A 52450-nucleotide genomic window follows, 5' to 3' on the forward strand; every position below is an offset into this window, starting at 1 on the left:
CACCGGCCGGTGGCCGCCAGCCCGGGCGCCACCACCCACGCGCCGCTCGCGCGCCCGGTCACCCGCTGGTCGGCAGCCGCTGAGCCGGGGTCACACTCCCACCCGGCCCCTGTGCGCTCGGATCACCCCACGGCCCGCAGCCGCCGAGCCGGGGCACACAACCCACTCAGCCTTCGGGCGCACCGGTCACCCCACCAGCCGCAGTCGCTGAGCCGGTGTCGGACCACCCCACCCCCCTCGTGCGCACCCCAGACCCCCACCGCCGGCAGTCGCTGAGCCGGTGTCGGGCCACCCACCTCCCGCGTGCGCCCCAACAACCAATCCGCACCCGGCAGCGAGACGCGCGCCACTTCCTCGCCTTCGCCGCCGCCTCCCCTGGGCCGTCCTCCCACGGTCTGCAGAGCGGGGACGGGTCGGGTGTCAAGGGTGGAGCGACAGCGGAATCGGCGCAGCCGACGCGACCAAAGGGAGCGCCCTTGACGGCCGGCCCGGCCCCGCGACCATTGCGACTAGAGGGCGGCCATCCCCGCACCCTCGCGGACACTGGGTCACCCCGACGACGCCCCGCCCCGCCCCGCCCCGGTCATGTGCTGCGCTTGGCGCAGCGCATGATCGGGCTGAGGTCGTATGACGCCACGAATGTCGGCCTCTCAGCCGCCGCCAGCTCGCACACCGAGGCGGGCGGGCGTCTGGCTTCAGTTGCTCTGGCCGCCGCTTTCTGCCAGGGCGATCGCGGTCATCGTCACCGCTTGATCCTGGATGAAGAGGTGGATGCTTGACGCGTCGCTGAGCTTCGTCATCATGACGATCAGCCTGGCGATGGCGATGGCGAGGTCGAGGTCCTTGTCGGACCTTGGGTATCGGCGGAGGCCTGGGCCGCGCCGCCCAACAGCAAGGTCGCGCATACCGCGCTTACGCTGGGCGCCCCATGGCATTCGGCGGACTCACCCGGAACGTCGGATCTTCACCCGCGCGCCGCCGCGCGGGTCACTCCTTGGGCGGCTGGCGGCTGGCGGGTGCGGATGGTGAAACCGCAGGCACGGCGAAGGCGGCCGCCCCGCTGTGCGGGGGGCCGCCTTCGCCGTGCCTGCGGTCGATTGGCTCGCTGGCTGGATCAGTACCAGCCGTTGGCCTGCCAGAAGCTCCAGGCCTGGATGGGGCTGCCGTAGCGGTCGTTCATGTAGTCCAGGCCCCACTTGATCTGGGTCTTGGGGTTGGTCTTCCAGTCCGAGCCCGCCGAGGACATCTTCGAGGCGGGCAGGGCCTGGACCAGGCCGTAGGCGCCGGAGGAGGGGTTGGTCGCGGTGTGGTCCCAGCCGCTCTCGTGCTCGATGATCTTGCTGAACGCCGCGAACTGGGCGTCGCTCTTGATCAGCTTGCGCGCGATCGACTTCGCCGAACCGCTCGCCGCAGCCTTCGTGGCCTTCGCGGCCGTGGGAGCGGCAGCGGTGGCAGTCGCCGGGGTGGCGGCCTGGGCGACCGGGCCGGTGGCGAAGAGCAGGCCGGCGGTGGCCAGGCCCACGGTCGCGGCGGTGGCGGCCTTCTTCGGCGAGAGGGTGGCGATACGGCGGAGGCGGGAGATGGACGGCGCGGCGGACACGAGCACGGAAATCCTTCCGTAGGGAACAGGGGGTCGCAGGCATGCCGGTGCCGCTCGGGGGAGTGGTGGGGGCAATGCGGAGGCGCCGTCGGCGTGTGGCCAGGCGGCGCCCTGCGATGACTCCAGTGGAGCAGGGCTGTTACGTCGCCGCAATGACCCCTCCTACTAGGCAGCCTCGCACCCGGGGCGAGAGGTCCCGGCCCCCAGGGGCTTGCTGGTGCGTCCGGTGCCCTCCTATTCCCGTTAGTGGAGGACCAAGGTCCTGTGGGCCGCTTCACCCATGGCGGGCCCGGATGTAACGGACAGCCAGTGACTCCTCACTGCCGCGTCACCGCCGCGTCACTGTCGCGCGGGTGTTTTTGTGGCCGCCGTCACGGACGTAAAGGCCACCGGCGCCTCGAATGCCGCCCGTCGGGTCGCCCGGCGCAGCGCCTTCAGTACGGCGGGGCCGACCGCCACCGTCAGCAGGACCGTGACGACCGCCCGGCCCAGGTCCCAGCCCAGCGACGTGGCCAGGCAGTACGCGAGGAACCGGACCAGGTTCTCGTGGAGCGGGTCACCCGCCTGGAAGGAGATCCCGGAGCCGAGTCCGGGGATCAGGGTCCAGCCGTACAGGTTCATCACGGTGCCGTACGCCAGGGAGGCCGCCGCGCCATACAGCGCCAGCAGCGCCAGCTCCGCGCGGCCGCGTAGGCGCTCAGGGCCCGGCAGCAGGCCCGCGCCCATCGCGACCCACCCCATCGACAGCATCTGGAACGGCATCCACGGCCCCACCCCACCGGTGAGCAGCGCGGACGCGAACATCGTCACCGAGCCGAGTACGAAGCCGAAGCCCGGCCCGAGTACCCGCCCCGCCAGCACCATCAGGAAGAACATCGGCTCCAGGCCCGCCGTACCCGCGCCCAGCGGGCGCAGCCCGGCGCCCACCGCCGCCAGGACGCCCAGCATCGCCACCGCCTTCGCGCCGAGGCCGCTCTCGGCGATGGTGGCGGCGACCACACCGACCAGCAGCGGCAGCAGCGCCGCGAACAGCCAGGGGGCGTCCTGCGCGTGCGCCGTGAGCTGGGAGCCCTGGTCGGCGAGCAGCGGCCAGCCGAAGGCGACGACGCCGACGGCGCTCACCAGGACCAGCGCCGCGACGGAGCGGGCGCCCAGGCGCACAGCCTTGGCCTGGGGGATTGGGGTCACTCGGTGCCTGCCAGCGCCAGTGCCGTACGGACCTGGGTCACCGTGAGCCAGTGGTACGGGGCCAGGATCTTGGTCACCTGCGGCGCGAAGGCGGGCGAGGACACGACCACGTCCGCGGTCGCGCCGTCCGCGACGACCTCACCCTCGGCGAGAATCACCACCCGGTGGGCGAGTTCGGCGGCGAGCTCCACATCATGCGTGGCCAGCACGATCGCGTGCCCCTCGGCGGCGAGGCCGCGCAGCACCGCCACCAGACGGGCCTTGGCCGCGTAGTCCAGGCCGCGGGTCGGCTCGTCCAGGAGCAGCAGCGGGGGGCGGGCGGTGAGGACGACGGCCAGGGCGAGGGTCAGGCGCTGGCCCTCGGAGAGGTCGCGCGGGTGCGTGTCGTCCGGGATGCCGGGCAACAGCTCGGACACCAGGGCGCGGCAACTGCCGGGCGCGGCGTCCGCGTCACGGTCGGCGGCCGCGCACTCACCGGCCACGGTGTCCGCGTACAGCAGGTCGCGTGGCTCCTGCGGTACGAGGCCCACGCGCCGGATCAGTTCCCGTGGCCCGGTACGGTGCGGGACCGCGCCGCCGACGTGGACCGAGCCCGCCGTCGGTTCGAGCAGGCCGACGAGGGTGGCGAGCAGGGTCGACTTTCCGGCGCCGTTGCGCCCCATGAGGGCGATGGTCTCGCCCGGGGCGACGGTCAGGTCCACCCGGCGCAGCGCCGGTACCCGCCCTCGGCGTACGGCGAGCGCCGCGACGGCGGCGACGGCCGCGAGCGGCTGGTCCGGGCCCGGACCGGGACTCGACTCGGCGCGCCCGGCTGCCCCGGCCCCGGGCACCTGGACCGCCCGGCGCCTGCGGCCCAGCAGCGAGAACCGGCGTCGTACGCCGGGGGAGCCCTGGACCTCGGAGGCCTTGGCGACCTCAGCAACCTCAGCTGCCTCGCCGACCTCAGCCCCGCTTGCCGTAGCAGCCGGAGCAGCCGGAGCAGGCGCAGGTCCCGGAGCAGGCGGGCGTACCTCCGCCAGGCGGTCCCGTAGCGGTGCCGCTCGGCGGCGGGCGTCCCGTACGGACAAGGGGAGCGGGGACCAGTCGGCGAGGCGGCCCAGGCCGACGACCGGGGGGTACACCGGCGAGACGGCCATGATGTCGGCGGGGGCGCCGATGACCGGGGGCTGGCCGGGGGCGGGCAGCAGCACCACCTGGTCCGCGTACTGCACCACCCGCTCCAAGCGGTGCTCGGCCATCAGGACCGTCGTGCCGAGGTCGTGCACCAGCCGCTGGAGTACAGCGAGTACCTCCTCGGCCGCCGCCGGGTCCAGGGCCGACGTCGGCTCGTCCAGTACCAGGACGCTCGGGTGCGGGGTGAGAACCGACCCGATCGCGACCCGCTGCTGCTGGCCGCCGGAGAGCGTGGCGATCGGGCGGTCACGCAGGTCGGCGAGGCCCAGCAGGTCCAGGGTCTCCTCGACCCGCCGTCGCATCACGTCCGGGGCGAGCCCCAGGGACTCCATGCCGTAGGCGAGTTCGTCCTCGACCGTGTCCGTCACGAAGTGCGACAGCGGGTCCTGGCCGACCGTGCCGACGACGTCGGCCAGTTCGCGTGGCTTGTGGGTACGGGTGTCCCGACCGGCGACGGTGACCCTGCCGCTCAGGGTGCCGCCCGTGAAGTGCGGGACGAGGCCGCTCACCGTGGAGAGCAGAGTCGATTTGCCGACTCCTGACGGGCCGACGAGCAGCACCAACTCGCCCTCGGGGATCGTCAGGTTCACATCGCGGACGGCCGGGACGTCGACATCGACGCCGTCGTAGGTGACCGTGACACTCTCGAAGCGGATCACGGCGTCTCCTTCGGTGGGTCGTTCATCAGGTCGTCCGTCGGGTCGTTCGTCGAGCTGCTCATCGCGTCCTTCGCCGGGGCGGGCAGCGCCGGTCGTGGCGCGACGAACGCGGGCGCCAGGCCCAGCAGTACGGACAGCGCTGGCCACAGGGGCAGCTCGGGCGTCGTCAGCGGGATCACCCCGGGACGCAGGCCCACGGGGTCGTACGACGCGGCCCAGATCATCAGCCCCGCCACGGCCACCCCGGACCCCGACACCAGCCAGGCGCGCGCCGCCCAACGGTCAGGCCGGTACCGGGTACGGACGCACCGCCGCCCCCCGAGCCACAGCCCACCGAGCGCCGCGCCGAGCCCGCCCAGCAGTACCGGCAGCCCGAACCCCGCGCCCTCAGCGGCGAGCAGCCCGTACGTTCCCGCGCAGACGCCGAGCAGCCCGCCGAGCGTGAGGGCCGCCGTGGTGCGCCGTACCGCCACGGGCACATGCGCGGTACGCCCGTACCCCCGCGCGTCCATCGCCGCGGCAAGGGCGACCGACCGCTCCAGGGCGCCTTCCAGGACCGGCAGCCCGACCTGGAGCAGCCCCCGCACACCACGGTCGGGACGGCCGCGCAGCCGCCGCGCCTTCCGCAGCCGCTGTACGTCCGCGATCAGCTGCGGCGCGAAGGTCATCGCCACCACGACCGCGACCCCCGCCTCGTACAGCGCGCCCGGCAGGGACTTCAGCAGCCGCACCGGGTTGGCGAGTGCATTCGCCGCGCCCACGCAGATCAGCAGGGTGGCCAGCTTCAGCCCTTCGTACAGCGCGAACAGCAGGCTCTCCGCGCTGACCCGGCCGCCGATCCGAACTCCCTTCGCCCACTCCGGCAGCGGCACCTCGGGCAGCGTGAACAGGACGTGTGTGCCGGGGATCGGCGAGCCGAGGAAGACCGCGAACCCGAGCCTGATCGCGATCACGGCGAGCCCCAGCTTGACGAAGGCCCCATAGCTGCGCGCCCACGGCGCGTCCGTACGGCGCACCGCGACCACATATCCCGCGACCGCGATCAGCAGCCCGAGCAGCAACGGGTTGGTCGTCCGCGACGCCGCGGTGGCCAGGCCCAGCGCCCACACCCACCAGGCACCGGAGTGCAGCGCGTCACTCCGCCGCCCGGCCTCAGGAGCGACCAGGCCCGCCCGCGCGGCGGCGACGGCTCCCCTCGCCCCCTTCGCCCCGCGCACGGCCCCGCCCCTATGCCTCATGTTCAGCGTCAGCCGCGGCGACGGCGGGCCTGCCAGACGGCGGCCGCACCGAGGGCGAAGACCGCGGCGAGGCCCGCGATCAGACCTGCGGAGGGGCCGTCGCCGGACGTGTCGCCGGTGGCGTCGTCGGAGGTGTCGGGTGCCGGGGGCGCGGCCTCGTCGCTGTCGCCATCGCTGTCGCCATCGCTGGAGACCTGCTCGCCGCAGCCCGTCTTCGGGTACCCCGCGATCGCGCAGAGCATCGCGCTGCTGTCGTACCGCAGCGGCTTGGCGACCTCCGCGAGTGCCTCCGCCGTGGTCGCGTCGGGGGCGACCCGCGCGCAGACCGTACGCGGCTTCGGCGGCGTCTCGCCCTGCGGCGCGTCCTGTGCCGTACCGAAGTCGATGACCAGCGCCACCCGCTTACGGCCGTCCCGCTCAGGGGTGTCCGCGCAGATCGACGCGAATTCAGCCACGCCCGCGCCTGAGCCCGCCGTGGTGCGCGGCTTCGCCGAGTCCTGCGAGTCCTCGCTCACCGAGAACCGGAAGCCCTGCACGTCCCCGTCCGATGGGCGGGTGGACGACGGACCCTGCTGGGCGTACGTCCACTTCTCACCGTCCAGGTCCCAGAAGGACCAGTACCGGTATCCGGCCGCCTGCGCCGGAACGGCGGCCGCGCAGAGCGCGGCGAGCAGGGCGCCGAGCAGGCTGACCAGTACGGCGCCGAGCGCGAGACGGCGAGGCCCAACGTGGGCGTGGCGCACGACTACTGCTGCTTCTTCTTGTTACGGGCGCTGATCAGGAAGCCGATGCCGACACCCGCGACCAGCCCGACGCCGATGATCCACCAGACGGCGACGGAGTCAGAGTCGGAGTCGCTGGAGTCCGAGGCGGTCTTGGACTCGTCGGACTTGTCAGACGTGCCGTCCGCCTGGGGCGCGGGGCCCGTCTTGTTCAGGGCGCTGACCAGGTCCGTACCGCCGAAGTCGCGCGCGTCGCCGCCCGTCGCCCGCGCGGCGAAGATCAGCTTGGCGTAGGCGGCCGGACCCTTCTCCTCGGCCCAGGAGGCGGCGTTCTTCTCCAGCCAGGCCACCGAGTCCTTCGCCTGGTCGCCGAGCCCCGCCGCGCCGAGCGCCGCGACGGCGTCCGCCGTGGTGCCGTAGTCGGGCTGCGCGTCGGCGCCCGGCGTGGCGGCCGTCAGGTAGCCGTCCTTGGCGAGCGCGTCGGTCAGGTACCCGGCGCCGTTCACAGCCGCCTGTTCCGCGGTGTCCGCCTTCGCGCACTTCGGCGCGGCGGCGCGCTGCTCGCCCGGCTTCGCACCGAGGCCCTCGCCGAGCGCGCCGAGCACACCGGCGGCGGTGGCGAGCGGATTGGCGTCCAGCTCACCGGTCTTGAAGTCCGCGAGGCCGAACGCGCCGTCGCCCTTGTCGCAGTCGAGGGAGAGCGCGAGCAGCGCGTCGTACGGCGACTTGTCCTTCGGCGAGGTCACCGACTCCGGCTTCGTGTCCGAGGCGGCCAGCGCGCCGATCACCATGCCGGTGGTGTTGACGTCACTGTCGGCGCCCGTGGTGTAGCCCCAGCCGCCGTCGTCGTTCTGTACGGACTTGAGCCAGTCTGTCGCCTTCTTCTGGGCCTTGGCGGCGTCCTGCCCGCCGACCGCGTTCAGCGCCTGGATGGCGGCGGCCGTCGAGTCGAGCGCGAACTCCGTCTTGGAGTCGCACGGCTCGGTCGGGTCGGCCCGGAACGCCGCGAAGCCGCCGCTGGCGCACTGCTGCCGGGTCAGCCACTCGACGGCCTTGGCGGCGGGCTTGACCCCGGCGGTGTCCTGCGCGAGCAGCGCGTACGACTGCCGGAAGACGCCGTCGTACTGCGGGTCCGCGTCGCCGTACAGGCCCGAGGGGAGGCTTACGGGCGCCGAGGGTGCCGAGGGTGACGGGGAATCGTCGGCGACGGCGGCCGGGGCGGCGGCCGCGCAGAGTACGGCGGTGGCGGCCAGGGCTGCGGCGCTGCGGCGAACGTTCATGCGGGCGGATGCCTCTCCTGCGGGGAACCGGGCACGGGCCCGCGAAGGCACCGGGCTCCGGCTCCGTATACCTCGACGGTGCCGGTCGCCGGGGTCCGGCGACGGGAGCCACGCACGCCTGGCGGGGCGTTCCGGCTCACCGCCGGGTATGGCGGCATACGAATGGGGTCTCCCCTGTTCGAGCGAAGTCGAGAACTTGGGGAAGGGTCAGCGCCGGAATCGCACCGGCTTCCCCCCGTACGGGCGTGGTGATGACCTGCCCACTCTACCGGCCGGTCGAAGCTCGTTACCGGCCGGTCGAACAGCGACTCGCCCGGAGCCGCGCGTACGCCTCCACCGCGTCCGGCACGAAAGGCAGCCGCGTCATCGCCCCGCGCAGCTCGTCCTCGCTCCACCACCCGTGCCACGCGAACTCCGCCGGATCGGGCCTGATCTCCGACGGCCTTACGACGGCCTCGTGCACCCCCAGCCAGTACGGGCTGATCGCGCCCCGGCAGAGGAAGGTGACCCCATGCCGCACCGGAACCCGTACCCCCAGCTCCTCCTCGATCTCGCGGACCGCCCCCTGTGCGTACGACTCACCCACGTCCACCGCCCCGCCGACCATGAAGTTGTACTGACCCGGGAACCGGGACACCCCGTCCGGGCGCCGGTGCACCAGAATCCGGCCTCCGGCGTCATCCCGGCCTCCGGCGTCGCGGCAGACGGCGGTCGCGACCCGGTGGAGCCAGCCGCGCCGGATGGCCTCGCCCCGGTCCACGATCCCGATCACCCGGTCCCGCTCGTCCACCCGCTCTACCAGTTCACCGTGTTCGCTCATGGGGCGGACGATGCCAGAGTCACCCGTAAGGCTCTCTGGCGGCTGATCACCTACGCGGGCAGACTGGGAGACGCCTACGGTGTGGCCGAGCAGCGGAGAGGCTCAGGGGTGGGAGCGGGAGTGGGAGGGGCAAGGGCCAATGCCGGGGAAGACAGCGCAACCACACAACGGGCAGCCGGGCAACCTGCCCCCGGAGACCACCAGCTTCGTCGGCCGCGGGCGTGAGCTCGACATGCTCAAGGTGGTGCTCACCGGTGGCCCCCGCGACACCCCCGGCTTCGGCGGCCGCCTCGTCACCCTCACCGGCGCGGGCGGCGTCGGCAAGACCCGGCTCGCGCTGCGCGCCGCCGCGCGCGCCCGCACCGCCTACCCGGACGGGGTGTGGCTCACGGAGCTGTCCCCGCTGCGGAACGCGGACCAGGTGGCCCTTACCCTCACCCGGACCCTGCGGCTGATCACCGACCAGTCCGCCCGCCCGGTCGGCGAGACACTCGTCGACTGGCTTGAGGACAAACGGCTGCTGCTGGTCCTGGACTCCTGCGAGCACCTGGTGTCCGGCTGCGCGCGCACCCTGCTGCCCCTGCTCGCCGGGGCGCCGGGCGTCTGCGTCCTGGCCACCAGCCGACAGCCCATAGGGATCGACGGCGAGCGGCGCATCGACGTCGACCCGCTGCCCGTCACCGACACCGAACACACCGCCGCGGCCACCCTCTTCGCCCAGCGGGCCGGGGCCGCCGCCCCCGGCTTCCGGCTCGACGACACCAACCGCGAGACCGTCCTGGGCATCTGCCGCCGCCTCGACGGCGTTCCGCTCGCCATCGAACTGGCGGCGGCCCAGCTGCCCGAGCTGTCGGTCGGGAGCCTGTACGAGCGCCTCGGCGAGCGGCTGCCGTCCCGCCTGGACTTGCTCACCACTCGAAGCGTCCGCGACCACCGCGACTACGGCGGCGACCACTGCGACCACCATGCCGACCACGGCGACTGCCGCCTGCGCGACGACCGTGACGACCGTGACGAGCGCGGGCTGCCCCGCCACCAGGCCCTGCGTACCACCATCGGCTGGAGCCACGAGCTGTGCGAGCCGCTGGAGCGACTGCTGTGGGCCCGGCTCTCGGTGTTCGCCGGGACCTTCGGGGTGGAGGCCGCCGAGCGGGTCTGCGCGGGCGGCCCACTGCCCGCGCACCGGGTGGTGGGCCTGCTCGCCCGGCTGCTCGACAAGTCGATCGTCCGCCACGACCAACGGGACCGGGGCCGCCTGCGGATGCTCGACACCGTGCGCGAGTACGGCACCGACTGGCTGCGTCGGCTCGGCGACGTGCACCGTATGCGGCTGCGGCACCTGGACTTCTACCGTGACCTGGCCCGTCGCGGCTGCGCCGAGTGGAACACCGCCCGGCAGGTCATGTGGTGCGACCGGATAGTCGCCGAGCACAGCAACCTGCGCGCGGCGGTGGACTTCGCCCTGGCGGAGCCGGACACGTCGGTCGCCCTGGACATCACGGCGCACGCCGGTTTCCTCTGGCGGCACTGCGGCTACGGCCGGGACGCCGCCGCCTGTCTGGACCAGGTGCTCACGGTCGACGCGGAGCCGGGGCCGGTGCGCACCCTGGCCCTCTGGAGCCGGGGCTCCGTGGCGATTCTCCAGGGCGACCTGGACGTGGCGGAGGTGTGGGCGGATCTGACCGCCCAGGCCGCGGCGGAGCAGGGGGACGCGCGGGTGGTCGCCGCCGCCCGCTATCTCGCGGGCAGCGCGCCGCTGTTGCGCGGCCGGTTGGAGGAAGCGATCGAGGCGTACGGTTCGTGCGGCTTGTACGGCCCGTCCGGTCTGTCCGGCTTATCCGACTCGTCCGGCCCGTTCGGCTCGTACGGCTTTTTCGAGTCCAGCGACTGGTGTGGTTCGGCGATGCTCCAGGCACGCTGCGGGATCACCCTCGCCCACCTGTTGGCGGGCCGGTTCGACCAGGCCGGGGAGGTGGGTGAGGCGTTGTGGCGGGACTGCGTCCGGATCGGGGAACGCTGGGTGCGGGCCTGGACCGAACCCATGCTGGCCCAGGTCGCGTTGGCCGCGGGCGACACGGCCGAGGCGGAACGCCGGGCCCGCGAGGGGGTGGTGGGCCATGAGCTGCTGCACAACACCGCGGGCGTCGGCCATGCCCTGGACGCGCTGGCCGAAGCCGTCCTGGCGCGCGGCGACGCGGCCCGCGCCGCCGTGCTGCTCGGCGTCAGCGACCGGTTCTGGAGCCTGGCGGGCAGGCCGCAGCTGGACTCGGCCGAGATGCGCGCGGCCCGACGCGCCAGTGAGGACCGCGCCCGACGGGCCATCGGCGGCGAGGAGTACGAGAAGGAGTACCGCGCAGGCCAGGAGATGACCTACGAGGACGGCGTGGCCTACGCCACCGCACGCTGGTGAGTGACCGTGACCGTGACCGCCTACGCCACCGCGCGGTAGGCGACCGGGTCGCTCCCCGGTACGGCCTCCGCGTGCCCCAGCTTCACCAGTCGACGCAGATGGGCCTCGGCCTCCGATACGGCGATGTTCCGTGATCCGTATGGGATGTCCGCCCAGGGGCGGTTCCATTCCATCCGCACGGCGAGCTGCCAGGGGGTGAGCGGCGAGGCGAGCAGGGCACGTAGGCCGCGCAGCCGCTCGTCGTGGTGGTCGAGCAACTCCCGTACCCGGCCAGGGGCGTCGGTGAAGGCGTACTGGTGGGCCGGGAGCACCTCGGACACGCCCAGGCGGCCGACCCGTTCCAGGGAGGCGAGGTAGTCGCCGAGCGGATCGGTCACGGCGCTTTCCTCCGGGTCCTCGTACAAGCCGATATGCGGGGTGATCCCGGGCAGCAGGTGATCGCCGGAGAAGAGCCGCCCCAGGCCCGGCTTTCCGGCCGGGTGCTCCTCTTCCAGGTGCAGGCAGACATGGCCGGGGGTGTGACCGGGGGTCCAGATGGCGCGCAGCCTGCGGCCCGGCAGGTCGAGGAGTTCGCCGGGGGTGATGTCCCGGTCGGGGAGCGCGGCGTGCAGTCCCGGCAGCGTGCGCATCCGGCCGGACTCGCGGGCGGCCAGCAGGGGAGCGAGGTGGTCGGCTGGGGCACCGGCGGCGGCGAGCTTGTCGGTGAGGTAGTCGATCCAGCGTTCGGGCCGCTGCTCACGGGTGCGGCGTACGACATGGGCGTCGGCCGGGTGCATCGCGATCCAGGCACCCGAGGCCTCCCGGACCTTGCCGGACAGGCCGTGATGGTCGGGGTGGTGGTGAGTGATGACCACCCCGTGCAGCTCACCGATGGCGACCCCGCAGGCGGCGAGGCCCGCCACCAGGGTGTCGTACGACTCGGGGTCGTCCCAGCCGGTGTCGATCAGGACCGGGCCGCGGTCGGTGTCCAGGAGGTGTACGAGGGTGTGGCCCAGAGGGTTGTCCGGGATCGGGACCTTGATGCTCCATACGCCCCCGCCGTGCTCGGTCACCCGGGTCGTCGTCCCTGTCGTCGTGGGGCTCATGGCGACACTATAACTAGAACTAGTTTCAATAGTCGCCCAAGTCTACTGATTCCTGGGATGAGTTGGAGGGCTTTGGAGGGCTGGTGGCAGACTCACGCCATGCGTGATCATCTGGAAGCCCCTTCGGGGCTGGTGCTACGTCAGTGGGCGGCCGTGGACGCCCGCGCGGTACTGGCCGCCTTCGCCGACCCTCTGATGCGCGAGCAGAGTGCCGAGCCGCTGGATTCGCTGTCCGCCGCCGAGCGCTGGATCGCCGAACGCCAGGACGAGTGGTCCGCGGGGACCGCCTACGCCTTCGCCGTGACGGACGGGAGTGGGGGCGGGAACGGCGGTGCCGTGCTGGGGCAGATGTCCATCGGCGGGGTGCATCGGCGGCACCGCATCGGATGGGTGTCGTACTGGACCACGGCGGCGGCCCGTGGCCGGGGCGTCGCTTCCCGTGCCTGCCGGGTGGCCGCCGAATGGGCCTTCACCGACGCCGGGCTGTTCCGCCTGGAGCTGGGTCATCGGGTCAACAATCCCGCCTCGTGCGCGGTGGCCCGAGCCGCGGGTTTCGCGGTGGAGGGGCGCCAGCGCCAGAAGCTGGAGTACGACGGCGTTCGCTATGACGTCGAACTCCACGCCCGCCTGGCCACGGATCCGGGCCCAGTTAATGGTGCCCACACCGTGGACTCCTCCAACTAGAACTGGTATCAGTTCTGCAAGTCTCAGCCGAAAGCTGAAACAGTGTCAGGAACCGCCCTTCGGGAGGCAGTCAGCCATGACGACCGAGCTTGTGGAACACCGAAAATTGTTCATCGGTGGGGAGTTGGTTGATCCCCTGGGCCAGGGCGTCATCGAGGTGATCTCCCCGCACACCGAGCAGGTCATCGGACGCGTACCGCACGCCGCACCCGCCGACGTGGACCGCGCCGTCGCCCTCGCGCGCCGGGCGTTCGACGAAGGACCCTGGCCGCGGATGACCCTCGACGAGCGGATCGCCGTCGTCACCCGGATCAAGGACGCGTTCGCCGTACGGCACGAGGAGATCGCCCGCGTCATCAGCTCCGAGAACGGCACCCCGTACACCTCCAGCGTGATGGTCCAGTCGCTCGCCTCGATGATGGTGTGGGAGGCGGCCCTCGCCACCGCCCGCGACTTCACGTACGAGGAACGGCGCGACGGCATCCTCGGCAAGATCCTCGTCCGGCGCGAACCGGTCGGCGTCGTGGCGGCCGTCGTCCCCTGGAACGTCCCGCAGTTCACCGCCGCCGCCAAGCTGGCACCCGCGCTGCTCGCGGGCTGCCCGGTGATTCTGAAGGTCTCGCCCGAGACGCCCCTGGACGCCTACCTGCTGGCCGAGATCGCCACCGAGGCCGGGCTCCCCGAAGGCGTCCTCTCGATCATCCCCGCCGACCGTGAGGTCAGCGAGTACCTGGTCGCACACCCGGGCGTGGACAAGGTCTCCTTCACCGGCTCGGTGGGCGCGGGCAAGCGCGTCATGGAGGTCTGCTCCCGCAACCTCACCCGCGTCACCCTGGAGTTGGGCGGCAAATCGGCCGCGGTCATCCTGCCGGACGCCGACGCGGCCACCGCCGTCGCCGGGATCGTCCCGTTCGCCTGGATGATCAACGGCCAGGCCTGCGTGGCGCAGACCCGCATCCTCGTCCCACGCGGCCGCTACGACGAGTTCGCCGAGGCCTTCGCCACCGCCGCGGGCGCGCTGAAGGTCGGCGACCCGCTCGACCCGGCCACCGAACTGGGCCCGCTGGTAGCCAAGCGCCAGCAGCAGCGCTCCCTCGACTACATCCGGATCGGCCAGGAGGAGGGCGCCAAGATCCTCACCGGCGGCGGCCGCCCGGCCGGTCTTGACCAGGGCTGGTACGTCGAGCCAACGCTCTTCGGCGGCGTCGACAACTCCATGCGGATCGCCCGCGAGGAGATCTTCGGCCCGGTCATCTGCCTGCTCCCGTACGGCGACGAGGCCGAGGCCGTGAAGATCGCCAACGACTCCGACTACGGCCTGAGCGGCAGCGTCTGGACCGCTGACGTGGAACGCGGCATCGACGTCGCGCGCCGGGTGCGGACCGGAACGTACAGCGTGAACACCTTCAGCCTCGACATGCTCGGGCCGTTCGGCGGCTACAAGAACTCCGGCCTGGGGCGGGAGTTCGGGCCCGAGGGATACGGCGAGTACTTCGAGCACAAGATGATCCACCTGCCCGGCGGATACGAAGGGTGAGGGCGGCCTGATGGGAGACCGCTGGCAGGTGGAGGTCGACCGGGGGGTGTGCATCGGCTCCGGTATGTGCGTGAACCACGCGCCGGACGGCTTCCGGCTGGACACCGCCCGGCAGTCGCACCCCGTCGACGCGGAGACGGACGCGAACGAGAAGGTGCTCGAGGCGGCCGAAGGGTGCCCGGTGGAGGCGATCACGATCACTCTGCTGGCGACCGGGGAAGCCGTGTTCCCGCCCGACGAGTAGCCCCGCCGCTCCTCCTGCGGACGTGTGTGTCCGGAGGAGGAGCGGGGCTTGATCCGGCCTGTGCGTTTCGCACGGTGTTCCGATGACAGTCGTGACTGTCCGCCCCCTCCCACGCCGTGGAAATCTCGGTGCGACGCGACCGGGAAGGGGCACGATGGACAAGCGGTACGAGGTCTACGCGCTGGCCGACAGGTTCTTCTACGAGACCCCCAACCGGGTGTCCAGCACCGGCACCAGCGCCACGACCACCGGTACCACTGGTGCCACCGCGCTGTACGAGACCGCCCGCCGCCCCGTGCCCGACGGGTGGCGAACCCAGCGCACCGGCGACTGGCTCGTCTTCGCCCCCGTTGACGACACCGGACACCCGCTGACCGCGCCGTCGCAGGGCTGGAAGATCCATGTCTCGGCGACCGGAGAGAACGCCGAGAAGACCGCCGCCGTGGTCGCGGACTACTGCCTGCCGCGCGGCATCCCCTTCAAGTTCGTGCCGGGCGCCCGGCTGCTGCACCTGCGCAACAGCAAGTACGCGCCCCGCGACGGCAGCGGCAAGTTCGCCACCCTCTACCCGGCCGACGGATACCAACTCCGCACCACGCTCACCGAGTTGGGTGGGCAGCTCGACGGCTTCGACGGCCCCTACGTGCTGACCGACCTGCGCTGGCACAACGGACCCCTGTACGTCCGATACGGCGCGTTCGCCCGGCGGTTCTGCCTGGACGGGCGGGGCACCCTGGTCCCCGCGATCGAGAACGCCGCCGGTGACCTCGTACCGGACCCGCGCGACCCGGCCTTCCAGGTCCCGGAGTGGGTGAAGCTCCCCGGCTTCCTCGAACCGCACCTGGCGGCCCGCAACGCGACGACCGTCAGCGACCTCCCGTACCGCATCGAGAAGGCCCTGCACTTCTCCAACGGCGGCGGGGTGTACGCGGGCACCGACACCCGTGACGCCAGCCGGGTCGTCCTCAAGGAAGGGCGGCCGCACGCGGGTCTGGCCGCCGACGGAGCCGACGCCGTCGCCCGCCTCGAACGCGAGAAGGCGGCGCTGGAGCGGCTGTCCGGCCTTGGCGTCGCACCCGAGGCGCGCGACTGGTTCACGCTCGGCGACCACCGCTTCCTGGTCATGGACTTCCTGCCAGGGCGCACCCTCAACTCCTTCCTCGCCGAACGCCATCCGCTGTGCACCTGCGACCCGGACCCCGCCGCCATCGCCGACTACACGGACTGGGCGCTGGGCATTCACCGCGCCGTCGAGGAGGCCGTGGCGGCGGTACACGGGCGGGGTGTCGTCTTCAACGATCTCCACCTCTTCAACATCATGGTCGCCCCCGACGAGCGGTCGGTCGCGCTGCTCGACTTCGAAGCGGCCACCACCGTCGGCGACAGCGGACGCCAGGTCGTCGCCCACCCCGGGTTCATGGCCCCGGCGGGCCGCACCGGCACCGACATCGACCGCTACGCGCTGGCCTGCCTGCGCATCGCCCTGTTCCTGCCGATCACCTCACTCTTCGCCATCGACCGCGGGAAGGCCGCACACCTGGCGGAGGTGGCGGCGGGGCTCTTCCCCGGTATCCCGGACGGCTTCCTTGACGAGGCCGTCACGGAGATCACCCGCGATGGCGATCGGGCGCCGGTCCCCCAGGGGGGCGGGTCCGGCGCCACCTCGACGATTACGGCGGGAGCGGGCCCGGGCGGGGGAGCCGGGGCAGGGGCGGAGGCGGGCGGATCGGCGCGGTGGGTGGCGCTTGCTGAGACCGGGGACTGGCCGCGTAGTCGGGATTCGATGGTCGCGGCGATCCTCGCCTCCGCCACGCCGGACCGCGACGACCGGCTGTTCCCCGGTGACATCGCGCAGTTCTCCGAAGGCGGGGGGCTCGGCCTGGCGTACGGCGCCGCAGGAGTGCTGCACGCCCTCGCCGAGACCGGTGCCGAGCGCTACGAACAGGGCGAGCGCTGGCTGCTCGCGCACACCGACCCGGTGCCCGCGGGCACGCCGCTCGGTCTGTACGACGGACTCGCGGGCGTCGCGTACGTACTGGACCGGCTCGGCCACCGGCAGCGCGCCCTCGACCTCGCCGACCAGATCCTGCGCGAGCCATGGCAGCGCCTCACCCCGGACCTGCACAGCGGCCTCGCGGGCCTGGGCCTCGTGCTCGACGCACTCGCCCACACCACCGGCGAGAGCGCACTGCGGGGACCCGCACTGCGCGCCGCGGAGCTCGTCGGCGACCGGCTCACGGCCGCCGAGCCCGGCCCACCCGCGTCACGCCGCGCCGGGCTGTTGCGCGGCAGCACCGGGGCCGCGCTGCTCTTCCTGCGGCTGCACGAGCGCACCCAGGACCCCGACCTGCTCGACCAGGCCGCGCGGGCGCTCCGCGCCGACCTGGGCGCGTGCGTCAGTCAGCCGGACGGCAGTCTCGCCGTGGACGAGGGCTGGCGCACCATGCCGTACCTCGGCGAAGGCAGCGTCGGCATCGGCATGGTCATCGACGACTACCTCGCCCGGTCTGCCCGGCCCGCCCAGTCAGCCCGGTCCTCCGACGAGGAGTTCACCCGGGCCCGTACCGACATCCTGGCCGCCGCCCGCTCCGGCTTCTACGCCCAGCCCGGCCTGTTCCGAGGGCGGGCCGGGATGGTCCTGCACCTCAGCCGTAGTACGGCGACCCCGGAGACGGCCGCCGCGCTGGCCGCTCAGATCGCCGGGCTCGGCTGGTACGCCATGCCGTACGCCGGTCAACTGGCCTTCCCAGGCGACCAGATGATGCGGCTGTCGATGGACCTGGGCACCGGCACGGCCGGTTGCCTGCTCGCGCTCGGCGCCGCACTGGGCGACACCGGCGCCCACCTTCCGTTCCTGCCGCCACCGCCACCGCCACCGCTGTGGCCCTCAAGCCGACTCCGCGACACGTCGTCGACGGAGTCGTAGCAAGACGAGCAATACGTCCCCACGTCCGAACCAGGAAAGGACCATCACCATGGCACTTCTCGACCTGCAGAACATGGAGACCGAACTCACCGGCGGCGGCGACGTCAGCTACGCCAGCCTGCTGCTCTGCGGCGACAGCGGCCTCAGCGTCCTCACCTGCTGAAGCTGAACCGTTGGACCAGGTGACCCCCGGCCGGGGGTCACCTGGTCACACCCAGCCCTCTCCCTGGGAGATCCGGATGGCGTCCACCCGGTTGCGGGCACCGGTCTTGCGGGTGATGGCCGCCATGTAGTTGCGCACGGTCCCGTTGGACAGATGGAGCCGGTCCGCGATCTCGGCGACCGACGCACCCTCGGCGGCAAGCGACAGCACACTCAACTCCCGTCGGGTCAACGGCATCTGGGACGCCTTGAGGAAGCCGAAGCCCAGCGATGCGTCGATGAAACGTTCCCCCCGAGCGACCTGCCGGATCGCGGTGAGCAGCCGCTCCGGTGGGCTGGCCTTGTCGACATAGCCAAGCGCGTCAACCTCCGCGGCCCGCCGCAGCGGCCCGGGACGGCCGGGCCCGCCCAGGACGAGCAACGAGCAGCCGCCCGGCCGCGCGGTAGCGGCGCAGGCCGCCAACTTGCCCAGCGGAGGGACGGCGTACACCGCGTCGCAGTCCAGGTCCGCGACGCACAAGTCGGGCCGCAGGGTGCGCATCCGGGTGGGCGCACCGTCCCAGGACGTATGCCAGACCTCCAAGTCGGTTTCCCTGGCGAGTCGTTCCGCCAGGGCCGATCGCAGCAGTCGCGAGTCGTGCACCAGAAGTACCCGGATCACACCTGCTCCTTCAGCTCCCCGCCCACCGGCTGCTCCGTTCAGCGCGCAGGTCCATTCATAGTGGCGCGGCGTGCCTCATGGACGCAGAGAACTGGCCAAGGGGATGCGCTGGGGCGCATGGCGTGTCACCGCGTGCGCCCCCTGAGCTTCAGTGGACGCCCGGGAGGCTGGTCGCCGCCCCGGGAGGCGGGCTGGCCTCCAGCCCTGAGCCTGGGCCACAGCGATACGGCGGCAGCGCGACGCGGCCCACCACCCGCGGCGGGATGGGCCAACGGTGCTGCGGCGGTGCGGAAGCGGGCCGTCTGAGGGCCCCCGAGGTGGCGCAGACCGAACGCCTCCGGGGCAGCCCCTCGGGGCCCGCGCGCCGATCAGGCTCCCGCGCCCAGCCCCCGACCCGCCCCGCCCCTCGGTGTTCCCGTCGTCCCTGTCGCCCCCGTCGTCCCCGGCGACGTGAGATCGATGAGGCGGCAGACCGTCTCGATGTCGATCTTCACCTGGGCGATCGACGCCCGCCCGGACAGCCAGGTGATCAACGCCGAGTGCCAGGTGTGCTCGATGACCCGGACCGCGGAGAGCTGCTGCGGCGTCGGGTGCTCAAGCCCCATCGCGTCCAGGATGATCGCCGTGGTGAGCCGGGACACGGTGTCCACCTCCGGGCTCACCGACCGGTCGGCGAAGGTCAGCGCCCGTACCATCGCGTCCGCCAGATGCGGCTCGCGCTGGAGTGCGCGGAACGCCCGCATCAGCGTCTCGGCGACCCGCTCGGCGGCGGTGTCCCCGGCCGGAGGGTGCTTACGGAGCGTTCCGTGCATGTGCTGGAGCTGGTCCTGCATGGTGGCGACCAGCAGGTGCACCTTGGACGGGAAGTACCGGTACAGCGTGCCGAGCGCGACGCTGGAGGACTCGGCGACCTCGCGCATCTGTACGGCGTCGAAGCCGCCCTTGCTGGCCAGCTGGGCGCTGGCGTGCAGGATGCGGCGCCGACGGGCCTCCTGGCGCTCCGTCAGAGGCGCGGATGCGATGCCGGATTCCTTCGCTTCCGTAGTCATATGTCCCGTTCCACGGTGTTCCACGGTATGAGCGGTGCGTTCGAGCATGGTACGGGCCAGGTGCGGGTCCGGTGGTGGCGCGAATCACCTGCTCCGGGCCTCCCCGCCGGCTTACCTGCCGGTAAATTCGAAGCTCCTTGAACGATCAAGTCTGAAACTTGTTCTAGATTAGCGTCCCGGCGTAACCTCGCGGGAGCCGCAGGGAGAAGGGGGCCGTGAGTGACCGCTGAGGCCATGGAGAGGCATCCGCTGCGCATCGCGCTCCTCACCTACAAGGGGAACCCGTTCTGCGGAGGCCAGGGCGTCTACGTACGCCACCTCTCACGGGAACTCACCCGCCTCGGCCACCACGTCGAGGTGATCGGCGCCCAGCCCTACCCCGTACTCGACGAGGGCGTCCCACTCACCGAGCTGCCCAGCCTCGACCTGTACCGCAGCCCCGACCCCTTCCGTACCCCGAAGCGGTCCGAGTTCCGCGGCTGGATCGACGCGCTGGAGTTCGCCACCATGCGCACCGGCGGCTTCCCCGAGCCGCTGACCTTCTCGCTGCGCGCCCGCCGCCACCTGGCCGCCCGCCGTGGCGAGTTCGACGTCGTGCACGACAATCAGACGCTGGGCTACGGCCTGCTGGGCGGCCCCGAGCGCCTCGGTGCCCCGCTGGTCACCACCATCCACCACCCGATCACCGTCGACCGCCAGCTGGAGCTGGACGCGGCCGCCGACTGGAAGGGCCGCGCCTCCGTACGCCGCTGGTACGGCTTCACCCGGATGCAGAAGCGGGTGGCCCGCCGACTGCCCTCGGTCCTCACCGTCTCCGGCAGCTCCCGGCAGGAGATCGTCGACCACCTCGGCGTACGGGACGACCGCGTCCACGTCGTCCACATCGGCGCCGACACCGACCTCTTCTCGCCCGACCCGGCGATACCCGAGGTGCCGGGCCGAATCGTCACGACCTCCAGCGCCGACGTCCCGCTCAAGGGCCTGATCCACCTGATCGAGGCCCTCGCCAAGGTACGCACCGAGAACCCGGCCGCCCATCTCGTCGTCGTCGGCAAGCGCGCCGAGGACGGCCCGGTCGCCGGGGCCATCGAGCGGTACGGCCTCCAGAACGCTGTCGAGTTCGTCAAGGGCATCACCGACGCCGAACTGGTCGACCTCGTACGCGGCGCCCAGATCGCCTGCGTGCCCTCCCTGTACGAGGGCTTCTCGCTGCCCGCCGCCGAGGCCATGGCCACCGGCACGCCGCTGCTCGCCACGACGGGCGGCGCCATCCCGGAGGTCGCGGGCCCGGACGGTGAGACCTGCCTCGCGGTGCCGCCAGGCGACGCGGGAGCCCTGGCCGCCGGACTGACCCGGCTGCTGGGCGACCGGGAGCTGCGGGCCCGCCTCGGCGCCGCGGGCCGCGAGCGCGTGCTCGCCCGCTTCACCTGGGCCAGGGCCGCCGAAGGCACCGCCGAGCGGTACCGCGAGGCCATCGCGCGTAGCGCGGGCACCGCCCGCGTCGCGGGCAGCACGACCGGCCGCTCCGCGGCCATACGTACGGATACTCCACTGGGGAGCGCTCACTGATGCTGACCGTCGACTTCTCCCGCTTCCCGCTGGCGGCGGGCGACCGCGTGCTGGACCTGGGCTGCGGCGCCGGGCGCCACGCGTTCGAGTGCTACCGGCGCGGAGCGCGGGTGGTGGCGCTGGACCAGAACGCGGAGGAAATCCGCGAGGTGGCCAAGTGGTTCGCCGCGATGAAGGAGGCGGGCGAGGCCCCCGAAGGCGCCACCGCCACCGCGATGGAGGGCGACGCGCTCGCGCTGCCCTTCCCCGACGCGTCGTTCGATGTCGTGATCATCTCCGAGGTGATGGAGCACATCCCCGACGACAAGGGCGTACTCGCCGAGATGGTGCGGGTCCTCAGGCCGGGCGGCCGGATCGCGGTCACCGTTCCCCGACACGGCCCGGAGAAGGTCTGCTGGGCGCTCAGCGACGCGTACCACGAGGTCGAGGGAGGGCACATCCGCATCTACAAGGCCGACGAACTGCTGGGCAAGATGCGCGAGGCGGGCCTCAAGCCGTACGGCACCCACCACGCGCACGCGCTGCACTCGCCGTACTGGTGGCTCAAGTGCGCGTTCGGCGTCGACAACGACAAGGCGCTGCCGGTCCGCGCGTACCACAAGCTGCTGGTCTGGGACATCATGAAGAAGCCGCTCGCCACCAAGATCGCCGAGCAGGCGCTGAACCCACTGATCGGCAAGAGCTTCGTGGCGTACGCGACGAAGCCCCACCTGCCCACGGACGTCGTCGCTGACCTCGCCACCGACACCGCGGCGGCCGCCAAGTGACCACACCCACACCCCAGACGGAACACCTGGTCCTGCCCGGCGTCCTGACCGCCGAACAGGCCGCCCACACCGTACGGGGCATCCTCGCCGGTCAGCGCGAGGACGGCGCCATCCCGTGGTTCCGGGGCCACCATCTCGACCCGTGGGACCACACCGAGGCCGCCATGGCCCTGGACGCGGCGGGCGAACACGCGGCGGCGGCCCGCGCGTACGACTGGCTGGCCCGCCACCAGAACCCGGACGGCTCCTGGTACGCGGCCTACGACGACGGCGACGCCACGCGCCCCACCGACCGCAGTGTGGAGTCCAACTTCTCCGCGTACATCGCCGTCGGCGCCTGGCACCACTACCTGTCCACCGGCGACGACGCCTTCCTCGACGCCATCTGGCCACACGTCTACGCGGCCATCGAATGCGTCCTCACCCTCCAGCAGCCCGGCGGCCAGATCGGCTGGAAGCGCGAGGCCGCGGAGGAGGGCGGGGCCGCGGAGGAGGGGGTGGCCGGGGACGAGAGAGTGGCCGGGGCGCCCGTCACCGACGCGCTGCTCACCGGCAGCTCCTCCATCCACCAGGCCCTGCGCTGCGCCCTCGCCATCGCGGAACAGCGCGAAGAGCCCCAGCCCGACTGGGAGTTGGCCCTTGGCGCGCTCGGTCATGCGATCCGCAGGCACCCCGAGCGCTTCCTCGACAAGAACCGCTACTCGATGGACTGGTACTACCCGGTACTCGGCGGCGCCATCACCGGGCCCGAGGCCAAGGCCCGCATCGAGGAGAGCTGGGACCGCTTCGTCGTCCCGGAGTTCGGGGTGCGCTGTGTGGTGCCGAACCCCTGGGTGACGGGCGGCGAGAGCGCCGAACTCGCCCTGACGCTCTGGGCGATGGGGGAGTCCGACCGAGCCCTGAGCATCCTCCAGTCGATCGGCCACCTCCGCGACGAGGAGACCGGCCTGTACTGGACGGGCTACGTCTACGACGACCAGGCGGTATGGCCGGTCGAGCAGACCACCTGGACGGCGGGCGCGCTGCTCCTCGCGGTAGCCGCACTCGGTGGCGACGAGGCGACCTGCGCGATCTTCGACGGCGGGCGACTGCCGCGGGGCCTGACGCCGGACTGCTGCGACTGACCTGTGGAGCTAGGAGCTAACTGACATGCGGAGCTAGGTGTTGAGCTCCGCCAGTACGCGCAGCGTGTGAGCGTCCGGTGACATCACCAGCAGGTCCGTGACCGGGCCCTTGCGCCACAACTCCAGGCGCTCCGCGATGCGTTCACGCGGGCCGACCAGGGAGATCTCGTCGGCGAAGGCGTCCGGCACGGCGCGTACGGCCTCTTCCCTGCGGCCTTCGGCGAAGAGCTGCTGGATGCGGCGTGCCGCGTCCTCGAAGCCCATCCGGGCCATCAGGTCGGCGTGGAAGTTGCGGGACGTGTGCCCCATGCCGCCGATGTAGAAGCCGAGCATCGCCTTGACCGGGAGCAGCCCTTCGGCGACGTCGTCGCAGACGTGCGCGCGGACCATGGGCGCGACCATGAAGCCGTCGCGCAGGCCTGTCAGCGAGGCCTCGTACACGTCCGTCCGGGTCGGTGACCAGTACAGCGGCAGCCAGCCGTCCGCGATGCGGGTCGTCTGCGCGATGTTCCGCGGCCCCTCGGCGCCGAGCAGGATGGGCAGTTCAGCTCGCAGGGGGTGCGTGATCGGCTTGAGCGGCTTGCCGAGCCCGGTGCCGTCGGCGCCGTCGTACGGCAGCCCATGGAACTGTCCGTCCAGCGTGACGGGCCCCTCGCGTCGGAGCACCTGCCGGATGACGTCGACGTACTCGCGGGTCGCGGTCAGCGGGCTACGCGGAAACGGCCGCCCGTACCAGCCCTCCACCACCTGTGGCCCGGAGAGCCCGAGGCCGAGCAGCATGCGCCCGCCGGACAGGTGGTCCAGGGTGAGCGCGTGCATCGCGGTGGCGGTCGGGGTGCGGGCGGCCATCTGGGCAATCGCCGTGCCCAGCCTGATCCGTGAGGTCTGCGCCGCGATCCAGGTCAGCGGTGTGAACACGTCGGAGCCCCAGGCCTCGGCGGTCCACACCGAGTCGTAGCCGAGCCGCTCGGCCTCCTGGGCGAGCTGGACGTGCTCTGTGCCGGGGCCACGGCCCCAGTATCCGAGTGCGAGCCCAAGCCGCATGACTGCTGTCCTCTCTGAGAGGATCTGACGATCCGTCAGTTTGACTGGCGGTTCGCGAACTGTACGGCGAGGACGCGGAGCGGACAAGACAGCGGCCCCCGTCCGAGTGGACGGGGGCCGCTGCTTGAGGAATCAGGCCGCTTCGGCGTCAGCCGCGCTGGATGCCCGTGGTGTCCTGCAGGACACCACGACGGCCGTCCTGCGTCTGGGCCACCAGACCCGGGCCGCGCTGCTCGACGGCCAGGTACCAGGTGCCCGGCGCCAGTTCGGCGATCGGCGTCGGCGAACCGTCCTCCGCGTACAGCGGGCGGGCCACCGGCACGGCGAACCAGAACGGCGCGAAGTCAGCGGCGGGCGCCTGCTGGGCCTGCGGCTGCTGCGCCTGCTCCGAAGCCTGCTGGGCCTGCGGCTGACCCGGCTGGCCGCCGTACGAGGGCTGCGGCTGACCCGGCTGCGGCTGACCGCCGTAGGGCTGCTGCTGGGCGCCCGGGTAGCCGTAGCCACCCTGCTGCGGCATGCCCGGCTGGCCACCGTACGGCTGCTGACCCATCATCGGGGCGGGCGTGGCGCCCATCAGCGGGGCGCTCAGGGCGGGGACGAGCGGCGAGGAGATGGCGGCACCAGCGAGCAGAAGTGCGGAGATCAGGCCGAGGATGAGGCCGGCGCCCGCGTCGACGTTGTCGCTGACGTCGATGATCGTCCAGAAGAAGTTCCAGGCCACGAGGATCGTGAAGGCGATGCCGACCTGACCCAGGTCAAGGCCGATGACCTTGCGCGGCTGGGGCAGGCAGCGGTTGACGACGATCAGGACCGCGCCGATGACCCCGGCCATGTACACCCCGATGCCGTTCCCGAGGCTGTCCCACGAGTTCGGGAGGTCGAGGTCGCCCGTGGCGCCGCTTACCGAGTAGAGATCGAGGAACGAGGCGATGAACAGCAACACCGCTGCTCCGATCACCACTGCGTCGCCTCGAGTGAGAGAGCGGAAGTTCACTTCAGGTCCTTCGTAAGTCGTCGAGTCGGTAGGCGTCGCTGTCGCCGGTACTGCAAACGTATGGTGCGAAGCGCGGGGGTGGCCCCCCATCGTACGGGCGACAGTATCGCCCGTACGGTCGGGGTGTCTGCTCCGTATAAAGGTCGGCCGGCGTGCTTCCCCTGCCTACCCCTTGAGGAAGCCAGCGATGCCTTCCGAGATCCCCCGAGCGGCCTTCTGCCGCCATGTCCCATTGGTGAGCTGGGCCGCGTCATCGGCGTCGCGCATGTTGCCACACTCGATGAACACCTTGGGAACCTTTGACAGATTGAGCCCGCCGAGGTCCTTGCGCACGTCCAAGCCGGTGCCGCCGCCGATGTAGTTGGACGGCGCGTTCCCGGTGCGGCGCACGAAGCCACCCGCGATGCGCTCACCGAGCTCGCGGGACGGTGCGACGATGGCGGAGGTGTCGGCGGCCCCGGCCTTCACCTTGCCGGGGAGGATCACATGGAACCCGCGGTTACCGGCGCTGGAGCCGTCGGCGTGGAGGGAGACGACGGCGTCGGCCTTGGCCTCGTTGCCGATCCGGGCCCGCTCGTCGATGCAGGGGCCGTACGGCCGGTCGTTGTCCTGCGTGAGCTTCACGGTCGCGCCCTGCTCTTCGAGCAGCTTGCGGAGCCGGTGCGCGAGGTCGAGGTTGAACGCGGCCTCGGAGTACCCGGCGTTGGTGGCGGTGCCGGTGGTGTCGCACTCCTTGCGGTGCGTACCGACGTCGACCTGGCGGGCGATTTGGGTGGGGTGGTCGCGGTTGCGGGGATTGTGCCCGGGGTCGATGACGACGACTTTGCCCTTGAGGGGGCCGGTGCGGGGGGTGGTGCCGGAGGGCGAGGGCGAGGGGGAGGTGCTGGGCTTGGGTGAGGGTGAGGGTGTGGAGCTGGACGTCGACGCGTCGCCTGATGGCTTCCCGCTGGACGGCCCGTCCGTGCCGGAAGGCTCAGCGGACGGACTGTCCGCCGCTGAACCTGAACCTGAAGGGGTAGCTGTCGCCGTCGCGGTCTCCCCCTTCCCCGCATCACTGCCACCGCTGTCCTGTGCCCCGCTCACGCCCTGCCACAGCAACCACCCGCCGAGCCCTACGGGCACCAGCGCGGCGGCCACGACGAGCGCGCGGCCACGACTGAGGGGGCGGCGGGGTGCGGGGGACGGGCTGTCAGGATCGTCGTACGACACGCAGCGATGCTATCGGGCGGTGGCCGTATGGGGGTGTACGGCGGCGTACCGGCGATGTACGGCGGCGTACCGGCGGTGTAGCTGTGTACCGGCGGTGTACGGCGGCTGTCCGCGCGCTCAGATCCCGGCGCCGGTGCGCCGCAGCACGCGCAGCGAGTCGGTCACCGAGACCTCCGCGAACGCGCCGGACTCCAGGGCCCTGCGGTAGACGCGGTACGGAGCCTGGCCCCCGTCGGCCGGGTTCGGGAAGACATCGTGGATGACGAGCAGCCCGCCCTCCGCGAGATGCGGCGCCCACCCCTCGTAGTCACCGGTGGCGTGCTCGTCGGTGTGCCCACCGTCGATGAACACGAGCCCGAGCGGCCCGCCCCACACCTTGGCGACCTGCGGTGACCGCCCGACGACGGCGATCACATGCTCCTCAAGCCCGGCCCGGTGCAGGGTCCGCCGGAAGGTCGGCAGTGTGTCCATCAGCCCGACCTCCGCGTCCACGACCGTCGGGTCGTGGTACTCCCACCCCGGCTGCTGCTCCTCGCTGCCCCGGTGATGATCGACGGTGACGGCCGTCGTCCCCGCCTCCCGCGCGGCGTCTGCGAGCAGCACCGTGGAACGCCCGCAGTACGTCCCGACCTCCAGCAACGGCAGCCCAAGCCGCCCCGCCTCGACGGCAGCGGCGTAGAGCGCGAGCCCCTCACCCAGCGGCATGAACCCCTTGGCCGCCTCAAAGGCGGCGAGCACCTCGGCCTTCGGCGCGGGCGCGGGCGACGGCGCGAGTGAGGGCTCGGGTGAGGGCTCGGGCTCGGTCGGGGGCGTCGCGGCCATGGCCATGGGGGTCCTCCGGGTGGGCAGATGTGATCGGCCCATCGTGCCACCCAACTCTCGGGAGACGGCCTGTCGGGGTCGGGGTGCTACTGGATGTGCGGGGACAGAGCACGGAGGAACTCGGCTGCGTCGAAGATCGCGCCGGCGGAGGCGACGCCAACCGTCTCCGCTCCTGCCCTCGTCCGTCCCGTGAGGATGCGGTCGACCGCTTCCACGACGAGCGGCGCGGTGATGGCGTAGATGTCCTGGCCCCTCGCCACGGCACGCCGTTCGCTGCCGCCCTTGCGCACCACGACATCGACGAGGAAGGTCTGCGCGGACCGCCCGCTCTCGTCGGCTGGCGTCGGTGCCGGGGTGTCCGGGGCCGACAGATCCCTGGCCGCCTCGAGTGACATGTAGGTGCGTACTTCGGGGATGGACAGGTGGCTGGGAATGGTGACGACGTCAGCCATCGTGAACTCCCCGATGACCGCCCGGGTGCCCATGGGGGCGGGGAACGGCCACTCTTGGGTCGGCGAGGTGTCGTGGCGGAGCTCCAGTCGCCCGTTCGTGTACACGACGCGTCCGCCGCCCCGCCGCTCCCGGGAGACCACGCCCGCGGTACGCGTCCCGGGGGTGGGGTGCCACCCGCTCAGCCCGTACGCGACGTGCGCCTCGTCGGCCGTCGTCCAGTCGCCCATCGCGGCGGTGGTCAGCAGGTCGCCGAGGCCGCCGTAGAAGGCCATCGCGGGGACGATCAACACGCCCGCGGTACGGGCGCGGTCCGCGAAGTGCGTGAACGTATCGACGTTGGCCTCGATCTCGGCCGCCACATCGACGTAGGGGATACCGGCGCGCAGTGCCGCCTCGATCAAGGGAGCGGCCGTGGTGGCGAACGGCCCGGCGCAGTTGATCACGGCGGCTGTACCGGCCAGCGCGCGATCGAGCGAGGCCGGGTCATCGACGGACGCCGGCCGGTAGTCGTCCAGTCCGGGCCATCCGGATGATCCGGATGGCCCGGATAGTTCGGACGCGAATGCCAGGGCCTTCAGCTTCTCGGCATCCCGCCCGGAGGGAACGGGCACGAACCCGCGCTCTACCAGCTGCGCCACGACAAAGCGCCCGGTGTGCCCGTACGCACCGAACACCACGATCTTCAGCCCCGACCCCATGGCTTCTCCTATCCTCTGCTGATCAACTGCGCGACCTGTCATGGGAATCCTGCCGGGGTCGGGCGCCGCACACGAGTGTCTGGAACGACGTGACCCGTACAATTCCGGACGTGAACACTGTCGCGCTGGCCGTCACGGACGGCATGCTGCACTTCGAACTGGCCATGGCGTACGAGGTCTTCGGCTCCGCGCCAGCCGGTGTGGCGGGCCCCTGGTACGACCTCGCCGTCTGCGGGCCAGGCGCCGTGCGGGCCGGCCGGTTCGGGCTGGAGCCCGATCGTGGCCTTGACCAGCTCCCGCGCGCCGACACCGTGATCGTCCCGGGTTGGGCCGACACCGACGTGGACCCGCCCGCTGACCTGGTCGACGCGGTGCGCGCGGCCCACGAAGCGGGCGCGCGCGTGGCGTCCCTCTGTACGGGCGCGTTCGTGCTGGCCGCCGCCGGTCTGCTGAACGGGCGGCGGGCGACCACGCACTGGGCGCACACCCAAGCCCTGGCCACCCGCTACCCCCAGGTGCGGGTGGACCCAGATGTCCTGTACGTGGACAACGGCAACGACAGCGACAATGGCAGCGTGCTCACCTCCGCGGGCAAAGCCGCCGCGATGGACCTGTGCCTGCACCTCGTACGCCTCGACCGTGGCGCGTCGGTCGCCAACGCGGTCGCCCGCCGCCTGGTCGTGCCGCCACACCGGGACGGCGGCCAGGCCCAGTTCGTCAGTACGCCGGTCCCCGCCCGCCCGGAGAACCACCCGCTCGCCGACCTGTTCCCCTGGGTGCTCGAGCGCCTCGACCACCCGCTGACCGTGGAGGATCTGGCCCGCCAGGCAGGGATGAGCTCGCGCCACCTGGGCCGCCACTTCAGGTCGTTGACCGGCACCACCCCGCTGCAATGGCTGCTCACGCAACGAATCCGCCACGCCCAGGAGTTGCTGGAGACCACCGACGACAGCGTCGAGTCCATCGCGGCCGCCACCGGCATGGGCACCGCCACAACCCTGCGCCGCAACTTCAACCGCACCACCGGCGTCCCCCCAGACACCTACCGCCGCACCTTCCGCACCCGGCCCGACTGACACGACCGTGTGCTGTACGGGGGTGGGGTTGGGCGGGGCGGCGTCGTGCCTACCTGGGGCGCGGGGGTGGGGCGGGGCGGGTCGGTGTCGTGGTGGGCCAGTACTGGAGGGTTGCCGGTGGCCGCCCGGTTCGTCGGATGGTGGCGGGTCCGGGCCGGGTGTAAAGGGCGCTCCCTTTGGTCGCGTCGGCTTCGCCGATTGCGCTTCGCTTCACCCTTGACACCCGTCCCGGACCCGCGAGGGCGAGGTAGACCGGGCGGCCCAAAAGCGGGGCAGCGGGAGGGGTGGGGGAGGGGCGGGTGTTTGCGTGCCGGGTGCGGATTGGTTGTTGGGGCGCACGAGGGGGGTGGGGTGGTCCCGCCCCGGCTCAGCGTCTGCGGCCGGTGGCGGGCACGGGTGCGCACGAGGGGGGTGGTGCCGCCCCGGCTTAGCGGCTGCGGGGGGGGTGAGGTGTGGGGGTGCGCGCGAAAGGGGCGGGGTGGTGCGGCACCGGCTCAGCGGCTGCGGGCGGTGGGGGTTGCGGGTGCGCACGAGTGGGGGTGGGTGGTGCGGCACCGGCTGGAGGTCGGCAGGGGTGGTGGACTACTGTCGGCCGCCGCTCACGCCCAGCGCGTGACGCTGAGCAAGGGCCTGGCCAGGGGCAGGGCCGGTGAGTTGAGCTGGGGGCTGGTCGGCGGCCCCATCCCACCTCTGTCGGAGGTAAAGGGAGACTTTGGGACGGCAAGTCGCCCCTTTTGCCCGGATTTTGGTGTCCCAAAGTCTCACTTCTCTTCCCGACCTGATCCCACCAGCCCCAGAGGTGTCCTCCCGTCCTACCGGTCGGTGGCCGCCAGGCCGGGCGCCACTCCCACGTGCCGCTCGCGCGCCCGGTCGCCCCACCGGCCCGCAGCCGCCAAGCCGGGGCCACACTCTCATCCAACCTTGGTGCGCTCGGATCACCCAGATGGTGTCGCCTGGAGTGGTGTAGCAGCGATCACTTCTCGCGACTTGCTGCTACCACATCGCGCTACTACACCGCTCTGCGGGACACGATCCGCACACCGGACCGGCGGTCGACGGCAGTCACCTCCAGCCCTGGCAGCCAGCTGACCCTGTTTATGCTCACGCCCATGGCGCTCGAATGGGAACAGATCATCGTCGACTCCTCCGACCCCATCGCCCTCGGGCGCTGGTGGGCCGAGGCTCTCGGCTGGGTAGTGGTCGACGAATCCGAGGAGATCATCGAGATCCGGCCTGAGCCGGACCAGGTGCCGGGGCTGCTCTTCGTGCCTGTCCCCGAGGGCAAGACGTCGAAGAACCGGCTCCACCCCGACTTCCGCCCCGACGACCAGGAGGCCGAGGTCGCCCGGCTGCTCTCCCTCGGTGCCCGGCGCGCCGACACCGTGCAGGACGAGCAGCACTGGGTGACCCTCCTCGACCCGGAGGGCAACGAATTCTGTGTACTGGGTGAGCGGAAGAGCTGAGCGGGGCCGGGCGGCCGTTCGGGCGGAGGTGCCGGACGGTTTCGCCCACCCGCAGCTGCCTCAGCCGCTGTTCGCCGACCCGGCTACACCACTACACGGGACATGACCATCACCCACGACCCGCAGTCGCTAGGGAGGGGCCACACTCTCCCTGGCCCCTGTGCGCTCGGATCACCCCACGGCCTGCAGTCGCCGAGCCGGTGTCACACCGCGCTGCCCCTCTCGTGCGCGCCGGTCCCCCCACTGCCCGCAGTCGCTGAGCCGGTGTCGGACCACCCCACCCCCTCGTGCGCACCGGTCACCCCCGCCGCCCGCAGCCGCTGAGCCGGTGTTGCACCACCCGCCCCCCTTGTGCGCCTCAACAACCGGTCCGCACTCGGCAGCGAGACGCCCGCCTCTCCCGAAGCGCTGCCCGCCGCCTCCCCTGGGCCGTCCTCCCACGGTCTGCATAGCGGGGACGGGGCGGGTGTCAAGGGTGGAGCGGTAGCGGAATCGGCGGAGCCGACGCGACCGTAGGGAGCGCCCTTGACAGTCGGCCGGGCCCCGCGACCATCGGGACTAGAGGGCGGCCATCCCTGTGCCCTTGCGGACACTGGGTGAGCGGGGCGGTGACCCGGTCACCTTCTCAGTGGGCTTGGGAGCACGTGGGGCAGGTGCAGGGTGGGTAGGGGGCAGTGTTGAGGGGGGCCGCCTCGTGGTCGGGGGTGTATGTCTGGCGTGGGCCCCAGGTGCGGCCGCTGTCGCGGGATACCTGGAGGGTGATCGTTGCGCGGAAGTCGGTCACGGGGTTCGCCCGGGTTCGCCGGGTTCGCCGGGTTCGCCGGGTGCACCGGGCTCGTCGGGTTCACCAGCGGCCGCCGTGCTGTGCCGCCTTCTGCTGTAGCCATGCCTCCACCTGTTCCTTCTCGTTCGGAGAGGCCGCGCGTAGGTCGCGGGCGTGGATCGTCGCGACGAAGTGCGTGAACCGGACGCGCCGTAGCTCGCCGTCGGTGCCGAGTACCTTGCCGGGGCCGTACACGTCGGTGCCCGTGTGGGCGACGTAGGTCCCTTCTCGGTACGGCTGATCCATCGTCATGCTGCGCCTCGCCTCTCGCTCTCTGTGCTGTTCCGGTCACAGAGTGGGGTGGTGGCCGTTACGCTCGACAGTGGTTTGCGTGTGACAACGGAAGGTGCACTCCTGGGAGTTGGTCGGCATGGCGATCGAGGACACCCCGCAGACGAGAGAACGGTACGGCCAGGAGCTCAAGCGCCGCCGCGAGGCGGCTGGGCTCACCCAGGAGCAGCTGAGTCAGCTCGTGATCATGTCGCGTACGCACATCGCCCACATCGAGGCGGGGCGCCGCAGGCCGGACCTGGAGGACGCGCGACGGCTGGACCAGGCGCTGGGCGGGGACGGGTTCTTCGTCAACTTCCTGCCCTCGTTGGGCGAGGGGCGGGTCGCAGAACACTTCGCGGAGGCCCTGGAGTTGGAGCGGCAGGCGACGGTGATTAGGGAGTACGGACCGAAGCTGGTGCCGGGCATCTTGCAGACTCCAGCGTATGCCCGCGCGGTGCTGGGGTCCGGCTTCCCTGCCAAGTCTCTGGAGGAACGTGACGAGCTGCTCGTCACGCGGCTCGGGCGCGCACGCACCCTGGACGACTTCCACTCCCCGGTGTTCTGGTCGCTGCTCGACGAGGCTGTGCTGAGACGCCCGGTCGGCGGCCCAGGGGTGATGTGCGAGCAGCTCCGTCACATAGTGGAGTTGGGTGAGAGTGACCGTATCCGGGTGCATGTGCTCCCGTATTCGGTGGGTCTCCACTCGCTGATGGAGGGCTTCGTATCGCTGATGTGGTTCGAGGACCTACCGCCGATCGCGTACGTGGAAGGCTTGAAGACGGGCCGGGTGCTGGAAGTTCCGGCCGTGGTGCGCCAGTGCCAGGCCGTCTACGATCACGCTCTGGGGGACGCCTTGTCGCACCGCGCCTCCCTGGATCTGATCAGCTCCATTGCGAAGGAATACGAGCATGCGCGGTAGTGAGCACGTGAGCATCCCGGACGCCTCGGTCGTCTCGATGTGGCGCAAGTCCACGTACAGCGGCGGCAGCAGCGGCGAGTGCCTGGAAGTCAGCGACGCCTACCTGCCGGCAGCAGCCTGGCGCAAGTCCACCCACAGCGGCGGCGACAGCGGCGCCTGCCTCGAAGTCAACGACACCTGCCCCGCCTGCGTCCCCGTCCGCGACAGCAAGAACCCGCACGGCCCCGCCCTCGTCTTCGGCCCGGCCGCCTGGACGTCCTTCGTCGCCTCCGTCAAGGCCTGACGGGCCGCCGTTCTCAGAGTCCGGTAGCCACTGCGGACCCTGACCCGCCACCTGGGTGGCTGCCGTCTGGCTCGTAGGGGGCATCACGGGGCTCCGTCACGCCCCTCAGGCCGTCGTTGAGTCTGTTCGTCGCTCATAGCGTGAACGTGCGACGTGATGGGCGACGCGGAGTAGCTCGCGGACTGTCGCGTCGGTCCGTGGCCCCGGGTTCACCACCGCGAGCCAGCCAACCGAGCCGTAGGCGGGATGCGCGATCACGGCGTCGGTCGCGCTGGGGCCGGGTTCGTCTTCAGCGGCTGGCTCGCGCGGCGCGCGGCCGGTCCGGTTGGCGAAGGCATCCTTCCCAGCGGCGATGTTGACGCGGAACGCGTCTGGGTGGCTGTCCAGGCGCGACGTCGCGTCGTCCGGGTAGTCCTTCGTCACGATCGTCGCGAACGGTTGGGTCGCGTGAGGCACGACGCCGTCAGGAGAGTAGTAGAAGAACGTATCCCCCCACGCGATCTCTGGCGCTGGTGAGCCGTCGTCGGGTCCCGGCCGGATGGCCAGGACTCCATCGAGGCGCGTTACGAAGTCGATGATGTCGTCGATGGTCATGTGCTCAAGCGTTTCATTAAGGTGCTTGTGGAGACTTTGGAGCGGATACGGGACGGATACGTAGCGGATACGGGGCAGAGAGCAGGGGAGTAGCGCGTGCCAACCCTCAAGTCATCGTCCACACACATGCGCACCATCGACGTCGCGCGACGTGCCGGTTACTCCGTTCAGCAGATCCGCAATCTCGAACGCGACGGCGTCCTGCCACCGGCCACGCGGACAACTACGGGCGGCTACCGGATCTACCGGGATATCCACGTACAGTCCGCGCTGGCCTACCGAGCCCTCGCCGTCGGTACGGGTCCGGTTCAGGCCAGGCGAATCGTTCGTGCCGTGCACGAGTGTCCGATCCCGGAGGTGCTCGCACTCCTCGACGCGGCACACGCTCGACTCGACCGGGAGCGTACGGACCTCGAACTCGCCAAGGAGGCTGCCGCGGCGATCTCCGCCGAGCTGATCGAAGACGTACGCCGGTCGGATGCGATGAGCGTCTCCGAACTCGCCGCCGCGCTCGGAGTGCGTCCGTCGACACTGCGGCACTGGGACGCAGAGGGGCTTGCTGTTCCTGACCGGGTCTCGCCACGAGGAACGCGACGCTACTCACCAGCCCAGACCCGGGACGCTCGGATCGTGCACCAGCTGCGCGGCGCCGGGTACCGCGTCGAGGCGCTACGGGCCCTGATGCGGGGTCTGCGGAACGGGCGCCGATCGGAAGACGTCAGAGCCGCGCTGGCGGCCCGAGACGCGAGTATCGCGGCTCGGTCCCGTGCCCTTCTCGACGCCGCCGTGCCGCTCAGCAGAGTCCTCACTGCCGCTCAGGCGTGAGGCCGGATCGCAAGGCGGCCTGCTCCAGCGCATGACCGTGGGCAGCCAGGTCGCGGGTCAGGTGTGGCGTGGCCGGGTCGTCCAGGTCACGGCAGGCGGCGTGACCCAGCAGACCGCACAGGACCCGACGGGTGAGCCCCTGGAGTTGGGCCTGGGGGGAGCTGGGTTCGCGGCGGGTGGGGTGCTGGGGATCGTTACCGGGGCGGTGTGGCTGGCCTCTCCTTCTGTCCCCTCCGCTCCGAGGAGGGGCGCGGCGCCGGGCCGGAGGAGCGGGAGGGGTGAGAAGGGACGCAAGGGTAACTAAGGGGCCCCGGCGGTGATCGACATCTAAACTGCGTCCCTTCAGACGTTCTGACGACGCACAGCGGGAGACACCTCCGTGGACATTTTCAAGACGGCGAACGGTTCGGTACGAGGTCATCGGCCCGTGCCAGACATCGTCTCCGTCCTCGGAATCCCCTACGCCGCCGCCCCGTTCGGCGCCAACCGGTTCCGGGAGCCGCGCCCCGCGCCCTCCTGGACCGGGGTTCGAGACTGCGGCGGATTCGGGCCCGTCTCGCCGCAGTCGGCCGAGTTGCCGGGGACGCCCGTGTGGGCGCCGGGGGACGAGGACATCCTGACCGTGAACGTGTGGGCGCCGGATTCGGCGGGGCCGGGGCGTGGTCCGTTGCCGGTTCTCGTCTGGGTGCACGGCGGCGCGTACACCTTCGGGTCCTCCGCTGAGCCCAACTACGACGGGACCGTGCTGGCCCGTGCCGGGTTGGTCGTGGTCACCTTCAACTACCGGCTGGGGTTTGAGGGGTTCGGGCACATACCGGATGCGGATGGCGATTTCCCGGATAACCGGGGGCTGCTCGACCAGGTCGCCGCGCTGCGCTGGGTGCGCGAGAACATCGCCGCGTTCGGGGGCGACCCCGAGAACGTCACCGTCGCCGGGCAGTCGTCCGGGGCCGCGTCGATCTCCTGCCTGATGGTGATGGAGCAGGCGCGCGGGCTGTTCCGGCGGGCCATCGCGCACAGCGTCGTCAGTACCTGCTACTCACCCGATATCGCCGCCGCGACCACCCGCCAGATCGCCGCAGCGGCGGGGTGCGCCGCCACCGCCGACGGCCTGCTCGGCACCACACCGCAGGCGCTGGTCCGGGCGTCCGACCAGGTGGTCGCCGACTGCCGGGCGAATCCGGACGACGCCGGGACCCGCCAGTACGACCCCGTGCTCTACGCCCCGGTCCTGGACGGTGACGTACTGCCTGTCGATCCGCTCACCGGGGTGGCCGCTGGCGCCGCCCGGGACGTGGACCTGCTGGTCTGCCACACCACCGAGGAGTACTGGCTGCTGGACGCCGTCGGGAGCAGCGCGAAGGTGGACAGCGCCGAGCGACTGGCGGCCTTCGCACGGGACTTCCGGCTTCCGGACGGTCTGGTGGACGGGTATCGCGCGCTGCTGCCGGACGCGCCGGTGCTTGACGTCTACCTCGCGATCTTCGGTGACCTGGTGTTCGGCGAGTACACGAACCGGTTCGCCGAGCAGCACGCGCGAGGCGGGGGCCGGGCGTTCGTGTCACGGTTCGCCCGGCGACGCCTCGGGCCGGACGGCGTGGTGCGGGCCTGGCACTGCGCGGACGTCCCCTTCGCCTTCGGCACCCTCGACAACGAGGACCTGTCCTTCCTCATCGGCGGCCCGCCCAACGCCGCGGACCACGTACTGTCCGAGCGCATGGTGCGGGCCTGGGCCGACTTCGCGGCCAGCGGCGATCCGGGCTGGCCGCCGCTCGAGCACTCCACCGCCCCCGCCCCCGCTGGCCTGGTCAGGGTCTGGAACACCGACGATGGCCTGCCCGAGAGCCAGAGCCAGAGTCAGGGGCAGGGGCAGGGGCAGGGGCAGGGGCAGGCGCGCGCCCGCCGGGAGCTCTGGTCCACGGTGGAGTTCCCGCTTCTGCGGGCGTAGCGCCGCATCCCGTTGACACCTCGCAGCGCATCTGACCTTCCGTCAGATTGGAACCTGTTCTAGTCTGCCCGCCATGGCGATCGGGATCGGAGTCACGCGAGAGCAAAGCGAGTTGGCCGATGCGGTACGAGGCTGGCTGGGCCGGGCCATGCCGCCCGAGGAGATCCGTAAGCTGCTGGACGCGCCGTCGGTGGATGGGTGCGGCAGCCGGCCCGGCTACTGGTCGGGGCTCGCCGAACAGGGGCTGCTTGGTGTGCAGTTGCCCGACGCGTACGGCGGTGGCGGCGGGGATCTCGTTGACCTCGCCGTGGTGTTGGAGGAGGCGGCACGCGCCGCGTTGCCGGGGCCGTTTCTCGCGAACGCGCTGGCCACGCAGGTGCTGCACCAGGCCGGGGCAGGGGCCGAGGGGCTGGTGGCCGCGCTGGCGAGCGGGGAGCGGATCGGGGCCGTCGCGCTCGGCGCCGGTACGCTGACCGCCGTCGCGGCCGATGACGGGTACGTACTGGAGGGTGCCGCCCCGCCCGTGCTGTCCGGGGCCGAGGCCGATCTGCTGGTCGTCGCAGCCGAGTTGGCGACGGGCACGGTCTGGCTCGCCGTGGACTCGGACACGGCCGCGCTGACCGTACGCACGCAGGAGAGCGCCGACCCGACCCGCCCCACCGCCGAGGTGACGGCTGCGGGCGCGCACGTTCCGCGCGAGCGGGTGCTGGACGTCGACTCCGGGTACGTCAATGACCTCGCGGCGGTCCTGTTCGCCGCCGACGCCTGCGGTACGGCGGGGTGGGCGCTGCACACCGCCGCCGAGTACGCCAAGGTGCGGGAGCAGTTCGGGCGGCCGATCGGGCAGTTCCAGGGGATCAAGCACCTGTGCGCGGACATGCTCGTACGGGTCGAGCAGGCGCGGGCCCTCGCCTGGGACGCCGCGCGCTGCATCGATCTCGACGAGGGCGAGGGCGGTGGCGTCCAGCAGGGGCCGGACGTACGGGGGTTGGTGGCGTCGTTGGCCGGAGGCGCGGCCCTGGATGCCGCGTACAGCTGCGCCAAGGACTGCATCCAGGTACTCGGCGGCATCGGCTTCACCTGGGAGCACGACGCCCACCTCTATCTACGCCGCGCGGTCGTCGCCCGACAGCTCATCGGCGCCGGTGACACGCATCGGCTACGCGCCGTACGGCTCGCCGAGTCCGGTGCGCGCCGGGAACTGCGGGTCGAACTCCCGGAGACGGCGGACGCGTACCGGCGCGCGGCCCGTGACGCGATCGCCGCAGCCGCGTCCCCAAGCGACGGCATCGCCGACCCAGCCGCCGCGCGCCGAGCCCTCGCCCCTACCGGCTACGCGGCGCCCCACCTGCCCGAGCCGTACGGACTCGGCGCCGGACCCCTCCAGCAGCTCGCCGTTCAGCGGGAGTTGGCGGACGCGGGAGTCAGGCTCAGCGAACTGGGCATCGGGACCTGGGTGGTGCCCTCGCTCATCACGTACGGAACCCAGGAGCAGCGGGACCGCTACATCGCGCCCACGCTGTGCGGCGATGTGCTGTGGTGCCAGCTGTTCAGCGAACCAGGCGCCGGTTCGGACCTGGCCTCCCTGCGGACCCGGGCGCAGCGCGTACCCGAGGGCTGGCGCATCAACGGCCAGAAAGTGTGGACCAGCGCCGCCCAGTGGGCCGACCACGCGATTCTGCTGGCCAGGACCGACCCGGACGCCCCCAAGCACCGGGGGCTCACGTACTTCGTACTCGACATGAAGAACACCCCCGGCATCGACATCCGCCCCCTCAAGGAGATCACCGGCGACTCCCTCTTCAACGAGGTCTACCTGGACGACGTGATCCTTCCCGAAGACGCCGTCGTCGGGGAGCTGAACAACGGCTGGAAGGTCGCCCGCCACACCCTCGGCAACGAACGCGTCCATATGGCCGACCAGTTGACCTTTGACACCGGGCTTGAGGCGCTCATCGCGCGGGCCGGTGACCTGGACGGCGCCTACCGCGCGCGGATCGGCGCGCTCGCCGCCGAGGCGCACGCGCTGGCCTGCATCGGGTTGCGTACGACGCTACGGCAGGTCGCGGGCGCCGAACCCGGCGCCGGTGCCTCCGTACGCAAGCTGGTCCAGACCCCGCACCAGCAGAAGGTCGCCGAACTGGCCCTGGAGCTGCTCGGCCCGGCGGGCGCGGTACGTGAGGGGGCGGGGGAGCGGGCGCTGCATGGCTTCCTGATGTCCCGCTGCCTGACCATCGCGGGCGGCACCACGCAGGTACAGCTCAATGTCGTCGCCGAGCGCCTGCTCGGCCTGCCCAGGGACTAGGGGACCCGGGGCCAGGGACCAGAGACTAGGGACGGAGGACACTCACCATGAAGAGCTACATCGTCGGTGTCGGCATAACGAAGTTCGAGAAGCCCGAGTCGCGCGACTGGCAGTACTGGGACATGGCCAGGGACGCCGGGACCCAGGCCCTCGCCGATGCCGGAATCGCGTACGACCTGGTGGAACAGGTGCCCGTCGGGTACTGCTTCCAGCCGTCCACGGCGGGACAGCGCGCGGTGTACGAGATCGGGCTGAGCGGGGTGCCCGTGTACAACGTCAACAACAACTGTGCCACCGGGGCTACCGCGCTGATGATGGCCCGGCAGTTCGTCGAGGGCGGGCTGAGCGACTGCGTACTGGCGCTCGGCTTCGAGAAGATGAAGCGGGGCGCTTTGGGTGGCGGCGGCTCGGACGACGGCGGAGACTTCAAGAGCTCGCCCGTTGCCCGACATTACGGGATCATGGCCGCCAAGCACGGCTTCGAGATGACCCCGCCCACCGCGCAGATCTTCGGCGCCGCGGCCCGTGAGCACATGGAGCTGTACGGCACCACCGAGGCGCAGCTCGCGGCCGTCGGCGCCAAGAACCACCGGCACTCGGCGCACAATCCGTACGCCCAGTTCCAGGACGTGTACGCGGTCGACGAGATCCTGGCCGCCAAGACCATCCACCGGCCGCTCACCAAGCTCCAGTGTTCACCGACATCAGACGGTTCGGCCGCCGCGGTGGTGGTGTCGGAGCGGTTCGTGGAGCGGCATGACCTGGCCGACCGTGCCGTGGAGATCGCCGCCCAGGCGATGACCACCGACACCGCCGCCTCCTTCGACTCCGGGTCCTGCATCGACGTCGTCGGCAAGCCGATGTCGCGGGCCGCGGCAGAGCGGGTGTACGAGACGTCCGGCCTCGGCATCGAGGAGGTCGACGTCATCGAACTGCACGACTGCTTCTCGATCAACGAGCTGCTGACGTACGAGGCGCTCGGCCTGTGCGCGGACGGCGAGTCCGGCAAGCTGGTCGAGTCGGGGGCGACGACGTACGGCGGGCGCTGGGTCGTCAATCCCTCCGGCGGGCTGATCTCCAAGGGCCACCCTCTCGGCGCGACCGGCTTGGCCCAGGCCGCCGAGCTGACCTGGCAGCTGCGCGGCACGGCGGGGGAGCGGCAGGTGCCGGGGGCGCGGGTGGGGCTGGCGCACAACATCGGGCTGGGCGGGGCGGCGGTGGTGACGTTGCTGCGGAGGCCGTCCTAGGAGCGGGGGCCGTCCTGGGAGCGGGGGTAGCGGGGGCCGTCCTAGGACCAGCGGCCTACCGTCGCTGGGTCGTAACCCCGATGCGTCGCTTGAGTCTCGCCTGAGAGCATGGCCGCCATGGTCCAAGCCTCCGCCTCCGAATCGGCCTCCGAACCCGCATCCGCATCCGAATCCGCGTCCGAGCCCGGCACGCGCGTACCCGCCGCGGCCAGGAAGTCCGCACCGATGTGGGCGGTGGTGCTGGCTGCCTGTGCCGGGCAGTTCCTGGTCGTACTGGACGTGTCGGTGGTCAACACGGCGCTGCCCTCCATGCGGGCTGACCTGGGCATGAGCGCGATCGGTCTGCAGTGGGTGGTCAACGCCTACGCGATCGCCTTCGCCGGGTTCATGCTGCTCGGCGGTCGGGCCGGTGACCTCTTCGGGCGGAAGCGGATGTTCCTGCTCGGCCTCGGGCTGTTCACGGCCGCCTCGCTCGCGGGTGGGCTCGCCCAGGCCGAGTGGCAGCTGCTGGCGGCGCGGGCGGGGCAAGGCCTGGGCGCGGCGATACTGTCCCCGTCGACGCTGACGATCCTCACCTCGGCGGTGCCCGAGGGGCCCGCCCGGGTGCGGGCGATCGGGACCTGGACCGCGGTGGGCGCGGGTGGCGGCGCGGCGGGTGGGCTGGTCGGTGGGGCGCTGACCGATCTGCTGTCCTGGCGCTGGGTGCTGCTGATCAACGTGCCGATCGGCGCGCTCGTCCTGATCGCGGCCGCGCTGTGGCTCAGCGAGAGCCGGGCGGGCGCGCGGACCCGGCTTGACCTGCCGGGTGCCGTACTGGTCACGGGCGGTCTCGCCACCCTGGCGTACGGGATTGTGCAGACCGAGTCCGCGGGCTGGACGGCCCCCGCGACCCTGCTGCCGCTGTGCGCCGGACTTGCCCTGCTCGGGGCGTTCCTGCTGGTCGAGGCGCGTACGCGGATACCGCTGATGCCGCTCAAGCTGCTGCGGGTACGGTCCGTGTCGGCGGCCAACGTCTCCATGTTCATCTGCGGCGGCGCGATGTTCGCCATGTGGATGTTCATGACCCTGTACGCGCAGAACGTGCTCGGCTACACCCCGCTGGAAGCCGGGCTCGCGCTCGTACCGTCCTCGCTCACCGTCATCGTGGGCTCCAAACTGGCCCCGCGGCTGATGCCACGACTCGGCGCCAAGAACGTCTCGCTGATCGGCATGCTGGTGTCGGCGTCCGGCTTCGGCTGGCAGTCGACGATGACCGCCGACGGCAGCGGTTACGTCACCTCGATCATGTTCCCCGGCATCCTGATGATGCTGGGTGCCGGACTCGCCGCCACCCCGCTGGCCTCGCTCGCCACATCGGGCGCCGACCCGGGCGACGCGGGCCTGGTGTCGGGCCTGATCAACACCTCCCGCACGATGGGCGGCGCGCTGGGCCTGGCGGTACTGTCCACGATCGCGGCGGCGGTGACCGGGGGCGTGGACACGGCCGAGGCGCTGACGTCCGGGTACGCCATGGCGTTCCGTACGAGCGGGGCGATTCTGCTGGTCGGCGCGCTGGTGACGCTGCTGTGGCTGCCGCGCGCGCCTCGCGGGACCGGGGACGCCCCCTAAGGGCCCGCGTTCTCCGGCGCGCCTTCCCTCTCGCCGTCGTCCTCGTGCGCTGCCGCTGCCGCTGCTGCTGCCGCCGCCGCGAGGGCTGGGTCGATCACCGTCTCGCCGCGCAGCGCACGCCGGATCGCCTCGGCCAGCTCCTCCACTGGGCTGTCCTTGACCAGGAAGCCCGCCGCCCCCGCGTCCATCGCGCGCCGCAGCGAACCCGGCCGCCCGAAGGTGGCCAGGACGAGCACCCGGCAGTCTGGGCACTCCGTGCGCAGCTCGGCCGCCACGTCCAGGCCACCGCGGCCGACGAGCCCGTCGTCCAGGAGCGCGACGTCGGGGCGCGCCGTGAGCGCCGCGTCCACGACCGCCTCGCCCGCCCCGACCTGGGCGACGATCTCGAGGTCCGGCTCTATGCCGAGCAGCAGGCCGAGGCTGCCGCGCACCATGCCCGGGTCCTCGGCGAGGAGCACTCTCACGGATTTTCCCGGGCGGTGATCCTGCGGCATCTCGTCCACGAGGTCAGCGTACGGTGATCTCACCAGCCCGCATGAGCTGACACTGCGTCAGGAGTCCTCCCGTAGGAGCCTTCACAACTGCCGAGTGCTGCGTTATACATGGGATCACCGGCCTAGAACGCGTTCTAGAACGTCCGGAACGGCGGTTCGTTCGTCCGGCTGGTCAGAGACGACCTCGGTGCGACCGACGGTGCGGACGGCCGCACCGAGGTCTTTCCACGTAAACCGCCCTTCGTAAGCCGTAAGCCGTAAGCCGTAAGTCGCCCGTCGCAAGCCGCCAGCAGTGCAAGGAGCCGCGTCCCTATGCCCATTGATGCCGCAAAGGCCGTCGCCGCCGAGCCCCGCAGCACCGACGTCGCCTGGGGCCACAAGGACATCCAGCTCTACCACCTGGGCCTCGGCGCGGGCATCCCCGCCACCGACACGGACGAGCTGCGCTACACCCTTGAGTCCCGGCTACATGTGCTGCCCAGCTTCGCCACAGTCGCGGGCGGGGGGATGGCTCTGGCCGGTGGGCTCTCCGCACCCGGCATCGAGGTGAACCTCGCCCATGTGCTGCACGGCGGCCAGTCGGTGACGCTGCACCGGCCGATCCCCGTCGAGGGCAGAGCGGTGCAGACCTCGACGATCCCGGCCGTGTACGACAAGGGCAAGGCCGCGGTCATCGTGATGCGCTCCGAGACCGCCGACGACGACGGCCCCCTGTGGACCTGCGACACCCAGATCTTCGTACGGGGCGAGGGCGGCTTCGGCGGCGAGCGCGGCCCGTCCGCACGAACCGAACTCCCAGACCGCGCGCCGGACATCGAGGTCGAGAAGCCCATCAGGGAGGAGCAGGCGCTCCTGTACCGCCTCTCCGGTGACTGGAACCCGCTGCACGCCGACCCGGAGTTCGCCAAACTCGCCGGGTTCGACCGGCCGATCCTGCACGGCCTGTGCTCGTACGGCATGACCCTGAAGGCCGTCGTGGACGCGGCACTCGGCGGCGATGTCGCCCGGGTGCGTGGCTACACCACCCGGTTCGCCGGGGTGGTCTACCCGGGCGAGACCCTGCGGGTCCGGATGTGGCGGCTGGACGGTGGAGACGCGCTCCAGGTCCAGGTCACCGCCGTGGAACGGGACGACGCGCCGGTGCTGGCCGACACGATCGTCACACACTCCTGAGCCGCACTCCTGAGCCGCACTCCTGAGCCGGACACCTACGAGTCCGAGCCCCGAGCCGAACACCCAGAGCTGAACACCCCGAGGGGAGCCGTACCGTGCGCGCAGCCGTACTGCACGAGGTTGGTCAGGACAAGCTCGAAGTACTCGACGACGTCGAGGCGGTGGGCTTCGGCCCGGGCAAGGTGAAGATCCGGGTCCGGGCGACCGGCCTGTGCCACTCGGACCTCTCCGCGATGAGCGGCGTCCTGCCGCAGCCCGCGCCCTTCATACCCGGCCACGAGGGCGCGGGCGAGGTGATCGACGTCGGCGACGGCGTGAGTGACCTCAAGCAGGGTGACCGGGTCCTGGTGTGCTGGCTGCCGCCATGCGGCAGTTGCCCGTCCTGCAAGCGCGGCCAGACCCAGCTGTGCCTGGCCGGGTTCATGAACGCGGGCACCCCCAACTTCCAGCGCCCCGGCGGGGATGTCTTCGGCTTCGCGGGCACCGGGACCTTCACCGAGGAGGTCGTGGTGGCCGCCGGGTGCGCCGTACCGATACCGGACGACGTGCCGTTCGACATCGCCGCGCTGATCGGCTGCGGAGTGACCACCGGTCTTGGCGCCGCCATCAACACCGCGAACGTGGAAGCTGGTTCGTCGGTCGCCGTGATCGGCTGTGGTGGCGTCGGCATCTCCGCGATCCAGGGCGCCAGACTCAAGGGCGCGGCCCAGATCGTCGCTGTCGACCCGGTCCCTTCACGGCGCGAGGCGGCGCTCAGGTTCGGCGCGACCGAGGCTGTGGCGCCGGACGACCTGGCCGACGCCAAGCAGCGGATCACCGCGGGCGAGGGCTTCGACTACGTTTTCGAGGTCGTCGGCAAGTCAGCCACCACCAGGACCGCGTACGAGATGACCCGGCGCGGCGGCACGCTGTGCGTGGTCGGCGCGGGGGCCATGGACGACTTCCTCCAACTGAACATGTTCGAGCTGTTCTTCGACGAGAAGCGCATCCTCCCCTCGCTCTACGGCGGCGGGGACGTCCGCACCTCGTACGAGCGGGCCATCGCCCTCTGGCGGGCGGGCCGGATCGACCTGGCGGGCCTGATCACGCACCGCGTACAGCTCGGCGAGATCAACGAGGCGCTGGACCAGATGCGGACCGGGGCCGCGCTCCGTACATGCATCGAGATCTGACGAGGACTGGAGGGAGGGATGGTGTCCATGTCACAGCCACTTGAGGGACTGTCCGCGATCGTCACCGGCGCGGGCCGCGGCCTCGGCCGTGCCGAGGCGATCGAGCTCGCCCGGCTCGGCGCGAGCGTCGTCGTCAACGACTTCGGGCAGCCGGGCCGCGATGGTACGGGCGAGGCGTCCCGGGGGCCCGCCGACGACGTCGCGGCGGAGATCCGGGCCGCGGGCGGGCAGGCCGTCGCCCACCTCGGGGACGTCGCCGACCACGAACAGGCCCGCGAGCTGGTGCGGTTGGCGGTGGACACGTACGGCAAGCTGGACATCCTGGTCAACAACGCGGGCATCCTGCGCGACCGGATGGTGTTCTCGATGAGCGAGGACGAGTGGGACGCGGTGATCCGGGTCCACCTCAAGGGCCACTTCAACACGACGCACTTCGCGTCGGTCCACTGGCGGGAGCGCAGCAAGGCGACGGCTGGTCCGGTCTACGGGCGGATCGTCAACACCTCGTCTGAGGCGTTCCTCGCGGGCTCGGCGGGCCAGCCCAACTACGCGGCGGCCAAGGGCGGCATCGTGGGTCTGACCACCTCCACGGCGCTGGCGCTCGGCAAGTACGGCGTGACGGCCAACGCGATCTGCCCGCGGGCCAGGACACGGATGACCGAGGACGTCTTCCAGGGCTTCCAGGAGCCGGTCGGCGACGCGCTCGACCCGCTGGCGCCCGAGCATGTCGCGCCGCTCGTGGGCTATCTGGCCTCACCGGCCGCCGCCCGGATCAACGGACAGCTGATGGTGGTGCACGGCGGGATGGTCGCGATCGTGGAACGGCCGAAGGTCGCGGCGAAGTTCGACACCGCCAAGGGCGTGTTCAGCCACGCCGAACTGGACGAATTGATCAGCCCGTACTACGCGGAGCGCCCGCAGAACGAGACGTTCGCGGCGGCGGAGGTGCTGGGTCTGAAGCACGGGTGACGGGTGACGGTGACGGGTGACGGGTGCCCTGTACGTAAGGGCACCCCGCCCCGCCCCTCACCTCTCCGAGTCAGGCAGCGGCCGCCGCCTCGGCGGACTCCATCGCCACATGCTCCTGCCCACCCGCCGGGCGGCGGTGCCGACCGCCGGGCACGGCCGGGGCCTCCTGGGCGGCGGCGGGGCCACGGTGCTTACCGTGCCCCGTGGACGCGTGGGGAGCGCTGGACGCGTCGGGCGCCCCGTGCGGTGTGTCCGGCTCCATCGGGACAGTGCGGCACTCGGTCATTGGAAGGTTCACCCCGTAAAAAAGAAGATCGTCGTACGACAGCCGGGTGATTCTAACCGGTCGTCACTCGCCCGACGAGCGGCGCCTGCTGCAAGGGAATCGGACGCTGAGCAGCCGCTTTGACTGGTTCGACGATCGCTTGCGGGTGCGGTTCGCAGGGCATCGGGGGAGGCGCCGTCAGCCGGGCGACGCCACACGGCACGGCCCCGGTGGAGTACGGCAGTCGCAGCACCCCGTCGGCCGTCCACCGCCCGCTTCCGGCCAACCAGCCATCCGGCGCTGTGAGATGCCGCGGCTGCCGCTCGCCGGGCCGCCACAGCGCGAGCCAGGTGCCCGCCGCGCCATCGACGCGCAGGGCCACCACGGACTGCTCCGGGTTCAACAGCTCCCCGGGCTGTACGGCGAACGGCGCGACCGCGCAGTCCGCGATCCGCAGTGCCTCCGGGAAGCGCACCGGCAGTGTGCTGCCCAGGACCCCCCAGCCGAGCCGGTCGTGTCCCGGCGCGTCGGAGCGGACCAGGATTAGCCCGCTGCCCGGGTCCGCGAGGAGCAGCCGGTCGTCGCTGTCCTCGGCGATCTGTAGCAGGGGCGACATCTCGCCGCCCCGCGCCAGGTCCACGGCGACTGCCTTCGTACGGCCCTCGTGCGCGCGGTCGAGGGCGAGCATTCGTCCCGTACGGTCCAGCCAGACCCCGCCCGAGCAGTGTCCCGGTACCTCCGCGACCAGTTCGGGTCCGAAGGCGCCGCCCGCCACCAGCCAGACGGCGGTGGTGTGCTCCCCTGTGGCCAGCGCGTAGGCACGCGCGCCGCAGGGTGAGGGCGGCAGCAGGCGCAGGGTCGCGCACTCCACGGCGCCGAGCGGGAGTTCGCCGGTGCCGGGGCCCGTCGGGTACAGCAGCGAGAACATCTGCCGCTCGGCCACCGCGCGGTGGATGAGCACCCGGCCGTCGGTCATCGGCAGCACTCCCGTACCCGGCTCCTCCGGCTGGTCGAGGGGGAGCGGAACGGCGTACGGCTCGGGCCCGTCCAGGGTCCACCGCTCGACCCGCCAGGCGTCATCGGCGTCACCGCCACCACCGGCTTGCGCGAGCCGCGCGGCGTAGGACCCGTCAGCGGCAATGATGAACTCCGCTCCCCCCGCTGGTGCGGCAGACTCCGCGGACCCCGTCGTCGTACAGACCGTCATCGAGTGGTCACCTCCGGCGACGAAGGTAGTTTTCGTACGCGCTGCCGTGGCATCAGGCGCCGCTCGCTTCACACCAAAGGGTGGCGATGTCCCGGTTCGCCTGAGCGGGAGGGGGCGACTGTGCTGGCCGAGGCGCGAGGACCTAAGGTAAGGCAAGCCTAACTGCCCACCCCTCGGGACGGAGCACCACCCATGCCCACACGCCACGGCGACTGCCACCGCAACCGCCACCGCCACCGCCGCCGTCACCGTGGCACCGCAGCTGTCGCCCTCGCGGCAGTGAGCGCCCTCGCACTCGGGGCCTGCACCAGTGACAGCGGCGACTCCGGCTCCAAGAAGGCCGCGCCCGGCAGCGGCAGCAAGTCCGTAGCGCAGGGCGGCGACGATTTCACCAAGGCCGCTGAGCAGACCGCGAAGATGGGCACCACCGCGGGGCCCGGCGAGTTCCCGCGAACCATCGAGCACGCCCGGGGCAAGACCGAGCTCAAGGCCCAGCCGAAGCGGGTCGTCGTCCTGGACGTCGGCGAGCTCGACAACGTCGTCTCCCTCGGCATCAAGCCGGTCGGCTACGCCCCCACCGAGGGCGACGACGGCATCCCCGAGTACCTGAAAAGGCACGCCGGTAACCCCAAGAGCGTAGGCACCATCAACTCGCTCAACCTGGAGGCGATCAACAACCTCAAGCCGGACCTGATCCTCGGCAGCGAACTGCGCGCCGCCAAGCTCTACCCGCAGCTCTCCAAGATTGCGCCGACCGTGTTCTCGATCCGTCCGGGCTTCACCTGGAAGGAGAACTACCTCCTCAACGCCGCGGCCCTGGACCGCACCGACGAGGCCAAGGCCAAGCTCGACGCGTACGAGAAGAAGGCGGCGAAGCTCGGCGAGGACCTCGGCGACGACAAGCCGTCCGTCACCATGCTCCGCTACCTGCCCGGCATGATCCGCCTCTACGCGAAGGCCTCGTTCATCGGCATCATCCTCGAGGACGTCGGCGTACCGCGCCCGAAGAACCAGCAGGCCAACGACCTCGCCACCGAGGTCAGCCCGGAGAGGATCGACGAGGCTGACGCCGACTGGATCTTCACCGGCGTCTACGGCGACACCAAGCGGACCGACCGCACCACCGCCGAGGGCAACCCCCTCTGGAAGAAGCTCCCCGCGGTCAAGAACGCCCAGGCGGTCAACGTCCCGGACGAGACCTGGTACCTGGGCCTAGGCGTAACCGCGGCGGACGAGGTCCTCAACGACCTGCGGGCGCACCTGGTCGGCTAGCCCGAACGAGCGCGAGCAACTGGAGGGTTTGGGGCACCGAAACCGGTGCAAACCACCCACCACGGTGTCCTAAACCCTCCACTCGCTAGCTCGCTGGAGGGGGACGGCGGACGAGTCGGCCTGTACGCCGGGTTCTGTCTCCTGGTCGCCTTGCGGCGGCCGGGGAGGCGGCCATCCATCTAGGACCGGCATTGCTGTCGGCCTCGTGCGGTCTACCCGCGAACTCGGGCGGGCAGCCCTCAGTCGTCCGCGCAGGCCCCCTTGCGAGGGCCCTCTTGACCTTGCTCCGGGTGGGGTTTACCTAGCCGCCTGGGTCACCCCAGGCGCTGGTGGTCTCTTACACCACCGTTTCACCCTTACCGAGGCCCGTACGGATACGGTCCCGGCGGTCTGTTTTCTGTGGCACTGTCCCGCGGGTCACCCCGGGTGGCCGTTAGCCACCACCCTGCCGTGTGGAGCCCGGACGTTCCTCGACACCGATCCGAAGACCAGCGTCGCGGCCGCCCGGCCGGCTCGTCCGCCGTGGTGGCCATGCTACCTGGCGGGAGGGACGGCCCGGACTCAGGAGCTCAGTCGGAGTCCGTGGTGCGCTCACGCGGGGGCGAACCGGATTGTCGCTGTTGCCGGGTTGGCCTCGGTGAGGCGGACTTGGAGGCGTTCGCCGAGGTGCAGGTGGTGGCCGTCGCCCTCGATGGGGGCGATCACCGCCGGGTCCTCCAGGTGGATGGTGCCGACGGTCGGGGTGGCTTCGGCGTCGCGCACATCGACCACGTATGCCTCGAAGACCTCGCCGACGCGGTCCCTGAGCACCGCCGCCTCGACGACGTTGAGGCACTCGCGCTCCACCGTGCCCGCGCGCTGGGTGCCCCTGGCCATCTCCTGGGGGAGCTCGGGCAGCGCGGCGAGCACCCAGTCGGGTGGCTGCTCGTTGGCGGTCGCGGCCAGACAGATCTCGGACGTGTAGCGGTCGACGAGGCGGCGCAGCGGGGCCGTGGCGTGGGTGTACGGCGCGGCCACCGCCGAGTGCAGGTGCGGGTCGGGGATGTCGCCGCCCTCGAAGACCGTGTAGCCCGCGCCCCGTAGCAACGTGGTGCAGTCCTGGATGAAGGCCGCGTGCCGAGGGTTGGTCGGGTCGAGTGACCTGACCAGCTCCGCGTACGGAGTGTGGTGCGGCCAGTCGATGCGCAGTGCTTCCGCGGAGCGGCGCAGCCTGCCGACCGCGCCGTCCGGGACGGTGGGCAGGGTCCGCAGGATGCCGGTGCCGTGGGCGATCATCAGATCCGCCGCGGCCATGCCGGTGAGCAGCGAGATCTGCGCGTTCCAGCCCTCGGTGGGGAGGGTGGCGCGGTATTCGAGTACGTAGCTGTCGCCGCGCTCGACGATCTCCTGCTCGGGGACGCTGAGCGAGATGCCGCCACGCTCCACCTCCAGGCGCTCGCGTAGCTCGCCGATGTCCCTGAGGAGGGTCAGCGGCTCCTCGGCCGTGCCGTCGTCGAGCGTCTGCTGGACGCCCTCGTACGTCATCTTGGCGCGGCTGCGCACCAGGGCACGCTGTACGTCGGTGGCGACCCTCCGGCCTTCCGCGTCGAGGTCGATCGTCCACACCACGGCCGGGCGGGTCTGGCCGGGCAGCAGGCTCGCGGCGCCCTCGGAGAGCAGTGGTGGGTGGAGCGGAACCTTGCCGTCGGGAAAGTAGAGCGTCAGCACGCGCGTGTGCGCCTCGGCGTCCAGCGCGCCGCCGGGGGTGACGAAGGCGGCGACGTCGGCGATCGCGTACTGGACGCGGTACCCGCCGTCGGCGCGGTGCGACAGATGCATCGCCTGGTCGAGGTCGGTCGACGTGGGCGGGTCAAGGGTGAAGAAGGGGATGTCGGTCGCGTCTAGGCCGGGCAGCCGAGGGGACTCGGCGGCCTGTTCCGCCTCGGCGACCACCTTGGGCGGGAAGGCCTCCGGCGCCTCCAGGTCGGTGCGCAGCTTACGCAGGGCGGCACGCAGCGGGGCCTCGGCGGCGCCGGTCACATGCATATGGCGGCGGGGCATAAGCCGAGCGTATGGCCTTCGGGGCGGGCTGGCCTGTTGTGCGGATACGCTGCTGAGGGGCCGCATCCCCGTACCGCCGTGCGCCATAAGGAGAACCGATCGTGCTCGTCTTGCTGCCGCCGTCCGAGGGAAAGGCCGCTTCCGGGCGCGGGGCCCCGCTCAAGGCCGAGTCGCTGTCGCTGCCGGGGCTCGCGGGGGCGCGGGCGGCCGTCCTGGACGAACTGGTCGAGTTGTGTGTGGGGGATGAGGGCAAGGCGCGCGAGGTGCTCGGGCTGAGTGCCGGGCTCGCGGGAGAGGTCGCCAAGAACGCCGAGTTGAAGGCCGCGGGCGCGCGCCCCGCCGGGGAGATCTACACCGGCGTGCTCTACGACGCCCTCGGGCTCGACTCGCTGGACGCCGCCGCGCGGAAGCGGGCCGGAGAGGCGCTGTTGGTCTTCTCGGGGCTGTGGGGCGCGGTACGGATCGGTGACCGTATCCCGTCGTACCGCTGCTCGATGGGCGTGAAGCTGCCGGGGCTCGGGGCGCTGGGCGCGTACTGGCGGCCGTGGATGGCGGATGTGCTGCCGGAGGCGGCGGGTGACGGGCTCGTACTGGATCTGCGGTCGGCGGCGTACGCGGCGGCGTGGAAGCCCAAGGGCGAGCTGGCCTCGCGTACGGCGACCGTGCGGGTGCTGCACGCGCGCATGGTGGACGGCGTCGAGAAGCGGTCCGTGGTGAGCCACTTCAACAAGGCGACCAAGGGGCGGCTTGTGCAGGAGCTGCTGCGGGCGGGGGCGGCGCCCGCTGGGCCCGCGGAGTTGGTGGAGGCGTTGCGGGACCTGGGGTTTGTGGTGGAGGTGGCGGCTCCGGACAAGGCCGGGAAGGCCTGGCAGCTTGATGTGGTGGTGACGGAGATCCACTGATGGGTTGATGGTGGTGCTGTTGCGTGGTGTGCAACGGCTGTTGTGCGGGCTGGATGTGGGCGCCAGGATGCGGTCATGCCAACGTCGCCCGCCTCGCCCGCCTCGCCCGGCCTCTCCGTTCTGGGCCTCGCCCCGGTGCTGCCCGTCGCGGTCATCGCGGACGCCGCCGACGCCGTACCGCTCGCGCGTGCCCTCGTCGCCGGGGGGCTGCCCGCGGTCGAGGTGACCCTGCGCACCCCCGCGGCCCTCGACGCGATCCGGGCCATCGCGGAGGGGGTGCCGGAAGCGATGGTCGGGGCCGGGACGGTGACGTCCGGGCAGCGCGCCCTGGACGCGGTCGCGGCCGGGGCGCGGTTTCTGGTCAGTCCAGGCTGTACGGAGGGGCTGCTGGCGGCGATGCGCGGGGCCGGGGTGCCGTTCCTGCCGGGGGTCGGCACGGCATCGGAGGTTCTCGCGCTGCTCGAACGCGGTGTCACCGAGATGAAGTTCTTCCCCGCGCGGGCGGCGGGCGGCCCGTCCTACCTCAGGGCCCTGGCGGGCCCGCTCCCACAGGCCAGGTTCTGCCCTACGGGCGGCATCGGCGGCCCCGATTCGGCGCGGGAGTATCTGGCGCTGCCCAATGTGGCGTGTGTCGGCGGAAGCTGGATGCTGCCCGCCGACGCCCTCGCGGCACGCGACTGGGCCAGGGTCGAGACCCTGGCCCAGGAAGCCGCCGCGCTGAGCGAGACAGACGCCCCCTAACGCAGGTACGACGTGTCGTTCAGCAGCCGCACCGAGGCGTTGCCGTCCGCGTAGTACGCGACCGCCGACAGCGACGCCGCCGACAGCTCCATCCGGAACAGCGCCTCCGGAGGCGCCCCCAGAGCCAGCCTGACCAGGGTCTTGACCGGCGTGACATGGGTGACGAGGAGGACCGTACGGCCCGCGTACCGCGCGAGCAGCTTCTCGCGTGCGGCGGTGACGCGACGGGTGACCTGGGCGAACGACTCGCCGCCGCCCGTCGGCGCCGCCTTCGGGGACGCCAGCCAGGCGGCCAGGTCCTCCGGGTGGCGCTGCTGCACCTCGGCGAAGGTCAGGCCCTCCCAGGCGCCGAAGTCCGTCTCGCGCAGCCCCTGTTCGATCTGGACGTCCAGGCCAAGCTGGGCGGCGACGGTGTCCGCGGTCTGGCGGCAGCGGACCAGCGGCGAGCTGACGATCGCCTCGATGGTGCCGCGCGCCGCGAGCGAGGCGGCGACCCGCTCGGCCTGCGCCCGGCCCACTGGCGACAGCTCGGGATCACTGCCGCCGCTGCCGGAGAACCGCTTCTGGGGCGTGAGCGCGGTCTCGCCGTGCCGCAGCAGCACGAAGGTGGCGGGCGTGCCCAGGTCAGCCGTGGCACCCCACCCGACGGGCGGCGCCTTCACGTCACCCTCGACGGCCGGGGCCGGGGCGGCAGCCGGGGCCGGGGCGGCGGTGCCCGCGAGCCCGCCCACGT

General features: G+C 71.7%; 46 protein-coding genes, 1 other RNA gene and 1 pseudogene. 24 read left to right on the forward strand and 24 right to left on the reverse strand.

From position 1 onward, the window contains the following. Nucleotides 1-695: 695 nt before the first annotated feature. The 8 genes from GCN81_RS25080 to GCN81_RS25115 form a co-directional block, all read right to left on the reverse strand. Entirely contained in the window at nucleotides 696-905 is a 210-nt protein-coding gene (locus GCN81_RS25080) for a hypothetical protein (protein ID WP_156726762.1), read from the reverse strand. 209 nt (nucleotides 906-1114) lie between these two features. Further along, nucleotides 1115-1600 carry an aggregation-promoting factor C-terminal-like domain-containing protein gene (locus tag GCN81_RS25085; RefSeq protein WP_156726763.1) on the reverse strand — a complete coding sequence of 162 codons (486 nt, stop codon included), beginning with the start codon at nucleotides 1598-1600 and terminating at the stop codon, nucleotides 1115-1117. A 339-nt stretch (nucleotides 1601-1939) separates the two neighbouring features. Next, nucleotides 1940-2788: an ECF transporter S component gene (locus GCN81_RS25090; protein ID WP_156726764.1), complete on the reverse strand. Its 849-nt coding sequence runs from the start codon at nucleotides 2786-2788 to the stop codon at nucleotides 1940-1942. Next, complete coding sequence (locus tag GCN81_RS25095; RefSeq protein ID WP_156726765.1) at nucleotides 2785-4620, reverse strand: ABC transporter ATP-binding protein; 1836 nt, start codon at nucleotides 4618-4620, stop codon at nucleotides 2785-2787. The genes GCN81_RS25090 and GCN81_RS25095 overlap by 4 nt, the downstream gene beginning before the upstream one ends. After that, on the reverse strand, nucleotides 4617-5858 hold the full coding sequence (locus tag GCN81_RS25100) for an energy-coupling factor transporter transmembrane component T (protein ID WP_197287771.1): 1242 nt from the start codon (nucleotides 5856-5858) through the stop codon (nucleotides 4617-4619). The genes GCN81_RS25095 and GCN81_RS25100 overlap by 4 nt, the downstream gene beginning before the upstream one ends. An 8-nt stretch (nucleotides 5859-5866) precedes the next feature. Continuing rightward, nucleotides 5867-6601: an SCO2322 family protein gene (locus GCN81_RS25105; RefSeq protein WP_156726766.1), complete on the reverse strand. Its 735-nt coding sequence runs from the start codon at nucleotides 6599-6601 to the stop codon at nucleotides 5867-5869. A gap of 2 nt (nucleotides 6602-6603) precedes the next feature. After that, the gene (locus GCN81_RS25110) at nucleotides 6604-7860 is read right to left on the reverse strand and encodes a prenyltransferase/squalene oxidase repeat-containing protein (protein WP_156726767.1); all 1257 of its coding nucleotides are present in this window, start codon (nucleotides 7858-7860) and stop codon (nucleotides 6604-6606) included. 286 nt (nucleotides 7861-8146) lie between these two features. Then, nucleotides 8147-8680 (reverse strand): NUDIX hydrolase, encoded by a 534-nt coding sequence (locus GCN81_RS25115; RefSeq protein ID WP_156726768.1) that lies wholly within the window; start codon nucleotides 8678-8680, stop codon nucleotides 8147-8149. A 139-nt stretch (nucleotides 8681-8819) separates the two neighbouring features. Between GCN81_RS25115 and GCN81_RS25120 the strand changes: the two genes are divergently transcribed. Beyond that, nucleotides 8820-11090, forward strand: a complete 2271-nt coding sequence (locus GCN81_RS25120) for an ATP-binding protein (RefSeq protein WP_156726769.1) — start codon at nucleotides 8820-8822, stop codon at nucleotides 11088-11090. 20 nt (nucleotides 11091-11110) lie between these two features. On the opposite strand, the gene GCN81_RS25125 is transcribed toward GCN81_RS25120, so the two are convergent. After that, nucleotides 11111-12175: an MBL fold metallo-hydrolase gene (locus tag GCN81_RS25125; RefSeq protein WP_156726770.1), complete on the reverse strand. Its 1065-nt coding sequence runs from the start codon at nucleotides 12173-12175 to the stop codon at nucleotides 11111-11113. 99 nt (nucleotides 12176-12274) lie between these two features. Here GCN81_RS25125 and GCN81_RS25130 point away from each other — a divergent pair, with 99 nt between their 5' ends. The 5 genes from GCN81_RS25130 to GCN81_RS25150 all read left to right on the forward strand — a co-directional run bounded on the left by GCN81_RS25130 (nucleotide 12275) and on the right by GCN81_RS25150 (nucleotide 17729). Continuing rightward, a complete protein-coding gene (locus tag GCN81_RS25130; RefSeq protein ID WP_156726771.1) occupies nucleotides 12275-12859 on the forward strand; it encodes a GNAT family N-acetyltransferase in 585 nt (194 codons plus the stop codon). Between the two features lie 76 nt (nucleotides 12860-12935). Further along, nucleotides 12936-14396, forward strand: a complete 1461-nt coding sequence (locus GCN81_RS25135; RefSeq protein WP_156726772.1) for an aldehyde dehydrogenase — start codon at nucleotides 12936-12938, stop codon at nucleotides 14394-14396. A 10-nt stretch (nucleotides 14397-14406) separates the two neighbouring features. After that, nucleotides 14407-14640, forward strand: coding sequence for a ferredoxin (locus GCN81_RS25140; RefSeq protein WP_156726773.1), 234 nt, complete (start codon nucleotides 14407-14409; stop codon nucleotides 14638-14640). Nucleotides 14641-14794: 154 nt separating this feature from the next. Beyond that, nucleotides 14795-17566 carry a class III lanthionine synthetase LanKC gene (lanKC, locus tag GCN81_RS25145; RefSeq protein WP_156726774.1) on the forward strand — a complete coding sequence of 924 codons (2772 nt, stop codon included), beginning with the start codon at nucleotides 14795-14797 and terminating at the stop codon, nucleotides 17564-17566. 49 nt (nucleotides 17567-17615) lie between these two features. Then, nucleotides 17616-17729: a SapB/AmfS family lanthipeptide gene (locus GCN81_RS25150; protein ID WP_156726775.1), complete on the forward strand. Its 114-nt coding sequence runs from the start codon at nucleotides 17616-17618 to the stop codon at nucleotides 17727-17729. A gap of 45 nt (nucleotides 17730-17774) precedes the next feature. On the opposite strand, the gene GCN81_RS25155 is transcribed toward GCN81_RS25150, so the two are convergent. Together GCN81_RS25155 and GCN81_RS25160 are read right to left on the reverse strand one after the other, a co-directional pair. After that, on the reverse strand, nucleotides 17775-18389 hold the full coding sequence (locus GCN81_RS25155; protein ID WP_156726776.1) for a response regulator transcription factor: 615 nt from the start codon (nucleotides 18387-18389) through the stop codon (nucleotides 17775-17777). Nucleotides 18390-18757: 368 nt separating this feature from the next. Beyond that, nucleotides 18758-19438, reverse strand: coding sequence for a TetR family transcriptional regulator (locus GCN81_RS25160; protein WP_156726777.1), 681 nt, complete (start codon nucleotides 19436-19438; stop codon nucleotides 18758-18760). Nucleotides 19439-19672: 234 nt separating this feature from the next. Here GCN81_RS25160 and GCN81_RS25165 point away from each other — a divergent pair, with 234 nt between their 5' ends. Genes GCN81_RS25165 through GCN81_RS25175 form a run of 3 tightly spaced genes read left to right on the forward strand, consistent with a single transcriptional unit; the run spans nucleotide 19673 to nucleotide 22898 of the window. Continuing rightward, on the forward strand, nucleotides 19673-21007 hold the full coding sequence (locus tag GCN81_RS25165; protein WP_156726805.1) for a glycosyltransferase family 4 protein: 1335 nt from the start codon (nucleotides 19673-19675) through the stop codon (nucleotides 21005-21007). After that, a complete protein-coding gene (locus tag GCN81_RS25170; protein WP_156726778.1) occupies nucleotides 21007-21774 on the forward strand; it encodes a class I SAM-dependent methyltransferase in 768 nt (255 codons plus the stop codon). Before GCN81_RS25165 ends, GCN81_RS25170 begins: the two co-directional genes overlap by 1 nt. Further along, entirely contained in the window at nucleotides 21771-22898 is a 1128-nt protein-coding gene (locus GCN81_RS25175; RefSeq protein ID WP_156726779.1) for a prenyltransferase/squalene oxidase repeat-containing protein, read from the forward strand. The genes GCN81_RS25170 and GCN81_RS25175 overlap by 4 nt, the downstream gene beginning before the upstream one ends. Before the next feature lie 33 nt (nucleotides 22899-22931). On the opposite strand, the gene GCN81_RS25180 is transcribed toward GCN81_RS25175, so the two are convergent. The 5 genes from GCN81_RS25180 to GCN81_RS25200 all read right to left on the reverse strand — a co-directional run bounded on the left by GCN81_RS25180 (nucleotide 22932) and on the right by GCN81_RS25200 (nucleotide 28118). After that, nucleotides 22932-23942 carry an LLM class F420-dependent oxidoreductase gene (locus GCN81_RS25180; RefSeq protein WP_156726780.1) on the reverse strand — a complete coding sequence of 337 codons (1011 nt, stop codon included), beginning with the start codon at nucleotides 23940-23942 and terminating at the stop codon, nucleotides 22932-22934. Nucleotides 23943-24090: 148 nt separating this feature from the next. After that, nucleotides 24091-24903 carry a hypothetical protein gene (locus tag GCN81_RS25185; RefSeq protein ID WP_407698021.1) on the reverse strand — a complete coding sequence of 271 codons (813 nt, stop codon included), beginning with the start codon at nucleotides 24901-24903 and terminating at the stop codon, nucleotides 24091-24093. A gap of 198 nt (nucleotides 24904-25101) precedes the next feature. Next, the gene (locus GCN81_RS25190) at nucleotides 25102-26145 is read right to left on the reverse strand and encodes an N-acetylmuramoyl-L-alanine amidase (RefSeq protein ID WP_156726782.1); all 1044 of its coding nucleotides are present in this window, start codon (nucleotides 26143-26145) and stop codon (nucleotides 25102-25104) included. Between the two features lie 117 nt (nucleotides 26146-26262). Continuing rightward, nucleotides 26263-26850, reverse strand: a complete 588-nt coding sequence (locus tag GCN81_RS25195) for a class I SAM-dependent methyltransferase (RefSeq protein WP_231626962.1) — start codon at nucleotides 26848-26850, stop codon at nucleotides 26263-26265. A gap of 203 nt (nucleotides 26851-27053) precedes the next feature. Further along, on the reverse strand, nucleotides 27054-28118 hold the full coding sequence (locus GCN81_RS25200) for a saccharopine dehydrogenase family protein (protein WP_156726784.1): 1065 nt from the start codon (nucleotides 28116-28118) through the stop codon (nucleotides 27054-27056). A 110-nt stretch (nucleotides 28119-28228) separates the two neighbouring features. On the opposite strand from GCN81_RS25200, the gene GCN81_RS25205 reads away from it, so the two are divergent. Together GCN81_RS25205 and GCN81_RS25210 are read left to right on the forward strand one after the other, a co-directional pair. After that, nucleotides 28229-29194 (forward strand): helix-turn-helix domain-containing protein, encoded by a 966-nt coding sequence (locus GCN81_RS25205; RefSeq protein WP_156726785.1) that lies wholly within the window; start codon nucleotides 28229-28231, stop codon nucleotides 29192-29194. Nucleotides 29195-30303: 1109 nt separating this feature from the next. After that, nucleotides 30304-30657 (forward strand): VOC family protein, encoded by a 354-nt coding sequence (locus GCN81_RS25210; protein WP_197287773.1) that lies wholly within the window; start codon nucleotides 30304-30306, stop codon nucleotides 30655-30657. A gap of 844 nt (nucleotides 30658-31501) precedes the next feature. Here GCN81_RS25210 and GCN81_RS25215 read toward each other — a convergent pair. After that, nucleotides 31502-31732 carry a hypothetical protein gene (locus GCN81_RS25215; protein WP_231626961.1) on the reverse strand — a complete coding sequence of 77 codons (231 nt, stop codon included), beginning with the start codon at nucleotides 31730-31732 and terminating at the stop codon, nucleotides 31502-31504. Between the two features lie 118 nt (nucleotides 31733-31850). On the opposite strand from GCN81_RS25215, the gene GCN81_RS25220 reads away from it, so the two are divergent. Beyond that, nucleotides 31851-32672 (forward strand): helix-turn-helix domain-containing protein, encoded by an 822-nt coding sequence (locus GCN81_RS25220; protein WP_156726787.1) that lies wholly within the window; start codon nucleotides 31851-31853, stop codon nucleotides 32670-32672. Beyond that, a complete protein-coding gene (locus GCN81_RS25225; RefSeq protein WP_156726788.1) occupies nucleotides 32662-32955 on the forward strand; it encodes a DUF397 domain-containing protein in 294 nt (97 codons plus the stop codon). Before GCN81_RS25220 ends, GCN81_RS25225 begins: the two co-directional genes overlap by 11 nt. Before the next feature lie 105 nt (nucleotides 32956-33060). On the opposite strand, the gene GCN81_RS25230 is transcribed toward GCN81_RS25225, so the two are convergent. Further along, nucleotides 33061-33549 carry a DUF6194 family protein gene (locus tag GCN81_RS25230; protein WP_156726789.1) on the reverse strand — a complete coding sequence of 163 codons (489 nt, stop codon included), beginning with the start codon at nucleotides 33547-33549 and terminating at the stop codon, nucleotides 33061-33063. 126 nt (nucleotides 33550-33675) lie between these two features. On the opposite strand from GCN81_RS25230, the gene GCN81_RS25235 reads away from it, so the two are divergent. From GCN81_RS25235 to GCN81_RS25255, 5 genes are all read left to right on the forward strand, one after another. Continuing rightward, the gene (locus GCN81_RS25235; RefSeq protein ID WP_197287774.1) at nucleotides 33676-34374 is read left to right on the forward strand and encodes a MerR family transcriptional regulator; all 699 of its coding nucleotides are present in this window, start codon (nucleotides 33676-33678) and stop codon (nucleotides 34372-34374) included. Between the two features lie 379 nt (nucleotides 34375-34753). Further along, nucleotides 34754-36322: a carboxylesterase/lipase family protein gene (locus tag GCN81_RS25240; protein ID WP_156726791.1), complete on the forward strand. Its 1569-nt coding sequence runs from the start codon at nucleotides 34754-34756 to the stop codon at nucleotides 36320-36322. A gap of 79 nt (nucleotides 36323-36401) precedes the next feature. Further along, nucleotides 36402-38627, forward strand: a complete 2226-nt coding sequence (locus GCN81_RS25245) for an acyl-CoA dehydrogenase (RefSeq protein WP_156726807.1) — start codon at nucleotides 36402-36404, stop codon at nucleotides 38625-38627. 47 nt (nucleotides 38628-38674) lie between these two features. Next, nucleotides 38675-39874, forward strand: coding sequence for a lipid-transfer protein (locus GCN81_RS25250; RefSeq protein ID WP_156726792.1), 1200 nt, complete (start codon nucleotides 38675-38677; stop codon nucleotides 39872-39874). A gap of 108 nt (nucleotides 39875-39982) precedes the next feature. After that, a complete protein-coding gene (locus GCN81_RS25255; RefSeq protein ID WP_156726793.1) occupies nucleotides 39983-41482 on the forward strand; it encodes an MFS transporter in 1500 nt (499 codons plus the stop codon). 59 nt (nucleotides 41483-41541) lie between these two features. Here the strand turns inward: GCN81_RS25255 and GCN81_RS25260 are convergent. After that, nucleotides 41542-41976 (reverse strand): annotated as a pseudogene (locus GCN81_RS25260) (response regulator); the annotation flags it as partial. Nucleotides 41977-42288: 312 nt separating this feature from the next. On the opposite strand from GCN81_RS25260, the gene GCN81_RS25265 reads away from it, so the two are divergent. From GCN81_RS25265 to GCN81_RS25275, 3 genes are all read left to right on the forward strand, one after another. Further along, nucleotides 42289-43149 carry a MaoC family dehydratase gene (locus GCN81_RS25265; RefSeq protein ID WP_156726794.1) on the forward strand — a complete coding sequence of 287 codons (861 nt, stop codon included), beginning with the start codon at nucleotides 42289-42291 and terminating at the stop codon, nucleotides 43147-43149. Nucleotides 43150-43244: 95 nt separating this feature from the next. Continuing rightward, nucleotides 43245-44321, forward strand: coding sequence for a Zn-dependent alcohol dehydrogenase (locus GCN81_RS25270; RefSeq protein WP_156726795.1), 1077 nt, complete (start codon nucleotides 43245-43247; stop codon nucleotides 44319-44321). A 27-nt stretch (nucleotides 44322-44348) separates the two neighbouring features. After that, nucleotides 44349-45290, forward strand: coding sequence for a 3-oxoacyl-ACP reductase (locus tag GCN81_RS25275; protein WP_156726796.1), 942 nt, complete (start codon nucleotides 44349-44351; stop codon nucleotides 45288-45290). Nucleotides 45291-45360: 70 nt separating this feature from the next. On the opposite strand, the gene GCN81_RS25280 is transcribed toward GCN81_RS25275, so the two are convergent. Then, nucleotides 45361-45552, reverse strand: a complete 192-nt coding sequence (locus GCN81_RS25280) for a hypothetical protein (RefSeq protein ID WP_156726797.1) — start codon at nucleotides 45550-45552, stop codon at nucleotides 45361-45363. A 76-nt stretch (nucleotides 45553-45628) separates the two neighbouring features. After that, complete coding sequence (locus GCN81_RS25285) at nucleotides 45629-46762, reverse strand: hypothetical protein (RefSeq protein WP_156726798.1); 1134 nt, start codon at nucleotides 46760-46762, stop codon at nucleotides 45629-45631. Between the two features lie 192 nt (nucleotides 46763-46954). Here GCN81_RS25285 and GCN81_RS25290 point away from each other — a divergent pair, with 192 nt between their 5' ends. Then, nucleotides 46955-48034 (forward strand): ABC transporter substrate-binding protein, encoded by a 1080-nt coding sequence (locus GCN81_RS25290; protein WP_156726799.1) that lies wholly within the window; start codon nucleotides 46955-46957, stop codon nucleotides 48032-48034. 107 nt (nucleotides 48035-48141) lie between these two features. Here the strand turns inward: GCN81_RS25290 and rnpB are convergent. Beyond that, an RNA gene (rnpB, locus tag GCN81_RS25295) (RNase P RNA component class A) lies at nucleotides 48142-48550 on the reverse strand. 75 nt (nucleotides 48551-48625) lie between these two features. Beyond that, nucleotides 48626-50074 carry an RNB domain-containing ribonuclease gene (locus GCN81_RS25300; protein WP_156726800.1) on the reverse strand — a complete coding sequence of 483 codons (1449 nt, stop codon included), beginning with the start codon at nucleotides 50072-50074 and terminating at the stop codon, nucleotides 48626-48628. A 101-nt stretch (nucleotides 50075-50175) separates the two neighbouring features. Here GCN81_RS25300 and yaaA point away from each other — a divergent pair, with 101 nt between their 5' ends. Both yaaA and eda read left to right on the forward strand, forming a co-directional pair. Next, nucleotides 50176-50976, forward strand: coding sequence for a peroxide stress protein YaaA (yaaA, locus tag GCN81_RS25305; protein WP_156726801.1), 801 nt, complete (start codon nucleotides 50176-50178; stop codon nucleotides 50974-50976). Nucleotides 50977-51051: 75 nt separating this feature from the next. Further along, nucleotides 51052-51717 (forward strand): bifunctional 4-hydroxy-2-oxoglutarate aldolase/2-dehydro-3-deoxy-phosphogluconate aldolase, encoded by a 666-nt coding sequence (gene eda, locus GCN81_RS25310; protein WP_156726802.1) that lies wholly within the window; start codon nucleotides 51052-51054, stop codon nucleotides 51715-51717. Here the strand turns inward: eda and GCN81_RS25315 are convergent. Further along, nucleotides 51714-52450 (reverse strand): bifunctional RNase H/acid phosphatase (locus tag GCN81_RS25315; RefSeq protein WP_156726803.1); only part of this gene is annotated, 737 nt, incomplete at its 5' end. The genes eda and GCN81_RS25315 overlap by 4 nt on opposite strands.

Source organism: Streptomyces apocyni (genome assembly GCF_009739465.1).
In the GTDB taxonomy this organism is placed as follows: Bacteria; Actinomycetota; Actinomycetes; order Streptomycetales; family Streptomycetaceae; genus Streptomyces; species Streptomyces apocyni.

What these genes read in the sequence shown, in the direction of transcription:
- GCN81_RS25080 (WP_156726762.1), bottom strand. Translation starts at nt 905, where the DNA reads ATGCGCGACCTTGCTGTTGGGCGGCGCGGCCCAGGCCTCCGCCGATAC.
- GCN81_RS25100 (WP_197287771.1), bottom strand. Translation starts at nt 5,858, where the DNA reads ATGAGGCATAGGGGCGGGGCCGTGCGCGGGGCGAAGGGGGCGAGGGGA.
- GCN81_RS25110 (WP_156726767.1), bottom strand. Translation starts at nt 7,860, where the DNA reads ATGAACGTTCGCCGCAGCGCCGCAGCCCTGGCCGCCACCGCCGTACTC.
- GCN81_RS25115 (WP_156726768.1), bottom strand. Translation starts at nt 8,680, where the DNA reads ATGAGCGAACACGGTGAACTGGTAGAGCGGGTGGACGAGCGGGACCGG.
- GCN81_RS25120 (WP_156726769.1), top strand. Translation starts at nt 8,820, where the DNA reads ATGCCGGGGAAGACAGCGCAACCACACAACGGGCAGCCGGGCAACCTG.
- GCN81_RS25125 (WP_156726770.1), bottom strand. Translation starts at nt 12,175, where the DNA reads ATGAGCCCCACGACGACAGGGACGACGACCCGGGTGACCGAGCACGGC.
- GCN81_RS25130 (WP_156726771.1), top strand. Translation starts at nt 12,275, where the DNA reads ATGCGTGATCATCTGGAAGCCCCTTCGGGGCTGGTGCTACGTCAGTGG.
- GCN81_RS25135 (WP_156726772.1), top strand. Translation starts at nt 12,936, where the DNA reads ATGACGACCGAGCTTGTGGAACACCGAAAATTGTTCATCGGTGGGGAG.
- GCN81_RS25140 (WP_156726773.1), top strand. Translation starts at nt 14,407, where the DNA reads ATGGGAGACCGCTGGCAGGTGGAGGTCGACCGGGGGGTGTGCATCGGC.
- lanKC (WP_156726774.1), top strand. Translation starts at nt 14,795, where the DNA reads ATGGACAAGCGGTACGAGGTCTACGCGCTGGCCGACAGGTTCTTCTAC.
- GCN81_RS25150 (WP_156726775.1), top strand. Translation starts at nt 17,616, where the DNA reads ATGGCACTTCTCGACCTGCAGAACATGGAGACCGAACTCACCGGCGGC.
- GCN81_RS25160 (WP_156726777.1), bottom strand. Translation starts at nt 19,438, where the DNA reads ATGACTACGGAAGCGAAGGAATCCGGCATCGCATCCGCGCCTCTGACG.
- GCN81_RS25165 (WP_156726805.1), top strand. Translation starts at nt 19,673, where the DNA reads ATGGAGAGGCATCCGCTGCGCATCGCGCTCCTCACCTACAAGGGGAAC.
- GCN81_RS25170 (WP_156726778.1), top strand. Translation starts at nt 21,007, where the DNA reads ATGCTGACCGTCGACTTCTCCCGCTTCCCGCTGGCGGCGGGCGACCGC.
- GCN81_RS25180 (WP_156726780.1), bottom strand. Translation starts at nt 23,942, where the DNA reads ATGCGGCTTGGGCTCGCACTCGGATACTGGGGCCGTGGCCCCGGCACA.
- GCN81_RS25195 (WP_231626962.1), bottom strand. Translation starts at nt 26,850, where the DNA reads ATGCCGCTGGGTGAGGGGCTCGCGCTCTACGCCGCTGCCGTCGAGGCG.
- GCN81_RS25200 (WP_156726784.1), bottom strand. Translation starts at nt 28,118, where the DNA reads ATGGGGTCGGGGCTGAAGATCGTGGTGTTCGGTGCGTACGGGCACACC.
- GCN81_RS25210 (WP_197287773.1), top strand. Translation starts at nt 30,304, where the DNA reads ATGGCGCTCGAATGGGAACAGATCATCGTCGACTCCTCCGACCCCATC.
- GCN81_RS25215 (WP_231626961.1), bottom strand. Translation starts at nt 31,732, where the DNA reads ATGACGATGGATCAGCCGTACCGAGAAGGGACCTACGTCGCCCACACG.
- GCN81_RS25220 (WP_156726787.1), top strand. Translation starts at nt 31,851, where the DNA reads ATGGCGATCGAGGACACCCCGCAGACGAGAGAACGGTACGGCCAGGAG.
- GCN81_RS25225 (WP_156726788.1), top strand. Translation starts at nt 32,662, where the DNA reads ATGCGCGGTAGTGAGCACGTGAGCATCCCGGACGCCTCGGTCGTCTCG.
- GCN81_RS25230 (WP_156726789.1), bottom strand. Translation starts at nt 33,549, where the DNA reads ATGACCATCGACGACATCATCGACTTCGTAACGCGCCTCGATGGAGTC.
- GCN81_RS25235 (WP_197287774.1), top strand. Translation starts at nt 33,676, where the DNA reads ATGCGCACCATCGACGTCGCGCGACGTGCCGGTTACTCCGTTCAGCAG.
- GCN81_RS25250 (WP_156726792.1), top strand. Translation starts at nt 38,675, where the DNA reads ATGAAGAGCTACATCGTCGGTGTCGGCATAACGAAGTTCGAGAAGCCC.
- GCN81_RS25255 (WP_156726793.1), top strand. Translation starts at nt 39,983, where the DNA reads ATGGCCGCCATGGTCCAAGCCTCCGCCTCCGAATCGGCCTCCGAACCC.
- GCN81_RS25265 (WP_156726794.1), top strand. Translation starts at nt 42,289, where the DNA reads ATGCCCATTGATGCCGCAAAGGCCGTCGCCGCCGAGCCCCGCAGCACC.
- GCN81_RS25275 (WP_156726796.1), top strand. Translation starts at nt 44,349, where the DNA reads ATGTCACAGCCACTTGAGGGACTGTCCGCGATCGTCACCGGCGCGGGC.
- GCN81_RS25280 (WP_156726797.1), bottom strand. Translation starts at nt 45,552, where the DNA reads ATGGAGCCGGACACACCGCACGGGGCGCCCGACGCGTCCAGCGCTCCC.
- GCN81_RS25285 (WP_156726798.1), bottom strand. Translation starts at nt 46,762, where the DNA reads ATGACGGTCTGTACGACGACGGGGTCCGCGGAGTCTGCCGCACCAGCG.
- GCN81_RS25290 (WP_156726799.1), top strand. Translation starts at nt 46,955, where the DNA reads ATGCCCACACGCCACGGCGACTGCCACCGCAACCGCCACCGCCACCGC.
- GCN81_RS25300 (WP_156726800.1), bottom strand. Translation starts at nt 50,074, where the DNA reads ATGCCCCGCCGCCATATGCATGTGACCGGCGCCGCCGAGGCCCCGCTG.
- eda (WP_156726802.1), top strand. Translation starts at nt 51,052, where the DNA reads ATGCCAACGTCGCCCGCCTCGCCCGCCTCGCCCGGCCTCTCCGTTCTG.